The 51,966-nt window shown below is 59.1% G+C and carries 42 protein-coding genes, 5 tRNA genes, 1 pseudogene and 1 riboswitch (1 of these 49 only partly in view); of the genes and pseudogenes, 17 read left to right on the top strand and 31 right to left on the bottom strand.

All coding sequences use genetic code 11. The features are described from left to right. Positions 1–213 (top strand): annotated as a pseudogene (locus DXT77_RS29985) (hypothetical protein); the annotation flags it as partial. A 451-nt stretch (positions 214–664) separates the two neighbouring features. Here the strand turns inward: DXT77_RS29985 and DXT77_RS13560 are convergent. Next, positions 665–741, bottom strand: a tRNA-Arg gene (locus DXT77_RS13560). A gap of 297 nt (positions 742–1,038) precedes the next feature. On the opposite strand from DXT77_RS13560, the gene DXT77_RS13555 reads away from it, so the two are divergent. Both DXT77_RS13555 and DXT77_RS13550 read left to right on the top strand, forming a co-directional pair. After that, positions 1,039–1,266 carry a hypothetical protein gene (locus DXT77_RS13555; RefSeq protein ID WP_119427943.1) on the top strand — a complete coding sequence of 76 codons (228 nt, stop codon included), beginning with the start codon at positions 1,039–1,041 and terminating at the stop codon, positions 1,264–1,266. Positions 1,267–1,286: 20 nt separating this feature from the next. Next, positions 1,287–1,466, top strand: coding sequence for a PA3371 family protein (locus DXT77_RS13550; protein WP_119427942.1), 180 nt, complete (start codon positions 1,287–1,289; stop codon positions 1,464–1,466). Here DXT77_RS13550 and phnN read toward each other — a convergent pair. Beyond that, the gene (gene phnN, locus DXT77_RS13545) at positions 1,441–2,010 is read right to left on the bottom strand and encodes a phosphonate metabolism protein/1,5-bisphosphokinase (PRPP-forming) PhnN (protein WP_119427950.1); all 570 of its coding nucleotides are present in this window, start codon (positions 2,008–2,010) and stop codon (positions 1,441–1,443) included. The genes DXT77_RS13550 and phnN overlap by 26 nt on opposite strands. Positions 2,011–2,399: 389 nt before the next feature. Between phnN and DXT77_RS13540 the strand changes: the two genes are divergently transcribed. After that, a complete protein-coding gene (locus tag DXT77_RS13540) occupies positions 2,400–2,726 on the top strand; it encodes an Arc family DNA-binding protein (protein ID WP_003178899.1) in 327 nt (108 codons plus the stop codon). Between the two features lie 112 nt (positions 2,727–2,838). Here DXT77_RS13540 and mgtE read toward each other — a convergent pair whose 3' ends face one another. Continuing rightward, on the bottom strand, positions 2,839–4,281 hold the full coding sequence (gene mgtE, locus DXT77_RS13535; protein WP_085709728.1) for a magnesium transporter: 1,443 nt from the start codon (positions 4,279–4,281) through the stop codon (positions 2,839–2,841). A gap of 319 nt (positions 4,282–4,600) precedes the next feature. Here mgtE and DXT77_RS13530 point away from each other — a divergent pair, with 319 nt between their 5' ends. Beyond that, positions 4,601–5,119, top strand: a complete 519-nt coding sequence (locus tag DXT77_RS13530; RefSeq protein WP_119427941.1) for a cell envelope protein SmpA — start codon at positions 4,601–4,603, stop codon at positions 5,117–5,119. Between the two features lie 19 nt (positions 5,120–5,138). On the opposite strand, the gene DXT77_RS13525 is transcribed toward DXT77_RS13530, so the two are convergent. The 8 genes from DXT77_RS13525 to ltaE form a co-directional block, all read right to left on the bottom strand. Next, positions 5,139–5,215: transfer RNA gene (locus tag DXT77_RS13525), tRNA-Arg, on the bottom strand. 72 nt (positions 5,216–5,287) lie between these two features. Next, positions 5,288–5,364: transfer RNA gene (locus tag DXT77_RS13520), tRNA-Arg, on the bottom strand. A gap of 72 nt (positions 5,365–5,436) precedes the next feature. Then, positions 5,437–5,513, bottom strand: a tRNA-Arg gene (locus tag DXT77_RS13515). Positions 5,514–5,620: 107 nt separating this feature from the next. Further along, positions 5,621–5,711, bottom strand: a tRNA-Ser gene (locus DXT77_RS13510). 62 nt (positions 5,712–5,773) lie between these two features. Further along, the gene (gene csrA, locus DXT77_RS13505; protein ID WP_002554426.1) at positions 5,774–5,962 is read right to left on the bottom strand and encodes a carbon storage regulator CsrA; all 189 of its coding nucleotides are present in this window, start codon (positions 5,960–5,962) and stop codon (positions 5,774–5,776) included. Between the two features lie 187 nt (positions 5,963–6,149). Then, entirely contained in the window at positions 6,150–7,391 is a 1,242-nt protein-coding gene (locus DXT77_RS13500; RefSeq protein ID WP_007951048.1) for an aspartate kinase, read from the bottom strand. A gap of 90 nt (positions 7,392–7,481) precedes the next feature. After that, entirely contained in the window at positions 7,482–10,106 is a 2,625-nt protein-coding gene (alaS, locus tag DXT77_RS13495) for an alanine--tRNA ligase (RefSeq protein WP_119427940.1), read from the bottom strand. 146 nt (positions 10,107–10,252) lie between these two features. Continuing rightward, entirely contained in the window at positions 10,253–11,257 is a 1,005-nt protein-coding gene (gene ltaE / locus DXT77_RS13490) for a low-specificity L-threonine aldolase (protein ID WP_119427939.1), read from the bottom strand. Between the two features lie 197 nt (positions 11,258–11,454). Next, positions 11,455–11,627, top strand: a riboswitch (FMN riboswitch). A 102-nt stretch (positions 11,628–11,729) separates the two neighbouring features. Here ltaE and DXT77_RS13485 point away from each other — a divergent pair. Then, positions 11,730–12,239: a 6,7-dimethyl-8-ribityllumazine synthase gene (locus tag DXT77_RS13485; RefSeq protein WP_039772077.1), complete on the top strand. Its 510-nt coding sequence runs from the start codon at positions 11,730–11,732 to the stop codon at positions 12,237–12,239. A gap of 45 nt (positions 12,240–12,284) precedes the next feature. On the opposite strand, the gene astE is transcribed toward DXT77_RS13485, so the two are convergent. The 7 genes from astE to DXT77_RS13450 all read right to left on the bottom strand — a co-directional run bounded on the left by astE (position 12,285) and on the right by DXT77_RS13450 (position 20,085). Beyond that, a complete protein-coding gene (astE, locus tag DXT77_RS13480; RefSeq protein ID WP_119427938.1) occupies positions 12,285–13,295 on the bottom strand; it encodes a succinylglutamate desuccinylase in 1,011 nt (336 codons plus the stop codon). A 12-nt stretch (positions 13,296–13,307) separates the two neighbouring features. Then, complete coding sequence (locus DXT77_RS13475; RefSeq protein WP_064598799.1) at positions 13,308–13,598, bottom strand: hypothetical protein; 291 nt, start codon at positions 13,596–13,598, stop codon at positions 13,308–13,310. Between the two features lie 62 nt (positions 13,599–13,660). Continuing rightward, complete coding sequence (gene astB / locus DXT77_RS13470; RefSeq protein ID WP_119427937.1) at positions 13,661–15,007, bottom strand: N-succinylarginine dihydrolase; 1,347 nt, start codon at positions 15,005–15,007, stop codon at positions 13,661–13,663. Positions 15,008–15,170: 163 nt separating this feature from the next. Continuing rightward, positions 15,171–16,640, bottom strand: a complete 1,470-nt coding sequence (gene astD, locus DXT77_RS13465; protein ID WP_178083467.1) for a succinylglutamate-semialdehyde dehydrogenase — start codon at positions 16,638–16,640, stop codon at positions 15,171–15,173. Next, complete coding sequence (gene astA, locus DXT77_RS13460; RefSeq protein WP_027612638.1) at positions 16,637–17,662, bottom strand: arginine N-succinyltransferase; 1,026 nt, start codon at positions 17,660–17,662, stop codon at positions 16,637–16,639. Before astA ends, astD begins: the two co-directional genes overlap by 4 nt. Positions 17,663–17,713: 51 nt before the next feature. Beyond that, positions 17,714–18,733, bottom strand: a complete 1,020-nt coding sequence (aruF, locus tag DXT77_RS13455; RefSeq protein WP_096818103.1) for an arginine/ornithine succinyltransferase subunit alpha — start codon at positions 18,731–18,733, stop codon at positions 17,714–17,716. A gap of 131 nt (positions 18,734–18,864) precedes the next feature. Then, positions 18,865–20,085 (bottom strand): aspartate aminotransferase family protein, encoded by a 1,221-nt coding sequence (locus DXT77_RS13450; RefSeq protein ID WP_119427935.1) that lies wholly within the window; start codon positions 20,083–20,085, stop codon positions 18,865–18,867. Between the two features lie 304 nt (positions 20,086–20,389). Here DXT77_RS13450 and DXT77_RS13445 point away from each other — a divergent pair, with 304 nt between their 5' ends. Beyond that, positions 20,390–28,120, top strand: a complete 7,731-nt coding sequence (locus DXT77_RS13445) for a dermonecrotic toxin domain-containing protein (RefSeq protein ID WP_119427934.1) — start codon at positions 20,390–20,392, stop codon at positions 28,118–28,120. A gap of 50 nt (positions 28,121–28,170) precedes the next feature. On the opposite strand, the gene argR is transcribed toward DXT77_RS13445, so the two are convergent. The 7 genes from argR to acs form a co-directional block, all read right to left on the bottom strand. Then, positions 28,171–29,151 (bottom strand): transcriptional regulator ArgR, encoded by a 981-nt coding sequence (gene argR / locus DXT77_RS13440; RefSeq protein WP_085709719.1) that lies wholly within the window; start codon positions 29,149–29,151, stop codon positions 28,171–28,173. A 111-nt stretch (positions 29,152–29,262) separates the two neighbouring features. Beyond that, entirely contained in the window at positions 29,263–30,027 is a 765-nt protein-coding gene (locus DXT77_RS13435; RefSeq protein ID WP_003227281.1) for an ABC transporter ATP-binding protein, read from the bottom strand. 23 nt (positions 30,028–30,050) lie between these two features. Then, the gene (locus tag DXT77_RS13430) at positions 30,051–31,163 is read right to left on the bottom strand and encodes a succinylglutamate desuccinylase/aspartoacylase family protein (protein ID WP_119427933.1); all 1,113 of its coding nucleotides are present in this window, start codon (positions 31,161–31,163) and stop codon (positions 30,051–30,053) included. Between the two features lies 1 nt (position 31,164). Continuing rightward, positions 31,165–31,863 (bottom strand): ABC transporter permease, encoded by a 699-nt coding sequence (locus DXT77_RS13425; protein ID WP_119427932.1) that lies wholly within the window; start codon positions 31,861–31,863, stop codon positions 31,165–31,167. Then, entirely contained in the window at positions 31,860–32,549 is a 690-nt protein-coding gene (locus DXT77_RS13420; protein WP_065261785.1) for an ABC transporter permease, read from the bottom strand. The genes DXT77_RS13425 and DXT77_RS13420 overlap by 4 nt, the downstream gene beginning before the upstream one ends. 91 nt (positions 32,550–32,640) lie before the next feature. Then, on the bottom strand, positions 32,641–33,414 hold the full coding sequence (locus DXT77_RS13415) for an ABC transporter substrate-binding protein (RefSeq protein ID WP_065261786.1): 774 nt from the start codon (positions 33,412–33,414) through the stop codon (positions 32,641–32,643). Between the two features lie 610 nt (positions 33,415–34,024). Next, positions 34,025–35,980: an acetate--CoA ligase gene (acs, locus tag DXT77_RS13410; RefSeq protein ID WP_119427931.1), complete on the bottom strand. Its 1,956-nt coding sequence runs from the start codon at positions 35,978–35,980 to the stop codon at positions 34,025–34,027. Between the two features lie 394 nt (positions 35,981–36,374). Here acs and DXT77_RS13405 point away from each other — a divergent pair, with 394 nt between their 5' ends. After that, complete coding sequence (locus DXT77_RS13405; RefSeq protein WP_085709715.1) at positions 36,375–36,635, top strand: DUF2790 domain-containing protein; 261 nt, start codon at positions 36,375–36,377, stop codon at positions 36,633–36,635. A gap of 554 nt (positions 36,636–37,189) precedes the next feature. Continuing rightward, positions 37,190–38,437 carry a ribonucleotide-diphosphate reductase subunit beta gene (locus DXT77_RS13400; RefSeq protein WP_119427930.1) on the top strand — a complete coding sequence of 416 codons (1,248 nt, stop codon included), beginning with the start codon at positions 37,190–37,192 and terminating at the stop codon, positions 38,435–38,437. 166 nt (positions 38,438–38,603) lie between these two features. Here the strand turns inward: DXT77_RS13400 and DXT77_RS13395 are convergent, their stop codons facing one another. Beyond that, positions 38,604–39,701, bottom strand: a complete 1,098-nt coding sequence (locus DXT77_RS13395) for an HNH endonuclease signature motif containing protein (protein ID WP_119427929.1) — start codon at positions 39,699–39,701, stop codon at positions 38,604–38,606. Between the two features lie 176 nt (positions 39,702–39,877). On the opposite strand from DXT77_RS13395, the gene DXT77_RS13390 reads away from it, so the two are divergent. After that, positions 39,878–40,864: a hypothetical protein gene (locus DXT77_RS13390; RefSeq protein ID WP_119427928.1), complete on the top strand. Its 987-nt coding sequence runs from the start codon at positions 39,878–39,880 to the stop codon at positions 40,862–40,864. 3 nt (positions 40,865–40,867) lie between these two features. On the opposite strand, the gene DXT77_RS13385 is transcribed toward DXT77_RS13390, so the two are convergent. The 3 genes from DXT77_RS13385 to DXT77_RS13375 all read right to left on the bottom strand — a co-directional run bounded on the left by DXT77_RS13385 (position 40,868) and on the right by DXT77_RS13375 (position 44,244). After that, on the bottom strand, positions 40,868–42,064 hold the full coding sequence (locus DXT77_RS13385) for a hypothetical protein (protein ID WP_119427927.1): 1,197 nt from the start codon (positions 42,062–42,064) through the stop codon (positions 40,868–40,870). Between the two features lie 126 nt (positions 42,065–42,190). Continuing rightward, the gene (locus tag DXT77_RS13380; RefSeq protein WP_256662940.1) at positions 42,191–43,441 is read right to left on the bottom strand and encodes a hypothetical protein; all 1,251 of its coding nucleotides are present in this window, start codon (positions 43,439–43,441) and stop codon (positions 42,191–42,193) included. Next, positions 43,429–44,244, bottom strand: a complete 816-nt coding sequence (locus tag DXT77_RS13375) for a sulfite exporter TauE/SafE family protein (protein WP_119427925.1) — start codon at positions 44,242–44,244, stop codon at positions 43,429–43,431. The genes DXT77_RS13380 and DXT77_RS13375 overlap by 13 nt, the downstream gene beginning before the upstream one ends. Before the next feature lie 112 nt (positions 44,245–44,356). On the opposite strand from DXT77_RS13375, the gene DXT77_RS13370 reads away from it, so the two are divergent. Together DXT77_RS13370 and DXT77_RS13365 are read left to right on the top strand one after the other, a co-directional pair. Beyond that, a complete protein-coding gene (locus tag DXT77_RS13370; protein WP_119427924.1) occupies positions 44,357–45,124 on the top strand; it encodes a helix-turn-helix domain-containing protein in 768 nt (255 codons plus the stop codon). Positions 45,125–45,217: 93 nt separating this feature from the next. Further along, complete coding sequence (locus tag DXT77_RS13365; RefSeq protein WP_119427923.1) at positions 45,218–45,529, top strand: XRE family transcriptional regulator; 312 nt, start codon at positions 45,218–45,220, stop codon at positions 45,527–45,529. Positions 45,530–45,567: 38 nt separating this feature from the next. On the opposite strand, the gene DXT77_RS13360 is transcribed toward DXT77_RS13365, so the two are convergent. Beyond that, positions 45,568–46,620 (bottom strand): MBL fold metallo-hydrolase, encoded by a 1,053-nt coding sequence (locus tag DXT77_RS13360; protein WP_119427922.1) that lies wholly within the window; start codon positions 46,618–46,620, stop codon positions 45,568–45,570. A 215-nt stretch (positions 46,621–46,835) separates the two neighbouring features. Between DXT77_RS13360 and DXT77_RS13355 the strand changes: the two genes are divergently transcribed. From DXT77_RS13355 to DXT77_RS13340, 4 genes are all read left to right on the top strand, one after another. Then, the gene (locus tag DXT77_RS13355) at positions 46,836–47,444 is read left to right on the top strand and encodes a TetR/AcrR family transcriptional regulator (RefSeq protein ID WP_119427921.1); all 609 of its coding nucleotides are present in this window, start codon (positions 46,836–46,838) and stop codon (positions 47,442–47,444) included. A 145-nt stretch (positions 47,445–47,589) separates the two neighbouring features. Next, positions 47,590–48,642, top strand: coding sequence for a diguanylate cyclase (locus DXT77_RS13350; RefSeq protein WP_119427949.1), 1,053 nt, complete (start codon positions 47,590–47,592; stop codon positions 48,640–48,642). Between the two features lie 184 nt (positions 48,643–48,826). Next, entirely contained in the window at positions 48,827–50,146 is a 1,320-nt protein-coding gene (locus DXT77_RS13345; protein ID WP_119427920.1) for a PAS domain-containing methyl-accepting chemotaxis protein, read from the top strand. A 60-nt stretch (positions 50,147–50,206) separates the two neighbouring features. Beyond that, positions 50,207–50,737 (top strand): DUF1003 domain-containing protein, encoded by a 531-nt coding sequence (locus DXT77_RS13340; protein WP_119427919.1) that lies wholly within the window; start codon positions 50,207–50,209, stop codon positions 50,735–50,737. Here DXT77_RS13340 and DXT77_RS13335 read toward each other — a convergent pair whose 3' ends face one another. After that, positions 50,738–51,679, bottom strand: a complete 942-nt coding sequence (locus DXT77_RS13335; RefSeq protein ID WP_119427918.1) for a LysR family transcriptional regulator — start codon at positions 51,677–51,679, stop codon at positions 50,738–50,740. Between the two features lie 15 nt (positions 51,680–51,694). On the opposite strand from DXT77_RS13335, the gene DXT77_RS13330 reads away from it, so the two are divergent. Continuing rightward, positions 51,695–51,966 carry the beginning of a CTP synthase gene (locus DXT77_RS13330; RefSeq protein WP_119427917.1) on the top strand. It continues 436 nt past the right edge of the window, so only the first 272 of its 708 coding nucleotides appear in the window; it begins with the start codon at positions 51,695–51,697; its stop codon lies beyond the right edge, outside the window.

Below are 51,966 nucleotides of genomic sequence, written 5' to 3'. Positions count from 1 at the left end.
CTGTCAAGTGATTATTTTCAGAAGTTTTCGAAGATTTCTTCAACAACTTCAACCACTTGCGCTTCCGATCTCTCGTTAGCGGGAGGCGAATTCTACAGCGTTACACGCTGCTGTCAACACCTCTTTTTCTCCGCTTTCGATCGAGAAGACCGAACCGTTGAAAGCGCCAGGCAAACCGGCATTTCCAACACCTTCCAGGCTTCGATGATCTGAAGCCATCCGCTATCGAAACTTACATAACTCATTGAATATCAAAGAGTTTTCCGTTTCGACTGCGCCGGAAGTGGGGCGAATTATAGAGACTCAGAATCTGCCGTCAACCCTTAATTTGAATTTTCTATCAATCAGAAGCCCGGCACTGTCGAAAGATCCAAATATCAACGCGCATTCAACGCAACGGGCAACCGTGCGAGATTCGCGCCTTCCTCATGCCTCTATATAGAGAGAAGAACATCCGGGCTCCATGAAAACGCAAAGCCAAGCAATACTCGTCGAACAGACTGCATTACAAGACAGGAAGCGGAGAATCGGTCACAAGCGGTGAACCGCCCACGAGACGTAACCAGCCCGCGCCGCTTCAGCAAATCAAAGAAATATGAAAACAACAGAAAGCGATAATCAACCGTGAGGCCGGCGGACATCAACAAAGAAGGTTTTGTATAGATGGTGTCCCAGGGCAGGTTCGAACTGCCAACCTTCCCCTTAGGAGGGGGATGCTCTATCCAATTGAGCTACTGAGACACACGCGTTGTCGCTTGCAGACGCTGCGCGACGGACGGCGAGCATGTTAACGGCCGAACCTTGATTTGTCATGTCGTCCGTAGGGCATTTTAAGTGTAGGCAGACGCCCCGCAATCTCGAAGGGCAATTTACCGTGCAATTTGCATCTTCTCAAAATAACCGTCATTGCACATTGCAATGCGCCATTTTTTAAGACACCTCTTAAATGCTTGTTTTTAAAGGACTTAACAGCGGTTAAACTGTTGGCATGACGACTGCTTCGCCTGTTCTGCAGAAGAACGATCGGAGATCAGCCTCATGAACCGCACCCTCTTGCTTGCAAACGCGATCGCTTTAGCGATTCTGGTGGCTTTTCACTTTGCCCCCGATAGCACTGAACCGGTTGCACAGCGTATGCCGCATTACTTGCAGGTACAAAAGGCGCCACAGTGGGCAGTGCTGAGTGACCAGGGCAGCCGCTCACAGGAAGTCAGCGCGCCCCTCGAGACGTCGCAAGCCAAATCGATCGATCGCCTGGTGTTTTGATTCATCTTCAGGAGTACAGCATGTCCAAGTCAGCGGCAGGTTTTTTGATCCTCGCCTTATTGAGCGGCGCCCTGCATTTTTTGCTATTCGAACAAACCGAAGTCACCCCGCCCCTGATCGGTTGCGCCGTTTTTGCAGTGCTGTTCTTGCTTGCACTGGCAGCCGGCCGCAAGTTCAAATTTGATCCGGTACTACGTTGAGCTTCACCCACTCCACAAAATGATCAGCGGCCACCGCCAGCTCGCCAGAGTTATCAAGCTGAAACACAGGTCTGCCGATTGACCTCCTTTCCAGGAACAAGGTGTTGCGAGCAAGCCTGGCATCGATTTGCTCAAGCGTCTCTCGTCCACGCTTAAGCAGACGCTCCCGCAACACCTCTTCCCTGACTGTCAACAAAACCGGCAACAACGTCGGATAATCCTCCAGCGCTTGACGCAGATTCGCGCGCGATCCGTTTACCAATACGTGGCGCCCGGTTTTCAGCCACTGGTCCATTTCAGCAGGAATACCATATGAGAGTCCGTTCGCCTGCCATGACAATGAAAACTCACCGGCGCGTCGGCGTCGATCAAACTCCTCAGTAGTGACACTGAGCGCATCCTCCCCCACAGATTCCGCCGACCGAGTAATGACGCGACGCATGACCTCACAATCCAGCAGATGCAAACGCTCACGCACAGCCTCGATGAGACTGTCCTTGCCCGAGCCGGATGGCCCCATCAGATAAATAAGCTTGCCATCCATCCTGAAAACGTCCCCCAGCAGGTGCATGCCCCTAGTAAATCGGCCATTTGCCACTATCCTGTACAAGGTAAGGAACAAGGATTCTAGCCGCATAGCATGCACGGTCTGGCGCCTTCGGGCATCAGCTCCTGCACATCAGGACGCGGTCAGCGATACGGGCCGACGCATTCTTTTCAAACCAGTCCGCATTTCTGATAATTGGTGCTGGCATTACGCCTTTACCCGGATCAATATTTGTCACAGAATTGACGCCAATGATCTGGCAATTTTGAGGCATGATGCGAGCCTCTTAACAATTCAGGTTGAACCATTTGGCGCGGATGCTTGTCCTACGACTCATCCTGCGGCCAATCCCGAGAACCGCTCCCCTGAACTAACCGGTTAAATATATGCGCCCATTGAAACAGGCAATTTATTCCAGCCGTACGGCTGACAAGTTCGTCGTACGCCTGCCAGACGGAATGCGTGAACGCATTGCCGAGGTGGCTCGCAATCATCATCGCAGCATGAACTCCGAGATCATTGCGCGCCTTGAGCAGAGTCTTATTCAGGAAGGCGCACTGGGCGAAGAGCTGAGCATGCGCCTCGACAGCCCGGAGCTTTCGCTGCACGAACGCGAGTTACTGCAACGCTTCCGTCAACTCTCCCATCGCCAGCAGAACGCACTGGTTTCTCTGATCGCCCACGACGCCGAAATGGCCGCAGACGCATCCTGAGTCAAATCGAATATCTCAAGCCAGCATGAATGCTGGCTTTTTTTTGCCCGCAATCCGGGATTTCAAGGACGAAAAAAGCCCGCCAATCGGCGGGCTGTTTCGATACAGGAGATCAGAGCAGGAAAATCGTCGCCAACCCCAGGAAGATGAAGAAACCACCACTATCGGTCATGGCGGTAATCATCACGCTGGCCCCCATTGCCGGGTCTCGCCCCATCTTGGCCAGCGTCATGGGGATCAACACCCCCATTAAAGCCGCCAGCAACAGGTTGAGTGTCATCGCTGCCGTCATCACCACACCAAGCGACCAACTGCCGTAGAGCATGTAAGCCACTACACCGATCACTCCACCCCAGACCAGGCCGTTGATCAACGCAACGGCGAGCTCCTTGCGCATCAGACGCGAAGTATTACCCGTGCTGACCTGATCAAGCGCCATGGCGCGAACGATCATGGTGATCGTCTGGTTGCCGGAGTTGCCGCCGATACCCGCCACAATCGGCATCAGGGCCGCCAGCGCCACCAGCTTCTCGATCGACCCTTCGAACAGGCCGATCACCCGCGACGCGACGAACGCCGTGATCAGATTGATCGCCAGCCACGCCCACCGGTTGCGCAGGGATTTCCAGACGGAAGCGAAAATATCTTCCTCTTCCCGCAGACCCGCCATGTTGAGGACTTCGCTTTCGCTCTCCTCACGAATCAGGTCGACCATTTCGTCAATGGTCAGACGGCCGATCAGCTTGCCGTTCTTGTCGACCACCGGTGCCGAGATCAAGTCGTAACGCTCGAACGCCTGAGCGGCGTCGTAGGCGTCTTCGTCCGGGTGGAAACTCACCGGATCACTGGCCATCACTTCGGAAACCTGTTTCTCCGGATCATTGACCAGCAGTCGCTTGATCGGCAGCACACCCTTGAGCACACCGTCGTAATCGACCACGAACAGCTTGTCGGTATGACCCGGCAGCTCTTTGAGACGGCGCAGGTAACGCAGGACCACTTCGAGACTGACATCCTCGCGAATAGTCACCATCTCGAAGTCCATCAGCGCACCAACCTGCTCCTCGTCGTAGGAGAGAGCCGAACGCACGCGCTCGCGTTGCTGCTGATCCAGAGTCTCCATCAGCTCATGGACGACGTCTCGCGGCAGCTCGGAGGCCAGGTCAGCAAGTTCGTCGGCATCCATGTCCTTGGCGGCAGCCAGGAGCTCGTGATCGTCCATGTCGGCGATCAGCGTTTCACGAACGGAGTCGGATACTTCGAGAAGAATGTCGCCGTCGCGATCAGCCTTGACCAACTGCCAGAGCGTCAGACGATCGTCCAGCGGCAGGGCTTCAAGAATGTAGGCAACGTCGGCAGAGTGCAGATCATCGAGCTTGCGTTGCAGCTCGACGAGATTTTGCCGGTGGACCAAGTTCTCGACCCGGTCATGATGTGCGCCTTCCTGGCGGTGAGTCAGGTCTTCGACGACCCGTTGGCGCTGCAGCAGCTCAACGACCTGAGCCAGGCGATCCTGCAGGCTTTCCTGTGTTTTCTTTACTTCGATTTCGGACATAGGCGAACTCCACTCCCAGCAGCGGGGCACGCCGGAAGGATCAATCAGTCAATTCATGATTGGTAAAACGGGGTACTGAGTAACTACTGGGTAAGTCCATGGAGGTTTTCCATAAGCCCCGGCGGGGCTGACGGGCGCAATGATACACCGCCTGACGGTTTTAAACGTTAAAAATCTAGGCTGAAACAAGCGCTTGCGAGACAAAGCTGAGCGCTGTCCTGACTCTTCAGACTCGGACGACTCATCCTGAAAAGAAAACACACCGGCGGTGAAAAAACTGCCGACTACGCTTGAAAGGGATCGTCATGGAGGACGCCGAATGCCATCGAAAACATCCCGATTCATGCTGACCGCCCTGCTCTACCTCCCGTCCATAGGGAACACAACGACACTTCACCGCTGCGAAGCTGCTGACGGCAGCGTCACATTCACGACGCTGAGTTGCGCGAACAATGAGCGCCTTTTACTTCAGGAGGTACGCCCCTACTCGCCCGGCTCGACAGTGGCATTGATACCCGAAGCCCGACACGAAGAAATATCCGGCATGAATATCAGAAAGCGAGAAATGGCCGTCGTAGGCCGGACACAAGACAAATGCGGAGATCTGATCGACACACGACAGAAGCGCGAAGCAATCATCAATCAACGAATCATCGCCGGCATGAGCCAACAGGATGTTGAAAGCGCCCTGGGCAAGCCTGACAAGATCAGCATCCGCAATTTGGCAACGACCTATCGTTACGACCTCAAGCGAGGCCGCAGTGCTCAGGTCGATTTTGATGAGAAAGGATGCGTGACAGGAAAACTCAAATCCCGGACAGCAAAAAGCCCGCGTTAAACGCGGGCTTTCTGGTATATGGTGCACTCGACAGGATTCGAACCTGTGACCGCTCGGTTCGTAGCCGAGTACTCTATCCAGCTGAGCTACGAGTGCAATTTGTGTTTTTAGACCAGACCACAACTGGCTGAAGCCAAGCTATTTACATTGCTGCAACTAACTCTTAAATGGTGCACTCGACAGGATTCGAACCTGTGACCGCTCGGTTCGTAGCCGAGTACTCTATCCAGCTGAGCTACGAGTGCATTTGTGTTTGTTAGACCAGATCACACCTGGTTGAAGCCGAGTCATTTACATTGCTGCAATTGACTCTTAAATGGTGCACTCGACAGGATTCGAACCTGTGACCGCTCGGTTCGTAGCCGAGTACTCTATCCAGCTGAGCTACGAGTGCATTTGTTGCGCCGCATTATAGCCCGTCTAATCTCTATTCCAACCACTTTTTCTATTAATTTCAACAACTTACAGAAAAAGCCAGATTACAACGTACTAAGCAAATAATGGCGGAGAACGGGGGATTCGAACCCCCGACACCCTTGTGAGGTGTACTCCCTTAGCAGGGGAGCGCCTTCGGCCACTCGGCCAGCTCTCCGCAACACGGGGCGTATCTTAACCAACCTTTTCCCCGTTTGCAAACATAAAAATCAATAAAAATTAATGACTTGGTTCTTCGTCCTTCTCTTTCTTTATACGCAGGTAGATTTCCTCACGGTGCACGGCGACCTCTTTCGGGGCGTTGACGCCGATACGCACTTGATTTCCTTTGACGCCGAGCACGGTCACGGTGATTTCGCCATCACCGATAATCAGGCTTTCTGCGCACCGACGAGTCAGAATCAGCATACCTTTCTCCTCACGCGAATCATTTCAGGGACAACAGTCTGCAAAAAAAAGGCACCCGACCTACAACCGGAGCGATCGTAGCCCTACATGCCTGAGTATTGACCAGCGCGAGCAAAAGAACAGTTCAGGGCTCGCGCCATTCAAAAAATAAAGGGCGCGGTCAGACCGCGCCCTTCATTGACCAGGATTACTCGCCCTGACGGGCCGGAGCATCCAGTTCGAAAGCCGTGTGCAGGGCGCGCACGGCCAGCTCCAGGTACTTCTCTTCGATCACTACGGAAACCTTGATTTCCGAAGTCGAGATCATCTGGATGTTGATGCTTTCCTTCGCCAGGGATTCGAACATGCGGCTGGCCACGCCTGCGTGTGAACGCATGCCGACGCCGACGATCGAGACCTTGGCGATCTTGGTGTCGCCGACGACTTCACGGGCACCGATCTCGCGAGCGGTGTTTTCCAGCACGGTCTGCGCGGACTGGTAGTCGTTGCGGTGCACGGTGAAGGTGAAGTCGGTGGTGTTATCGTGCGCGACGTTCTGCACGATCATGTCGACCTCGATGTTCGCGGCACTGATCGGGCCGAGAATCTTGAACGCCACGCCCGGGGTGTCTGGCACGCCACGGATGGTCAGCTTGGCTTCATCGCGGTTGAAAGCGATGCCGGAAATGATCGGCTGTTCCATGGTTTCCTCTTCATCAATAGTAATGAGGGTGCCCGGACCCTCCTTGAAGCTGTGCAGTACGCGCAGCGGAACGTTGTACTTGCCGGCGAACTCCACCGCGCGGATCTGCAGCACCTTGGAACCGAGGCTGGCCATTTCCAGCATCTCTTCGAAGGTGATCTTGTCCAGACGCTGAGCGACCGATACCACACGCGGGTCAGTGGTGTAGACACCGTCGACATCCGTATAAATCTGGCATTCGTCAGCCTTCAACGCAGCGGCCAGCGCCACGCCGGTGGTGTCGGAACCACCACGACCCAGGGTCGTGATGTTGCCGTGCTCGTCGACGCCCTGGAAACCGGCGACCACAACCACACGGCCAGCCTTCAGATCACCGCGAATCTTCTGGTCATCAATCTGCAAGATACGCGCTTTATTGTGCGCACTGTCCGTCAGGATCCGCACCTGGTTGCCGGTGTACGACACCGCCGGCACACCGCGCTTGATCAGCGCCATGGCCAACAGGGCGATCGTCACCTGCTCACCGGTGGAAACGATCACGTCCAGTTCACGGGGAACCGGTTGATCTTCGCCACTGATTTGCTTGGCCAGATCGATCAGACGGTTGGTCTCGCCGCTCATTGCAGACAGCACAACCACCAGGTCATCGCCGGCATCGCGGAATTTCTTAACCTTGTCGGCGACCTGCTCGATTCTCTCGACAGTGCCGACCGAGGTGCCTCCAAATTTCTGTACGATCAAAGCCATTTCAAAGCCGCCTCTGCCCATGAAGGGCGCCCAATAATCACTCGAACAGCCGCCGGACCCGCCACTAGACTGCGGGCCCGACAGACCGTCTTATAAACCCTGCTCGACGAATGGAACAGTCAGCGCCAGTGCGCTATCCAGTGCGCCGGCGTCGACACCGCCGCCCTGCGCCATGTCCGGACGACCACCGCCCTTCCCGCCCACTGCCGCAGCAGCCTGTTTCATCAAATCACCGGCTTTGAGTTGGCCAGTCAGGTCCTTGGTCACGCCTGCAACCAGTACGACCTTTTCCTCATGGACACTGCCGAGCAGGATCACTGCGCGGCCGAGTTTGTTTTTCAGTTGATCGACCAGCGCCAGCAGCGCCTTGCCGTCCTGACCGTCCAGACGCACGGCCAGAACCTTCACGCCTTTGACGTCCACAGCCGAAGCCGACAGATCGTCGCCGGCGGCAGCAGCGGCCTTGGCCTGCAACTGCTCGAGCTGCTTCTCCAGCGCGCGGTTGCGCTCCAGTACGGCCGACAGCTTGTCGATCAGGTTTTCGCGGCTGCCCTTGACCAGGCTGGCCGCTTCCTTGAGTTGTTCTTCAGCAGCGTTCAAGTAAGCCAGCGCCGCAGCGCCGGTGACCGCTTCGATACGACGCACACCCGATGCCACACCGCCTTCGCTGATGATTTTCAGCAGGCCGATGTCGCCGGTACGGTTGGCGTGGATACCGCCACACAGCTCGACGGAGAAATCGCCGCCCATGCTCAGCACGCGCACGTTGTCGCCGTACTTCTCGCCGAACAGCGCCATGGCGCCTTTCTGCTTGGCGGTTTCGATGTCGGTTTCTTCGGTTTCAACGGCGGAGTTCTTGCGGATCTCGGCGTTGACGATGTCTTCCAGGGCTTTCAGTTGCTCCGGCTTGATCGCTTCAAAGTGGCTGAAGTCGAAACGCAGGCGCTGACTGTCGACCAGCGAGCCTTTCTGTTGAACGTGATCGCCCAGCACCTTGCGCAACGCAGCGTGCAGCAAGTGCGTGGCCGAGTGATTCAGCGAAGTGGCGTGACGCACGTCGGCTTCGACGTGGGTTTCCACCGGTGCGCCAACAATCAGGCTGCCCGACGCCAGTACACCGTGGTGCAGGAATGCGCCGCCGGTCTTGGTGGTGTCGCGCACGTCGAAACGGCTGTTGCCGGCCTGCAGATAACCGCAATCGCCAACCTGGCCGCCGGATTCTGCGTAGAACGGCGTCTTGTTCAAAACAACAACGCCTTCCTGCCCTTCACTCAAGACGTCCACGGACTGGCCATCTTTATAAAGAGCAACGACTTTCGCCGAGCCGCTGGTGGCGTGGTAGCCGGTGAATTCGGTATCGACGTCAACCTTGACCAGGCTGTTGTAGTCCAGACCGAATGAACTGGCGGAACGTGCACGGACGCGCTGGGCTTCCATCTCACGCTCGAAACCGGCTTCGTCGATGGTCAGGCTGCGCTCGCGGGCGATGTCCGCGGTCAGGTCCATCGGGAAACCGTAGGTATCGTAGAGCTTGAACACTACGTCGCCCGGAACCACGTCGCCCTTGAGCTCGGCCAGATCCTGCTCGAGGATTTTCAGGCCCTGCTCCAGGGTCTTGGCGAATTGCTCTTCTTCGGCTTTCAGTACGCGTTCGATGTGCGCCTGCTGGGATTTCAGCTCAGGGAAGGCTTCGCCCATCTCGGCCACGAGAGCGGCAACGATTTGATAGAAGAAGCTGCCCTTCGCACCCAACTTGTTGCCGTGACGGCAGGCGCGACGAATGATCCGGCGCAGCACGTAGCCACGGCCCTCGTTGGACGGCAGCACGCCGTCGGCAATCAGGAAGCCGCAGGAGCGGATGTGGTCAGCCACGACTTTCAGGGACGCCTGATTGTCGTTGCTGCAACCGATGGCCTTGGCCGAAGCGGCCAGCAGGCTCTGGAACAGGTCGATTTCATAGTTCGAGTGAACGTGCTGCAGCACGGCACTGATCCGCTCCAGGCCCATGCCGGTGTCCACCGACGGCGCTGGCAACGGGTGCAACACGCCATCGGCGGTGCGGTTGAACTGCATGAACACGTTGTTCCAGATTTCGATGTAACGGTCACCGTCTTCTTCCGGCGAGCCCGGCGGGCCACCCCAGATGTCGGCGCCGTGATCGTAGAAAATCTCGGTGCAAGGACCGCACGGGCCGGTATCGCCCATGGTCCAGAAGTTGTCGGAGGCGTATGGCGCGCCCTTGTTGTCGCCGATACGCACCATACGCTCGGCCGGCACACCGACTTCTTTGGTCCAGATGTCGTAAGCCTCGTCATCGCTGGCGTAGACGGTGACCCACAACTTTTCCTTCGGCAGGTTCAGCCACTTCTCGGAGGTCAGGAAGTTCCAGGCGTAGGTGATGGCGTCACGCTTGAAGTAATCGCCGAAGCTGAAGTTACCCAGCATTTCGAAGAAGGTGTGGTGACGGGCGGTGTAACCGACGTTTTCCAGGTCGTTGTGCTTGCCGCCGGCGCGCACGCATTTCTGGCTGGAGACGGCGCGGGTGTACGCGCGCTTTTCCTGGCCCAGGAAGCAGTCCTTGAACTGGTTCATCCCCGCGTTGGTGAACAGCAGGGTTGGGTCGTTGCCCGGAATCAAAGAGCTGGAGGCTACACGGGTGTGGCCTTGCTCTTCGAAGAAGCGAAGGAAGGCTTCACGGATTTCTGCGCTTTTCATTAGGTTCTTCCACGGAGGCTGCGGCCAAAGGCCTGTACGAAACGTCAACAGACGAAACGACGGCAAAGGGCCGCATTATATCGGCCCTGCGCGCGGGGTACAGCGTGTTTATACGATAGAAACGGTCAATTGAGGGGCTAACGCTGTCACTTGCGCGAAAACTCGACGAATGTCGCGATCACTTGCTCGATTTGCGAGCGATTGACGTCCATGTGCGTGACCATCCGCAGACGGGCGGCAGCGCTCAGTTTGATCCCGCGCTCGGCGGCAAACGCCTTGATCGCCTCGGCACGGTCACCCATCTGCACGTAAACCATGTTGGTCTGCACCGGTTCGACGGTGAAACCGGCCTCGCGCAGGCCTTCGGCCAGAAATTGCGCGTTGGCGTGGTCATCCGCCAGGCGCTCGACGTTGTGGTCCAGCACATACAGCCCCGCTGCCGCCAGCAACCCGGCCTGACGCATGCCGCCGCCGACCATTTTGCGCAGACGCCGCGCCTTGGCGATCAACCCGGCCGAACCGCAGAGCACCGAGCCGACCGGCGCACCGAGACCTTTGGACAGGCACACCGAGACCGAATCGAAATGTTGCGTGATTTCTCGGGCATCAACGCCGAGCTTGACTGCCGCGTTGTATAGCCGCGCACCGTCCAGATGCAGCTGGAGGCCATTGTCCAGAGTAAATTTGCGCGCTCGGGCCAGATACTCCATCGGCAACACCTTGCCCTGCATGGTGTTTTCCAGCGCCAGCAGGCGGGTGCGGGCGAAGTGGAAATCATCGGGCTTGATCGCCGCCGCCACCTGATCCAGGTCCAGCGAGCCATCGGCCTGCACTTCCAGCGGCTGTGGCTGAATCGAACCGAGCACCGCTGCGCCACCGCCCTCGTACTTATAGGTGTGCGCCTGTTGGCCGACGATATACTCGTCACCGCGCTCGCAATGGGCCATCAAGCCCAGCAGGTTGCTCATGGTGCCGGTCGGGACGAACAGCGCCGCAGCAAAACCCAGCCGTTTTGCCAGTTCGGTTTCCAGACGATTGACCGTCGGATCTTCGCCATACACATCATCACCGGTGGCCGCCGCGGTCATCGCGTCGAGCATGGCGGGAGTCGGTTGGGTGACGGTGTCGCTGCGAAGATCGATAACGCTCATGAACCTGGCCTCTGGTCAGCAGGGGAAATCCCTTTTCGTAGAGGGATTACTGCGGGCATGGCGCGGATTAATCAACCCTCGCGCAAGGAAAAGTCGTTTCCACGCTTCGAAAAATCCGATGGCAATCATCACAAAGGCGCAATGCACGGCCCGCCGATCTGTGTTAAAAACGCTGCGCCGCCCGATAAAGGGCGGCGAAACGTTCTCAGGGCGGGGTGCAATTCCCCACCGGCGGTAATTGCGCGCAATGCGCATAGCCCGCGAGCGCTTGGTGACGGACACGGCAGAAAACCGTGAACGGCGGCAAAGTCAGCAGACCCGGTGTGATTCCGGGGCCGACGGTCACAGTCCGGATGAAGAGAGAACGGGATTGACGCCAAAGGGCCGTCCGCCGTGTTCGCACGAGCGTGCGTACCCTTGAATCCCTTTCGATTCATAACGCCCTGTTTTTCACACAAACAGGAGTCAGAACATGCAACCCACCGCTATCGACAGCAAAAGCAAACACCCTCACGGCGAGCGCGTCGCGTTCATCCAGGCCTGCTGGCACAAGGAAATCGTCGATCAGAGCCGTAAAGGTTTCCTCGCCGAAATGATCGCCCAGGGTTATCAGGAATCGGACATCGATTTCTTCGAAGTCGGCGGCGCCTTTGAAATGCCCCTGCACGCCAAGCTGCTGGCCAAGACCGGTCGCTATGCCGGTATCGTTGCCGCCGCCCTGGTGGTGGACGGCGGGATCTACCGTCACGAATTCGTCGCCCAGTCGGTCGTCAGCGGCCTGATGCAGGTTCAGCTGGAAACCGAAGTGCCGGTGTTCTCGGTATCGCTGACCCCGCACCACTTCCATGCCGGCGAAGAACACCAGAAGTTCTTCTTCGAGCATTTCGTGCACAAGGGTCAGGAAGCGGCAAAGACTTGCGCGGATACGCTGCAGAAAGTGCGTGCGTTGCGCCGCACCGAGCCGCGTGCTGTAGCGGTCTGATGCAATAACGATCTCCCCCGCGCGCTGCGTGGGGGAGATTCAGTTTCAGGCGAGATTTTCGTCAGTGGTCGGCACGATCAGAATGCCCGCCCGCAGGCCGTTCTTGACCTTGGGATTAGGGAAGATAATCCGCGCGCCCTGCTCTTCGATGATCCAGCGGGTATTGGCCAGGTCTTCGGCCAACACATAACCCACATCCAGCTCCGAAAAGTTTTCGATGTCCGCCGGCAGGTTCAGGCGGAACGAGTCGCTGTGCTTGATGATTTCCCGAGCCACGCTGAACAGTTGCAGACCGTCCAGGCCCTGCCCGGCCATTTCTGGCTCGGTACCTTCGATGATCTGCTTCAGACGGGTTTCCAGCAGCGACACATTGACCCCGGCGTTCTGCCCGAACGGCCGTGCCTTGCCCAGCTCCAGCGTGAAGGACTCGGCACCGAGCTTGTCGTAGGTGTAGGAACTGAAGACGATCGAGGGTTTGTTCTGCAACAGCACCGCCTCCATGCCGGCAGCGCGCAGGCGAGCCAGTTCAAGGCGGGAATGCTGACGACCTTCCTTCCACGGATACAACGCGAACTGCTCGATCTTCGAACCGCGAATCGCCGTGTGCAGGTCGTAGTGCAGGCGCTGACGATCCGGCACGCTGAAGAAACTCGCGGCCAGGCGTTCCAGCTCACAGGCGCGCAGGGCTTCGGAACCGCTGCTTTGTTCGTGACGGCCGTTGAACAGCCGATTGACGTCCTGTTCGATGAAACGCTCGCCCTTGCGAATCGCTTCCGGGTTGCCGAACAGGAACAGAATGCGTGCGCGCGGCTTCAAGTCGCCGCGGGCGATGTCATGCAGCAACCGGTCGAGCAATTCGATCGGTGCCGTTTCGTTGCCATGGATGCCTGCCGACAGCAGCAGGTCCAGGCCATTGTCGCGCGCTTCGGGTGGCCGGACTTCCAGCGCACCCTCGCTCAGCCAGCGCATGCGCACGCCTTCGACAGTCAGTTGAGTCTTCTCCGCCGGTTCACGGCCGGCGAGGGTCAGTTCAAGCAGTTTGCCGAGGGCGAGCATAGAGCGGTTTCCTTAGTGGTCGTGGTTGCAATCCGGGCCGTGCACGTGACCGTCATCGTCGCCGAGGTCAGCCGGTTCCATCTCCAGTTGCAGACTTACCAGATTAGTCGCCAACGGGCGCAGCAGCAGGTTGGCGTACTCTTCATCGCCTTCTTCGACATCCACGCCGATCAGCAACTGGCCGCGGCCGTCCTGCTGGATCCACAGCTCTTTGCCTTGCCACATGACCGCGACGCGGGTGCAGGAAGTTTCCAGTTGCTTGCCGTCGGTGTCTTCAAGGATCAGCCGCAGGGAATCGCTCATGTCTTTTTTACGCTCTGTTGGGGAGACAAGCCGCGCGCCGCGTTCAGGCGGCGCGCCAGCCATCAATTGATCTGGAATGGATAAACCGCGCCCAGTTTAAGGATTTGCGTCAGTTCATCCAGTGCCGTCCGGCATTCAAGCAGCAATTGCGGGTCCGCCAGATCGCTTTCGGTCAGGCGGTCGCGATAGTGCTTTTCAACCCATGCGGTCAACGAACCGTACAACGGGGCGGTCATGATAACCCCTGGGTTGACGGCCGCCAGCTCGGTTTCGTTGAGCGCGACACGCAGTCGCAAGCACGCCGGGCCACCGCCGTTCTGCATGCTTTGCTTGAGGTCGAAGACCTTCACTTCGCGGATCAGCCCGCCGGAGCTGGTCAGGCCTTGCAGGTAATTCCACACGCGCTCGTTGCCACGGCACTCTTCCGGCACGATCAGCAGCATGGAACCGTCAGGACGCGACAGCAACTGACTGTTGAACAGATAGGAACGCACCGCATCGTCCACGGTGACCGCCGAACGCGGTACACAGACCGACTGGAACTTGCCGCCGACCTTGGCCAGTTTGGCTTGCAGTTCGGCCAGCATGTTCTCGGTGTCGAGGAACGCGTCCTCGTGATAGAACAGCACCTCGCCGTTGCCCACCGCGATCACGTCGTTATGGAACACGCCCTGATCGATCACCGCCGGGTTCTGCTGCGCGTAGACCACGCCGTCGTCACGCAGGCCGTGCAGACGGGCGACCGCTTGCGACGCTTCAAGGGTCTGACGCGCCGGGTATTTCTGCGGCGCCGGGTAACGGGTGTCGAACGCACTGCGACCGAACACGAAAAACTCGACGCCAGCCTCGCCGTACTCACGGCAGAAACGCGTGTGGTTCGCTGCGCCTTCGTCGCCGAACTGCGCTACCGCCGGCAATGCGGCGTGGTGAGCGAAGTGCTGCTGGTCGGCGAACATCGCACCCAGTACGCGACTGGTGGTCGGGTGCTCGATGCTGCGGTGGTATTTGCAGTTCAGGTTGGCGGCGGTGAAGTGCACGCGACCGTCAGCGGTGTCGGCACTTGGGCTGACCGTGGCGGCGTTGGCCACCCACATGCTCGACGCCGAGCAACTGGCGACCAGCAGCGGCATCGCGTCTTTTGCGGCGCGCTCGATTACCTGAGCGTCGGTCCCGCTGAAACCCAGACGGCGCAAGGCAGCCACGTCCGGACGCTCCTGGGGCGCGAGAACGCCCTGCTGAAAGCCCATTTCCATCAGCGCCTTCATTTTGGCCAGGCCTTGCAGCGCCGCTTCCTTCGGGTTCGAGGACTGCTGGCTGTTGCTCTGGGACGCAACGTTGCCGTAGGACAGACCACCGTAGTTATGGGTCGGCCCCACTAGACCGTCAAAATTGACTTCAAAGGATTTCATCAGCGAGGCTCCACGAGAATCTGTTGTTATAGGCTTCAGTAACTATTCAGTACGACCGCGGCGCGGCCATCGCCAGCAGGCTGGCTCCCACAGTGGATTGTGTCGTTCACAAAATTCGTGTCCGCAACCCATCCTGTGGGAGCCAGCCTGCTGGCGATTAGCATCACGCCATCTTCACGCCAGGCGTCAGGGCCGCCGGCAACACCAGGCTTGGAGTTTCCAGCGAAGCCACCGGGTACGCGCAGTAATCCGCCGCGTAGTAGGCGCTGGCGCGATGGTTACCCGAAGCGCCGACACCGCCGAACGGCGCGCTGCTCGCAGCACCCGTCAGTTGCTTGTTCCAGTTGACGATACCGGCGCGGCTTTCCAGCCAGAACTGCTGGTAGCGTTCTTCGGAATCCGACAGCAGGCCGGCGGCCAGACCAAACGCGGTGTCGTTGGCTTCGGCAATCGCCGCCGCGAAATCGGCGTAGCGAATCACTTGCAGCAACGGGCCGAACAGTTCTTCGTCGGAGCGATCGGCAACCGTCGTCACATCAACGATGCCCGGTGTCAGCAACGCCGACTGGGCCTGTGGCTGAGTCATTGCCAGCAGCGACACTGCACCATTGGCCAACAGATGCGCCTGGGCATCCATCAACGCTTTTGCCGCGCCGAGGGAAACCACCGAGCCCATGAACGGCGCCGGCTGCTGATCGAACGCGCCGACCTCGATGGTCGAGCTGACTTCCACCAGACGCTTGAGCAGGCTGTCGCCCCACGCGCCTTGCGGCACCAGCAGACGACGGGCGCAGGTGCAGCGCTGACCGGCGGAAATGAATGCCGACTGAATGATCGCGTACACCGCAGCGTCGAGGTCCGCGACCTGATCGACCACCAGCGGGTTGTTGCCGCCCATTTCCAGCGCAAGGATCTTGTCCGGACGACCAGCGAACTGCTGATGCAGGTGATTGCCGGTACGGCTGGAACCGGTGAAGAACAGACCGTCGATGCCCGGATTCGCTGCCAGCGCAATCCCGGTTTCGCGGGCGCCTTGCAGCAGGTTCAGCACGCCGGCCGGCAGACCGGCTTCGATCCAGCATTTGACCGTCAGCTCGGCGACTTTCGGGGTCAGCTCGCTCGGTTTGAACAACACGCTGTTACCGGCCAGCAGCGCCGGCACGATGTGGCCGTTCGGCAAATGGCCAGGGAAGTTGTAAGGGCCGAACACCGCGACCACGCCGTGGGGCTTGTGGCGCAACACGGCGGTGGCGTCGCCCAGCGGGCCGCTCTTCTCGCCGGTACGTTCACGATAGCTCTGCACCGAGATCGCGATCTTGTTGACCATGCTGGTGACTTCGGTCGCGGCTTCCCACAGCGGTTTGCCGGTTTCCTCACCGATGGTGCGTGCCAGTTCGTCGGCGTGGTTTTTCAGCGCGGCGGCGAACGCTTCGAGCACGCTGATGCGCTCTTCGAGCGTGCGACGGGCCCAGCCCGGGAACGCCTGACGCGCGGCCTGCACGGCCGACTCGACCTGAGCGGCGGTGGCGCCCTCCCCTGACCACAGCACTTGCTGGGTCACCGGGTTCAGCGATTGAAAGGCCTCGCCCTGACCGGCCAGCCACTCACCTGCGATGTATAGCGAATTCATTATTTCGACTCCCGGGCAGCGGACAACGCCACGGCGCGAACCTGATCGCCAGCGTTGAGTTGAAGACGTTTGGCGGTCAGCGGATCGACCACCAGCGTACCGGCGGCCAGACGGGCCGGCGCAGCCGTGATGCGGCAGTCTTCGCGTTTGCGGTTATGGATGATGAACGGCGTCGCGTCGTCGCCCGGCGTGCCGATGGCCAGCACCAGCGCCTCGCTGTCACGCACCGCGCGGATCTTGCTGGTCTCGCACTCGATGGCCGGACCGGCGTCGAAGATGTCGACGTAACCCTGGTAGCTGAAACCTTCGCTCTTGAGCATCGCCAGCGCCGGCTCGGTGTCCGGGTGCACCTGGCCAATGACGTTACGCGCGTCCGGCGACAGGAAGCAGGTATACAGCGGGAATTTCGGCATCAGTTCGGCGATGAACGCCTTGTTGCCGACGCCGGTCAGGTAATCGGCCTGGCTGAATTCCATCTTGAAGAAATGACGACCCAGGCTTTCCCAGAACGGCGAACGGCCGGCTTCATCGGATACGCCGCGCATCTCGGCGATGATCTTGTTGCCGAACAGTTCAGGGAATTCGGCGATGAACAGCATTCGCGCCTTGGACAGCATGCGACCGTTGAGGCCGGTGCGGTAATCGGCGTGCAGGAACAGCGAGCACAGCTCGGAGTTGCCGGTCAGGTCGTTGGCCAGGAACAGCGTCGGGATCTCGCGATAGATGTTCAGTTCCTGCGAGGCGCTGACAGTCAGGCCGACGCGGAAGTTGTACCAAGGCTCGCGCAGACCGACGGCGCCGGCGATGGCGGAAATCCCCACCACGCGACCGTTGTCGTCTTCGAGCACGAACAGGTAGTCCGCGTCGCCACGGCCGGCTTCACCGCGAAAGGTCTTCTCGGCCCAGCCGACCCGGTGGGTCAGGCGCTCTTCGTTGGCCGGCAAGGTGGTCAGGCCGGTGCCGGTGCTGCGGGCCAGGTCGATCAGAGCGGACAAATCGCTGCTGCGTACGGGACGAACAATCATGCTATCTCCTCAAACGGGCCGCCGTGGCCACCCGTGAAACTCGCTAAGGCGTTAAACCGCCACCAGGCGCACGCTGGCACCTTCACCGACGCCCAGGGCTTCGGCCGCTTCCAGATCCAGGGTCACCGGTTTGCCCGGTGCGTAATCCAGTTCCAGCAATACCGCGCGGTAATCCTGCAACTGGGCATTGGCCACCAGATACTGGCGACCGGCACCTTTGACCGGCTCGCCGATCTTCACCGGCACCACACGGCTCTGGGCGATCGAACGGATCCCCGAGACACGCGCATGCAGGGTCGGGCCGCCGTCAAAAATGTCGATGTAGTGATCGGTCTCGAAGCCTTCGCGCATCAGGATGTCGAAGGTGATCTGCGCACGCGGGTGCACCTGGCCCATCGCTTCCTGAGCGGAGTCCGGCAGCAGCGGCACGTAGATCGGGTAATGCGGCATCAGTTCGGCGAGGAACGTGCGGCTTTTCAGGCCACACAGACGCTCGGCCTCGGCGTAGTTCAGGTCGAAGAAGTTGCGACCGATGGCGTCCCAGAATGGCGAGTCACCGTTCTCGTCGCTGTAACCGACGATCTCGGTCACCACCGAATCGGCGAAACGCTCCGGATGGCTGGCCACGAACAGCAGACGGCCACGGGAGTTGAGCTCCGAGAACGGCGAACCCACCAGCTCGCGCTGCACGTAGAAACTGGTCAGCAAGCTGTTGCCGGTCAGGTCGTGGCATTGCGAGAGCACGTGGATCTTGTTGTGAATCTTCAGCTCGCGGGAAGCGTGCACGAAGGTCTCGTTGCGAAAGCTGTAGAACGGCTCGGAATAACCGGCCGACGCGACGATCGCCGAGCAGCCCACCAGTTTGCCGGTGGCGGTGTCTTCAAGAACGAAGAAGTAACTTTCTTCACCGTTGAAGCTCACTTCGGCGGCAAACGAGGCTTCGCTCGCGGCGATCTTGTCGCTCAGGCGTTCAACGTCATCCGGCAAGGAAGTGACACCAATCGGGCTGTCCGCAGCCAGACGCTGTACCTCGCCCAGATCAGCCATTTGCGCGGGGCGCATCACCAGCATGGTGTCACTCCTTTCTCTACTTCAGGTCGGCGAAAGCGCCGACTCGGGAAAAAAATGCCGGGCAGGCCCGGCACAGGAAAATGGTCCCAGCACCTGTCGATGACGACAGACGCCGGGCGGTCTTGCATGAATCAGGCTTGGGTCAGTTTCGCCGCAGCACGTTCGAAGCGATCCAGACCGGCGTCGATGTCGGCATCTTCAACCACCAGGCTCGGGGCGAAACGGATCACGTCCGGGCCGGCCTGCAGAATCATCAGGCCTTCTTTTTCAGCGGCGTTGAAGATGTCCTTGGCCTTGCCTTTCCAGGCATCGCTCAGCACGCAACCGATCAGCAGACCGAGACCGCGCACCTGGGTGAACAGGCCGTACTTCTCGCCGATCTGTTGCAGGCGGGTCTTGAACTTGTCGTGCTTGGCGTTGACGCCGTTCAGTACCTCAGGGGTGTTGATCACGTCGATCACCGCTTCGGCCACGGCGCACGCCAGCGGGTTGCCGCCGTAAGTGGTGCCGTGCGTGCCGACGACCAGGTGCTTGGCCAGCGCTTCGGTGGTCAACATTGCGGCGATCGGGAAACCACCGCCCAGGCTCTTGGCGCTGGTCAGGATGTCCGGGACCACACCGAAATGCTGGTAGGCGAACAGGTTGCCGGTACGGCCCATGCCGGTCTGCACTTCGTCGAACACCAGCAGCGCGTTGTTCGCGTCGCACAGTTCACGGGCGCCTTGCAGGTAAGCCTGCTCGGCCGGCAGTACGCCGCCCTCGCCCTGGATCGGTTCCAGAACGACTGCGCAGGTCTTGTCCGAAACAGCGGCTTTCAGTGCCGCCAGATCGTTGTACGGCACGTGGGTGATGCCGGTGATTTTCGGGCCGAAACCGTCGGAGTACTTCGACTGGCCACCGACGTTCACGGTGAACAGCGTACGGCCGTGGAAGCTGTTGAGCGCGGCGATGATTTCGTACTTCTCGGTGCCGAAACGGTCGAACGCGACACGACGGGCCAGCTTGAAGGCGGCCTCGTTGGCTTCGGCGCCGGAGTTGCAGAAAAACACGCGCTCGGCAAAGGTGGCGTCGATCAGCTTGTGCGCCAGGCGCAGCGCCGGTTCGTTGGTGAACACGTTGGACACGTGCCACAGCTTGTTCGCCTGCTCGGTCAAGGCACCGACCAGCGCCGGATGCGCGTGGCCCAATACATTGACGGCGATGCCGCCGGCAAAGTCGATCAGCTCGCGGCCGGCCTGGTCCCAGACGCGGGAACCGGCGCCACGCACCGGAATGAAAGCGGCAGGCGCGTAGTTGGGAACCATAACCTGGTCGAAATCGGCGCGTTCTACCGCAGCGTGCTCAACGGACATCGGAGTCTCCTGATGAGGGCCACCCGCCTGAAACTGGCGAGCGATGGGGGGATTGTAAGGACAGTTTTGTGCCCGGCCTTGTCGCCAAGCGACAACTTCTTATAGCGCAAACCCCGGATTTTCCCGGGTTTACGGCAATGCGACATATAGCGTCGCAAAGGCGCAGTTTAAACCGTCGCCGTCAATTGCAGCAGGCCTGTGAGCATATCAATTGGCATGTGCCGGTCTGTCATACATATGTACTGCATCCACTGCCGAGATCTCTGGTTTGCTGACGGTTTCCCGACGTACATGGACAGACTCGATGCAGGCATCCACCGGACAGGTTGCAGCCCACACAGCGCTCAATCCCCCCGAGCACTACGAACCTCTCAGAAACGCTTTCCCGGAATGGCTCGGCAAAACCTCGGCCGTACGCCGCCAGGCCCTGAAGCACAATCGCCGCACGCTCACCGACACACTCAAAAAAGCGCCGAAGGCGCAACATGATGAACTGAGAGCGCTCATCGCCCAGCGCATGAGCGTGCAAAACACCATCGACCGGACACTTGAGCATCTGCAGGACGCCTGCGCCTACGCCGAGCCGATCCTGACCCAGGCGCTGACGAGCAGATTCAGTCTGGACGTGGATGTCAGGAACACGTTCCTGCGCCTCTACATCCCGGTGAAAACACCCGGGCTCCCGATCACCACCGGCAGCCGGAGCTGGACGGTGTCACTGCTCGATGCAGCGCTGCACAACTTCGAAGAAGACGAAACCGAAGCTGACGCTTACTCCAGCGAATCGACCTTCACTACCAGGCCATCACCGTCAGGTCAGTTCGAAACCCTGCCGCAGATAAAGGCACGCCTGAGCATCGCGGCATTCACCCGACTGTGCCGGGAACTGGACATCGGCGCCCGCTACAAGTCGTATCTTGAAGAAAACCTGGCTATCAACGACCCCGTCGCCGGCGCGGCACTGCGTCAGCGCATCAACGTCAGCGAAAAGGCCGCCCTCCAGGCCGCCCTGCACATGGCAAAAATGAATGGCGATGTCAGCGAGTTGTACGTGCGCCTGATCGGCGGTTTGCTCGACGATTTGCAAGGCATGCGAGTCAATGGACAGGCACTGCTTTGCCATGACCTGAGCATGATGTCGTCGAAGCTGACCGGCATCGTTCTCTTCGCGCCGGATCTGCAGCAGGCACGCACCCTGGTCAGAGTGGTGGCCTATGTGCCGGACGACCCCGAACATCCGGTCAAGGAATACGCCTCGACCGCAGACATGATGCGCGAGCTGACACGTCAACTTCGTAGCCCGGACTATCAGAAGTTCTTCAGCCGCTTCGTTGCCCACGACCAGCGCGGGTATTTTTTCGCCGACCTCGGACAGCGCCTGAGCCGGGTGAAATGGCACCCCTCGGAACCCGGTAGCTCATTGCCCGCCTGGCGGGATACGCCCGTCGACAAGCCCGATCTGCAATTTGCCGTCACGCCTATCGAGGGCCGACTGCTGGATCAGCTTTATCAACGAAAGCTGAACAAGATCCTCAATGACGCTACGACGATCGCTGTCCCGACTGCCACAGTCGACCGCAACGCGCGCTGGGCGACATGGGACGCCTTCAGCCGGATTGCCTCTTCGATTCTTGAAATCGCTTCGTTCGTGCTGATGCCCTTCGTACCCTTTCTGGGCGAAATGATGATGGCGTACATGGCCTATCAGTTTCTCGACGAAGTATTCGAAGGCGTCGTCGACTGGGCCGAAGGGCTCAGCACAGAAGTCGCCGAACACATGTTCGGCGCGCTGGATTCGCTGATCCAGCTCGGCGCCTTCGGCATCGGCGGCTTCATCGCCGTCCAGGAGCTGCCAAAGGTATTGCCGGCCGAGCTCATTGCACTGATCGACCGTTTCCAACCCGTGAAACTACGCAACGGCAAGACGCTGTACTGGAAACCGGATCTGCAGCCGTACGCGCGCCAGATCCAGCCACCCAAAGGGTCCGGGCCCGATCCACAGGGGCTGCACTGGCACCAAGGGAAAAGGCTGCTCCCCGCCGATCAGACCCATTACGAAGTCAGCGATCACGAGCATCCCGGCAAACTGTACATTGAGCATCCGACCCGCGCGGACGCCTACCGCCCCATCGTGCGCCATAACGGCGAGGGCGCCTTTCACACCGAGCTTGAACGACCGCTCGAGTGGGACAGCGCGACCGCATTGCAACGCATCGGTCATAGCGTCGAAACCTTATCCCCCGCCCGACGCGAGCGCATCCTCAAGGTCAGCGGCTACTCGGAAGATGCGCTGCGCAAAATGCACGTCGACCAGGAGCGTGTGCCACCACTGCTGGCTGACAGCATCCAGCGCTTCAGGATCGATCAGGACCTGCAAGTCTTCATTGACCGAATCGCCAGCGACAACCCCGAGGAGTATCTGAATGCCGATCCGCTGATCCAGCTCCAGCTACTCAAGCAACAGAGTCTGTGGCCAGACAGCAAAAGGCTGTGTTTTATCGACGAGCAGGGTGAAATCGCATGGCAATCCACGACCAATGACCAGCTTCCACTGACAGAGTTACGACAGGACAGACTTGAAGGGGGTGACTTGCTCAAGACTCTGCTTCAAACCCTCAGCGAGCCGGAAATCAACACGCTGCTGGAAGAGGCGTTCGGCGAGATGCTCGCCCTCGAGGCACGCAGCCGCAAGCTGAGAGCCAGACTCGCACAGATCGCCCGACAGCACCGCACTTCACTTTTCGAGGCACGTTATCAGGCACTCCAGCATCGCGACGCCCCCCTCGTCAGGCATGTGGCCCGGCACGAACCACAGTTGCCCGCCAGAATCACCGAAGAATTGCTGAACACGGCTACGGGTGCGGAGCTGGTGGAAATCAGCCGAGGACACTGGCCTGAACGGCAACAGGTTTTGGCAGAACACGCCAGGCAGGAACTGCGCATCACCCGCGCCTATGAAGGACTGGAACTGGACTCGGTGCACAATCCCGACACCGACACCCTGGCCTTGCACAGCCTTCAACAGTTGCCGGGCTGGTCCGGGGAGGTTCGCTTTGAGGTTCGCGCCCAGTCCCGGAACGGACGGTTACTCGACAGCACCGGGCCGGCCGAGGCTGTGATTCAAAAAGTACTGATCCGCACCTCCGATGACTTCTGGCAACCACAGGACGAACAGGGGCTGGATCTTTTCGGTCCGACCGATTTCTACACTGCCGTCCTGCAAGCCTTGCCGGACGCACAGCGACAGGCATTGAACCTGCAGATCGGCGAGGGAGAAAAGCTCAGGCAAGCCATCCGTGAAAACCCGTTGCCCCGCACCGAACTCAGGCTGGCAATGTTGCCTGACCCTGTGCCGCCTCCCGTCATGGATACCTTGCGCTTGCTGGGCACCGATGGTTACTCACGCAATCCGCCACAGTCCCGGCAAACACCCCATACGCTGGAGAACCGGATCAGGCAGATCTACCCGAGAATATCCGAAGCAGAACAGATCGCCATGGCCCGGCGACTTGAACGCCACCCGATCGGTGCGATCGCCGAGCTGTCGCGTCTTCAGCTTGAATACGCTCAACTCGATAGCGACCTCAATCAGTGGATGTTCGATCTCCCGGAAACCAGCCCGACAGACAACACCCGGCTGTCAGACGAACAACGAATGGCCGCCCTCCGAGATCGCCAGACGCTCGCCCACACCCTGCGCAGTTGCTGGCGCAGGGAAACCCAGGGACCTCACGGTTACCAGTTGCGTTTTTCGCAGCCAGTGGTGGGCGACCTGCCCGCTCTGACGGCTGACTTCAGCCACGTCAGCGATCTGGAATTGATCGGCAGTAGCCACCCCGGTGCCGTGAACGCCTTTCTCGAAAGCTTTCCGGGCCTGGTCCGCATGGATCTGCGTGATTTCGACCTGCACAGGCTTCCGTCGCGCCTGATGACCCTCCCCGAGCTGAAACAACTGACGTTGCAAAGTTGCAGCATCGTCCTTACCCCGGAAAACCAGTCACTGCTGTCCTCCCTCAACGGGTTGACCGCGCTGGATCTGGAAGGCAATCCGCTGGGAGCAACGTTCGATGTCAACTTCATGCCTGATCTGTCGCATCTGAATCTGTCCAGCACAGGGATCTCCGATATTCCGCCCGGTCTGCTGGGTCATCCCCGACTTATCAGTGCCTGGCTCACCGACAACCGGATCACCGCATTGCCTGATTCATTGTTCGAACGAGGCGCGTCCGCCACCGCCGGGTACGACTTTTTCGGCAACCCGTTGTCCGTTGCGACTCGCGAAAAGGTGAAGATCTATTTCAACCGGACCGGCAGCGATCTGGGCGTGCGCCCCGATCAGGCGGATATAAACCGGATCAAGGCACTGTTCACCGACCTGAACGATCGTCAATCCAGCGAACTGATCTACGAGTTGCCCGGCTCCCTGGCACAGGGCCGCCTTCAGCTGGATCGCTGGGAAAACGAACTGACCCGCATGACCACCGACCTGGCTGCCTGGGCGCGAGATACGCCGAACCGCAATCCGTCCACGGGCGAGCTACTGACGCCCAACGAACACTTCAACCAGTTTTACGAGCGAGAAATATTTGCCGGAAGGATTGAGCGACTCTGGCGCCATCGTTCGACCGCACATCCCCTGACGAGGGCAGACGTGTTTTCGGCGCAAGCCTCGTTCATGGGTGACATGCCCGCTCTGACGGCCGATTTCAGCCACATCACGGCACTGTCACTGAATGGCAACAAGCAAATACAGGCCACCGCACCGTTCCTCAAAAGCTTTCCCCGGCTGAAGCGCCTGATCCTCCACGACTTTGCACTGGATCAGTTGCCGGAAACACTTGCCGGCCTGCCTGCTCTGGAAACTTTGCTGCTCAATAACTGCGGCGTTGAACTCACCGGAGAACTACAGGCCGCACTGGCGGCAATGCGTGAACTCGAATCCCTCGAGCTGCCCAACAACCCGCTGGGCCGAGCACCCGACGCCGGCAGCCTGCCCGAACTTCTTTACCTGGATCTTTCCCATACCGGGATCAGCGATGTACCCACAGGGCTGCACGGACATCCGACGTTGCGAACAGCCATTGTCAGCGACAATCAAATCAGCGAACTGCCAGATGCCTTGTTTGAAATGCCCGCCTCAGCCAGCGAAGGATTCGACTTTTCCGGTAATCCACTCAGCCTCGACACGCTGGAAAGGATCAAACGCTACAGCCGTGAAACCGGTGTGGATTTCGGAATACTTGCCGAACAATCCGACATCGAAGCCACCCAGGCGCTGTTTCCCGCCCTGGATAATGAGGAGGCCAGTGACGTCTTCTATGGCTTGCCGGAAGACCTGGAGCATGGCCGTGGCCAGCTCAGGCACTGGAAAGCGGAGATCGAACAACTCACAACGGATCTGACGCAATGGAAAACGGCCGTTCCCCGGGCCCACCCTTTCAGCGCTCAGCTACTGGCCCCACGACAATTGTTCTCGGAACATTCGGCCAGGACAGCTTTTTCCGATCTGTTGCAGGAACTGTGGCGAGCACGACTGCCAGAAAGCCCCAGGCAACGCGGTGACTCGTTGATTGCCAGCCTGACATTCATCGGGGAGTTACCGACTCTGGCCGCAGACTTCAGCCACATCCGCGAGGTATCACTGACAGGCAATGCAGCACTGGGCGACATCAATGCGTTCCTGCAACCCTTCTCAGCCTTGCGCCACCTGGAACTGCACGATTTCGATCTTGGACAGAACCCGCTGACCTCACTGCGTATGCCCACGCTGGAACGACTGGTGCTGGAAAACTGCCGATTGACACTGACACCACAGAGCCGGACCACCCTGTCTTCCCTGAGCAACCTTCAATACCTGAACCTGAGCAGAAACCCGTTGGGGACATCGCCCGATCTCGAAACGCTGCCCGCCCTGACGCAACTGCGCATGATCAACAGCGGGATTTCGAACTTGCCCGACGGTCTGTTCGATCATCCCCGCCTCGTTGTCGCCAATTTCGAGCGTAACCAGTTCCGCGAATTGCCCGAAATCCTCTTCGATATCCCTGCCCGTACGCCGAGGCAGTTCAGCTTTGCCGACAATCCACTGTCAGTCGCCACACGCGAACGCATCAAGTTGTGTTACCGGCAGTTCAGGCAGAACTTTGGCGTATCAATGCCACCGGAAGACGTCGATCGTATCCGTGAGCTGTTCCCGTCCCTGGACAATGATGACGCCAATCGAGTGCTGTATCTGCTCCCGGGAACCCTTGAGGACGGTCGACTACAGATCCAGCGCTGGGAAACCGAGCTGCGACAACTTGAAAGTGACCTTGAACAATGGGTGACCGATATCCCCGAACGCTACCCGGTCAGTGACATTCTTCTGACCGAGAGTGACCGCTCCGCCGAGCGTGCCAATCGCATCATGTTCCGACTGGAGATCGAATCGTTCTGGCGCGAAAGGTCTCTGGAAACCCCTGAATCGAGAACCCCCGCCCTCAATCTAAACCCGGCGTTCATCGGTGACCTCCCGGCCTTGCATGCAGACTTTGCACATGTCACGACGCTATCGATCACCGGCAACCCCCAGCTAAGAGCCGGCTCCGGTTTTCTGCGCAGATTTACCGGGCTCGACTCCCTTGAATTACGAGACCTGGCGTTGGCAGAAATTCCGCAAGCACTGACCGGGATGACGGATCTCCAGCAACTGGTTCTGAGCAACTGCGGAGTCGTGCTGGATGACGACGGGGTTGCAACGCTATCGTCATTGACTCATTTGGTGAGGCTCGATCTTTACAACAACCCGTTGGGCCGGTTATTCGATCTGCGCACGTTGCCGAATCTGGAGTTTCTCGACCTTGCGAACACCGGGATATCCGCATTGCCCCCGGGCTTGCTGGATCCGCCCTGGCTGGAAACAGCCATTCTCAGCGGCAATCGCCTGACCGAATTGCCCACGGAAATCTTCGATCTGCCCGCCGCTGCCAGCAAAGGCTTTGACTTCGGCAACAATCCATTGGGTGTCGCCACGCGTGAGCAGATAAAGGCCTACTACCGCAGAACCGGAGAAGACCTTGGCGTATTGGCCGAGCCTGCCGACATCGCACGCGTCCGGACACTTTATCCTGCGCTGAACGATGAACAGGCAAGCGTCTTCATCTATCGGCTCGAAGGCACGCTGACCGATGGCCGGATCGAACTCGCCCGCCGGGAAGCCGAATTCGTCGGACTGCTGGGAGAGCTGGCGGCCTGGGAGACCGCCATACCCGACGACCACCTGACCGGCCTCCCCCTCTCACCTGAGGATCGTCTGCTGGAGGAGCAACACAGGTCGGCGTTCAGAGAGGCCTTGTTGACTTGCTGGCGCAAAACACCGGTGGAAGGTGCGGACGCCCGTGAATTCCACTTCGTTTTCAGGCTACCGATCCATGGTGAATTGCCGACGATGAGCGCCGACTTCGGCCACGTTTCGGATCTGCATCTGGTCAGTACCAGTGATTACTCGCCTCGTATCGGCCGATTCCTCGAGGGGTTTCGCAACCTTGAAAGCGTCGACATTCAAGGCTATGAACTGACCCATATCCCTGAGGCCATCTTCCAGATGAGACGGCTCAACACGCTGAGCCTGCCGGCGTGCGATCTCACGCTGTCGCCGCGCGATGTGGCAGGACTGGCCACACTGGACAACCTTGATCTGCTGCATCTGCATGACAACCCGCTCGGGCTGACACCCGACCTCAGCAATTTGCAGGGACTTACAGATCTGGACCTGAGCACCACCGGCATCCGTGAAATACCGAAGGGTGTGCTCGATAACTTCAACTGGATGGAGCTGGATCTGTCGGGCAATGAAATCAGCGAAATGCCGGACGAACTGATGGAGGTGCCGGCGTATGTCGGTGACCGCTACGACTTGCGCGGCAACCCCTTCTCCGCTCAGGCCATGCAGCGAATCCGGGCTTATTACCAGGAAACGGGCATGACGCTGAACGTTGACGGCGTGCTAGAGCATCCGCCGGTGCGCAGTCGTCCCAGTGTCGAGATGGAGGATTGAAAAGTGTCTGAAACAACAGCGCCATGACGTATGGCGCTGTGCTTGAAGGATCAACCGCGCTCGGGCGGCACCGACGACAGTTCGAACGGGCTGCTGCTGCGCCGCTGGTTGCGGTCTTCCCGTGGCGTGGCGCCGAAGAAGTTGCGATAGGCGCTGGAGAAATGCGGCCCCGAGGAGAACCCGCAGGACAGGCCGATCTGGATAATCGACTTGCTGGTCTGCATCAACATCTGCCGGGCCTTGTTCAGGCGCAGTTCCAGGTAGTACTGGCTCGGCACGCGGTTGAGGTATTGCTTGAAGATCCGCTCCAGTTGGCGACGGGACACGCACACGTGCTGGGCGATTTCGTCAGTGGTGAGCGGCTCTTCGATGTTGGCTTCCATCAGCAGCACGGCTTGCGTGAGTTTTGGATGGCTGGAGCCGAGGCGGTTCTGCAATGGAATGCGCTGACGCTCGCCGCCTTCGCGGATGCGCTCGACCACCAGTTCTTCGGAAACCGCACCGGCCAGTTCCGCACCGTGATCACGGGCCAGCACCGCCAGCAACAGATCGAGTACCGACATGCCGCCGCAGGCCGTCAGGCGATCGCGATCCCAATCGAACAGATGACTGGTGGCGATGACTTTCGGGAAGCGCTCGGCGAAATCGTCCTGCCAGCGCCAGTGCACCGCCGCGCGGTAACCGTCGAGCAGACCGAGTTGCGCCAATGGGTACACACCGGCCGACAGACCGCCGATCACACAACCGGCACGCACCAATTGTTTCAGCGCGCTGCTGAGTGCCGGCGCCAGAGTGGTCGGTGGCTCATCGGCGAGCAGGAACAGTTTCTGGAAGTTTTCGAGCTTGCCGGCCCAGGGCTCGCCGGGCAGTTGCCATTCACCTTCGGTCGGTGCTTCGGCCTGCAGGAACGACAACTCGTAAACCACGTCCGGATGCACACGCTGGGCAACACGCAAGGCCTCCTCTGCCAGCGCCAAAGTCAGAGCTTTAGTGCTGGGCCAAATCAGGAAACCAATTCGATGGGCAGTCATGGCGGGCGATCCGAAACGTAAACAGAGGGAAAAACCGAAATCGGCTGCAACCAAATTAGACCATCTGGCGCGCTGCGCAGCATGACCTAATTTGGTGCATAACGGGAGCGATTACTTGAGGCTGCCCGAGAGGAATTGTTGCAAACGTTCCGACTGCGGATTGACCAGCACTTCACGCGGGTTGCCGCTTTCTTCGACGACGCCTTTGTGCAGGAACACCAGCTGGTTCGACACTTCACGGGCGAAGCCCATTTCGTGAGTCACCACCACCATGGTCCGGCCTTCCTGAGCGAGGGCCTGCATGACTTTCAGCACGTCGCCGACCAGTTCCGGGTCGAGGGCCGAAGTCGGTTCGTCGAACAGCATCACTTCCGGTTCCATCGCCAGCGCACGGGCGATCGCCACACGCTGCTGCTCGCCACCGGACATGTGCCCAGGGAACGCGTCCTTGCGATGGGCCACGCCGACCTTGTTCAGGTAGTGCTCGGCTTTCTCGCGGGCTTCGGCCTTGGACACGCCCAGCACGTGAACCGGCGCTTCCATGATGTTTTCCAGCGCGGTCATGTGCGACCACAGGTTGAAGTGCTGGAACACCATCGACAGGCGCGAACGCATGCGTTGCAGCTGTTTCGGATCAGCGGCTTTCAGCGCGCCGTCCTTGTTGGCAACCAGTTTCAGCTCTTCGTTGTTGAGCAGGATCTTGCCCGCGTGCGGCTGCTCGAGCAGGTTGATGCAACGCAGAAAAGTACTTTTGCCGGAGCCACTGGAGCCGATGATGCTGATCACATCGCCGGCGGCCGCTTTCAGGGAAACGCCCTTGAGCACTTCGTGACTGCCATAGCGTTTATGCAGGTCTTGGACTTCAAGTTTGTACATGCGGTCGGTTCTCACAAAAACAGTCAGTCGTTGAGCAAAGGGCCGTCGCGCAGCGCATCGCGCCCCGCCACTTTGGCCAGCCAGAAACCGGGTTGGGCGTAACGCAGCCGCTCAATGGCAAACAGCACCCCGGACGTACCAGCACACACCGTGCTGACCCGATCCGACAGCGGATCGATCACTTCAAAAATCTTGTCACCGGCTTCAACCCACTCGCCGGGCTTGCGCAGGAAACTCACCACGCCGGGATGCGGTGGCAGGAGCAATTCAGTGCCTTCGAACGGCATGCCTTCGCACGGTTCGCGTACGGCGCTTGGCCACTCGCCACGGATCAGGCCTTGCTCGGCGAGGAACGCCAGAATCCCTTCGGCCCAGGCTTCGGCCTGTGCAGGTGTGGTGTCAGCCTGACCGCCCAGTTCAACGGTAGTTGCCAGGCACGCCAGTGGAATCTGCGCGTCCGGGAACAGCCGTGACAGACGCAGCCACGGCAACGAACAGGCTTCGTCGAACGAGCTGCCACCGGAGTCTTCCGCCAGCAGGCCGACCTTCACATCCAGGTGCGCGGCGAGTGAACGCCACTGCGGCCAGTGCTGCGGCAACGCATACATGTGCAGCGCGGCTTCGCAGTCGCAGTGCAGATCCAGCACCACGTCAGCGGTGGCGGCATGTTGCAGCAGGATGCGCTGCATGCCTTGCAACTGGCTGCCGGCCTCGGGCAATGCGGCCAGATGATCGGCCATTGCCTGACGGATCAGACGGATGTTGGCGTGCGGATCATCACCGAGTTGTCCTTCCAGCCTGGCAGCCACGGGAGCGCTGAGCTCGACGAAATCACGGTTGAAATTCTTGCCGCTGCCGGCCTCGAAACGCCCCTGATGATTGCCTTGCAGCAACTGGCCAAGACCCAGCGGGTTGGCCACGGGCACCAGCTCGATGACACCGTTGAGCAGGCCTTTGGCTTCGAGTTCGCCGAGGCGTTTTTTCAGTTCCCAGGCGGTGCGCATGCCGGGCAGTTCGTCGGCGTGGAGGCTGGCCTGGATGTAGGCCTTGCGCTCGCCGCTACCGAAGCGAAACACCGAAATCCGGCGTTCGCTGCCCAGGTGGCTCCACGGCAGAACGTGGTCGATGCGTTCCATATCAGTGCTTCCTCGGGGCCAGGTAGCTCAGCCAGCGACGTTCGGCCAGCTTGAACAGGCGCACCAGAATGAAGGTCAGGCACAGGTAGAACACGCCGGCGGTAATGTACGCCTCGAACGGCAGGTAGAACTGCGCGTTGACGGTACGGGCCGCGCCGGTGATATCGATCAGGGTCACGATGGACGCCAGACTGGTGGTCTGCAGCATCATGATCACTTCGTTGCTGTACTGCGGCAGTGCACGACGCAGGGCCGATGGCAGCAGGATGCGCTTGTACATCTTGACCCGCGACATGCCCATGGCCTTGGCCGCTTCGATCTCACCGTTCGGCGTGGCCTTCAGGCTGCCGGCGATGATTTCGGCGGTGTAGGCGCTGGTGTTGATCGCGAACGCCAGGCACGCACAGAACGTTGCGCTGGACAGCCACGGCCAGAGGAAGCTTTCACGCACCGCTTCGAACTGGGCCAGACCGTAGTAGATCAGGAACAGCTGAACCAGCATCGGCGTGCCGCGAATCACGTAGGTGTAGAGCCACGCCGTACCGTTGACCACGGCGTTCTTGGAGACGCGCATCAGGCCCAGCGGCAACGCCGCCAGCAGACCGAAAAACAGCGACAGCGCGAGCAACTTGAGGGTGGTCACCAGGCCGCCGAGGTACAGCGGCAGCGACTCCCAAATGACGTTGTAGTCGAAGATCATAGATCAGCCGCCCTTACGCCTACCGAGTAGCGCTTCTCAAGGTGACGCAGCGCCAGCAACGAGACACTGGTGATCACCAGGTACATCGCCGCCACTGCGAGGAAGAAGGTGAAAGGCTCGCGGGTGGCGTCGGCCGCCTGCTTGGCCTTGAACATCATGTCTTGCAGACCGACCACGGAAATCAACGCGGTGGCCTTGGTCAACACCAGCCAGTTGTTGGTGAAGCCCGGAATCGCCAGACGGATCATCTGCGGCACCAGCACCCGGAAGAACACCTGAAAGCTGCTCATGCCGTACGCCATGCCGGCTTCCGCCTGACCTTTGGGGATCGCCATGAACGCGCCACGGAAGGTTTCCGACAGGTATGCACCGAAGATGAAACCGAGGGTGCCGATACCGGCGGCCAGCGGGTTCAGGTCGATGTACTCGTCATAGCCGAGCATCGGGGCGACGCGGTTGAGCAGATCCTGACCGCCGTAGAAGATCAGCAGGATCAGCACCAGGTCGGGAATCCCGCGGATCACCGTGGAATACAGATCGCCCAGCCAGGCCAGCCAGCGCACTGGCGACAGGCGCAATGCGACACCGATCAGCCCGAGAACGATGGCCAGGGCCATGGACGACAAGGCGAGCTGAAGCGTCAGCCAAGCGCCATCGAGGATGACAGCCCCGTAGCCTTTCAACATGATTCAGGTCCTCGAAAGTTGGGATGAAAAAATGGCGCAAACCGCAGAGATCCTGTTGCTTGCGCCATTTCGGACGGGTCGAGCGACGTCTTTACTTGCCGTAAATGTCGAAGTCGAAGTACTTGTCCTGGATTTGCTTGTACTTGCCGTTTTCGCGGATGGCCGCGATGGCAGTATTGATCTTGTCTTTCAGGGCGTCGCCCTTGCGTACCGCGATGCCTACGCCGTCGCCGAAGTATTTTTCATCGGTGAACTGCGGGCCGACGAACGCAAAGCCTTTGCCGGCGTCGGTTTTCAGGAAGCCGTCGTTCAGCAGGGTGGCGTCAGCCACGGTGCCGTCGAGGCGACCGGCGGCCACGTCGAGGTAGATTTCGTTCTGCGAGCCGTATGGCTTGATCTCGGCACCCAGCGGAGCCAGGACTTCACGGGCGAAGCGCTCGTGGATCGAACCACGCTGCACGCCAATGTTCTTGCCCTTGAGCTCGGTCAGCTTGTCGCTGACCACGGTGCCTTCCTTCATGACCAGGCGGGCCGGGGTGTTGTAGTACTTGTTGGTGAAGTCCACGGACTTCTTGCGGTCTTCAGTGATCGACATGGACGAGAGGATCGCGTCGATCTTGCGCACTTTCAGTGCCGGGATCAGACCGTCGAATTCTTGCTCGACCCACTGGCACTTGACCTTCATTTCTTCGCACAGTGCGTTGCCGATGTCGTAGTCGAAACCGACGATGCTGCCGTCCGGGGCTTTGGATGCGAATGGAGGGTAAGCCGCTTCGATACCGATCTTCAGAGGCTTTTCATCGGCGAATGTCGGCAAGGACAGCACGGACAGTGCCAGGGCGCCAAGCAGCACAAGTTTCTTCATCTTGGGACTCCATCGGTAAAGGGCAAAAACGGCAGAGTGAGCGACAGCCCAATATGCGAATGGGTGGAACGAAAGCGGTTGCTGCGTGCGTGGGATATTTCCGAACAAAACCCTGAAGGCTTCAACGCGAGCCACGACGAGCGAGTGATCGGCATTCTAACGACAGGCCCGAAGCCGATATTTCTTCAATGCGACAACTAATTACAGAAGCACCGAGAAACCCGCTTAAGCACATTGACAGCTCCGCAATTTCATGCAAGAGCGAAAGACAGTGAACCGATCTATGCTGCAAATTGCGGGCCTATTATTCGCAAACCCTTCTAATCCGGCAAGCGCGGGGTGATGTCTTATTTTTCACCGGTCGTTCTGAGGCTCTAAAACGGGGCGATGCGTTTCTCATTGCCCCGTTGCGGGGCGGGCGGTTACACATTCGGTTACTTGAAGGCTGACGGGTAACAATGGGAATGGGCTGACGGAGCAATTCGATAATTATTGGCCGAAGATTCCCCCGTCACTGATCGTTCCCACGCTCCGCGTGGGAACGATCGAAAACAAAAAGCCCCGCCCGGCGCAATGCCGGACGGGGCTTTTCAGCCTTCAGACCCGCCGCTTACGCGACGTTCATGGTCTTGTGGGTGTCGATCAGATGCTGCACCACGCCTGGATCGGCCAGGGTGGAGATGTCGCCCAGGCCTTCGTACTCGGCGGTGGCGATCTTGCGCAGGATGCGGCGCATGATCTTGCCCGAACGGGTCTTCGGCAGCCCCGGCGCCCACTGGATCACGTCCGGTGAAGCAATCGGCCCGATCTCCTTGCGCACCCAGTTCTTCAGTTCCAGGCGCAGTTGCTCGCTCGGCTCTTCGCCATTCTTCAAGGTGACGTAGACATAGATGCCCTGCCCCTTGATGTCGTGCGGCACACCGACCACCGCCGCTTCGGCGACTTTCGGGTGAGCGACCATCGCACTTTCGATCTCGGCCGTACCCATGCGGTGGCCGGAGACGTTGAGCACGTCATCCACGCGACCGGTGATCCAGTAGTAACCATCGGCATCGCGACGGGCGCCGTCACCGGTGAAGTACATGCCACGGAAGGTCTTGAAGTAGGTGTCGACGAAACGGTCGTGGTCGCCGTACAGGGTGCGCGCCTGACCCGGCCACGAATCGAGAATCACCAGATTGCCTTCGGCCTCGCCCTCGATGATGTTGCCGAGGTTGTCCACCAGCGCCGGCACTACACCGAAGAACGGACGTGCGGCCGAACCCGGCTTCAGGGTATGAGCACCCGGCAGCGGGCTCATCATGTTGCCGCCGGTTTCGGTCTGCCACCAGGTGTCGACAATCGGGCAACGGGACTTGCCGACGTTCTTGTAATACCAGTCCCAGGCTTCCGGGTTGATCGGCTCGCCCACCGAACCCAGCAGACGCAAACTGCTACCGTCCGCACCTTCGACTGCGGCGGTGCCGGAGGCCATCATCGCGCGGATCGCGGTCGGCGCGGTGTAGAGGATGTTGACCTTGTGCTTGTCGACGATCTTCGCCACCCGGGTGATGTCCGGGTAGTTCGGCACGCCTTCGAACAGCAGCGTGGTCGCGCCGTTGGCCAGCGGGCCGTAAACGATGTAGGAGTGACCGGTAACCCAGCCGACGTCGGCGGTGCACCAGTAGATTTCGCCCGGACGGTAGTCGAACACGCGCTCATGGGTCATCGCTGCGTACAGCAAGTAACCGCCGGTGGTGTGCTGCACGCCCTTCGGCTTGCCGGTGGAGCCGGAGGTATAAAGGATGAACAGTGCTTCTTCGGCGCCCATCTCTTTCGGCGCGCAGACAGTGCCCGCCACTTTCATCAGGTCTTCGTACCAGATGTCGCGATGCTGGTTCCACTTGATGTCGCCACCGGTGCGCTTGCACACGATGACTTTCTGGATGCTGTTGGTTTCCGGGTTGGTCAGGGCGTCGTCGACGTTGGCCTTGAGGGAAATCTTCTTGCCGGCACGAATGCCTTCGTCAGCGGTGATCACCACTTTCGAGCGGCAGTCGATGATGCGACCGGCCAGGGCTTCCGGCGAAAAACCGCCGAACACCACCGAGTGAATCGCGCCGATCCGGGTGCAGGCCAGCATGGCGACCACGGCTTCGGGGATCATCGGCATATAAATGGTCACCACGTCGCCGCGGTGCACGTCCTGGCCACGCAGGGCGTTGGCGAACTTGCAGACTTGTTCGTGCAGTTCGCGGTAGGTGATGTTGCGGCTTTCGGAAGGATCGTCGCCTTCCCAGATGATGGCGACCTGATCGCCGCGCTCGGCCAGATGGCGGTCGAGGCAGTTATAGGAAACGTTCAGGGTGCCGTCGGCGAACCACTTGATGTCGACATGGTGGTCGTCGAACGAAGTCTGCTTCACCGTGGTGAAAGGCTTGATCCAGTCGAGGCGCTTGGCTTGTTCGCGCCAGAAGCCGTCAGGGTTGACGACCGACTGCTGGTACATGGCTTTGTAGGTCGCCTCGTCGGTCAGCGTATTGGCCAGAACCTCGGGACGAACGGGATACAGAGAAGCCGCACTCATCTTTCCTACCTCGGTGTAATAGTTGTTTTTGTATGACCCTGTTGTAGCCGGGGCGACCGTATAGAACCATTCGACGATGGTAGTAACAAGCCCCTACAGGTCGTGGCGATAATCCCGATGCTTGCCCCCGATCGTCTCGCAGGCCTTGAATCTACTGGCCCGGCAGCGATTGTTACCAAATCTGCCAAAGGTGTTTATCAAAACCCCATCTGTTTACACCCACCCCGCCTCCCTAAAATCTGCCTCGCCGACAAGGCAAAGTGATTAACAACGTTACAGCCCCCACGAAGGCCGTTAATCCAGCTCTGAAGTAACAAACCAAAACGATGAAGTTCCACACGCAACCCCAAAAAGGTTGCGTGACCCCACTCGACCTCAAGAAGGTAAATTTCAAATGAAAGCTTTATTGGTTCTGGCCCTCAGCAGTCTGTGCGCAACCGCCATGGCAGACGAGGTCCCGACTGATGTCGCACAGCAACAACCGGCCATCGAGGAATACACTTACTCCACTCACCTGGACATCGCCAAAGTTGTATCGATGAGCGAAGTTCCGAATGTCTGCGAAGTGGTCCCGATGAAAATGGAGTACGACGACTCCACTGGCCAGCGTCACATCCTGCGTTACAGCGTGATGGGTAACGGCTGCACCAATTGATGGTTTGAGACTGCACCGAATCGGATCGCTCAGCGCAACATCGAGGGTCGATTCCAGCCCGGCTTCGGTCGGGCTCAGTTGTGTTTGAAGGGACGTAAAAGGGTTGCAAAACACAAGATATAGTGAAAAACGCGGTTTTTTGCTCGTTTTTTGAGCAACCAATCACACGCAGAAAAATTAATGAAAAAAATTTCTCCGGGGCCAATCCCGGCGAAAGCCCTGTAAACCCTCGCTCCAAACGAAATCACCCTCCCGCTCGACCGCCCTGCGCTGTTTCGCCCTCCCCCACGCCGGTGTTTTTTTCCCTATAATGCCGCCCAATCGGGTCAGCAATATTCCCTTACAGGGATCAAAGCCATTCTGAAGCCCCGCAGCAGCGTCCACGCTGACTCGCGCCCGTCAGAGGCTCTCGGAAACCCGTAAAAATTTTCTGTTTATTGCCTGCGTTGCACCGCTGCAAAAAACGACATCCAACGCGGCCTGTACGGCCGTGTGAAAAACCAACCAATCAGTTTTCACACGGGCACAGGCCCTCACGCAGGAGACGACACGTCATGCTGAGCTGGGACGAATTCGACAAAGAAGACAGTGAAGTAGCGGTAAAAGGCGCCAACGCCGGCCACGCTACCGAAGCCAACATGGACCGCCTCGACAGCGCCGGCGGTGCCGCCGCCCTCGAAGCCCGCGCCGTGACCGCCGAAGACTCGGCCGCCGTGGCCCGCGCCAAGGCTGCACTGGATTCCCTCGACGTCGCCGAAGGCCTCGCCGAACTCGAAGGCTCCGCCGCCCGTGTCGCCGTTGACGAAAAGCGCATGATCAACTGCCGCGCCGACCTCAACCAGCTCGTGCCATTCAAGTACGACTGGGCCTGGCAGAAATACCTGGACGGCTGCGCAAACCACTGGATGCCGCAAGAAGTCAACATGACCGCCGACATCGCCCTCTGGAAAAACCCGGAAGGCCTGACCGACGACGAGCGCCGCATCGTGATGCGCAACCTCGGCTTCTTCTCCACCGCCGACTCCCTGGTTGCCAACAACCTGGCCCTGGCCGTGTACCGCCTGATCACCAACCCGGAATGCCGCCAGTACATCCTGCGCCAGGCGTTCGAAGAGGCGATCCACACCCACGCCTACCAGTACTGCATCGAATCTCTGGGCATGGATGAAGGCGAGATCTTCAACATGTACCACGAGATCCCGTCGGTCGCGAAAAAAGCCGCCTGGGGCCTGAAATACACCCGCGCCATCTCCAACCCGGAATTCAACACCGGCACCGTCGAGACCGACAAAGAACTGCTGCGCAACCTGATCGCCTACTACTGCGTTCTGGAAGGCATCTTCTTCTACTGCGGCTTCACCCAGATCCTCTCCATGGGCCGCCGCAACAAAATGACCGGCGTCGCCGAGCAGTTCCAGTACATCCTGCGCGACGAATCCATGCACCTGAACTTCGGCATCGACGTGATCAACCAGATCAAAATCGAAAACCCACACCTGTGGGACGCCGAAATGAAGGAAGAAGCCTCGCAAATGATCCTGCAGGGCACTCAGCTGGAAATCGAATACGCCCGCGACACCATGCCTCGCGGTGTGCTGGGTATGAATGCTGCGATGATGGAGGACTACCTGAAGTTCATCGCTAACCGTCGTCTGTCGCAGATCGGTTTGAAGGAAGAGTACCCAGGGACCACTAACCCGTTCCCTTGGATGAGCGAGATCATGGACTTGAAGAAGGAGAAGAATTTCTTTGAGACTCGGGTTATTGAGTATCAGACTGGTGGGGCGTTGAGCTGGGACTAATGGTCTCGCTCGCCACGGTTTGACGACTGCTGCTTGAGTCGTCGAGTCGAGAAAGCAAGAAGCCCCGATTTGATCGGGGCTTTTTATTGGCAGCGAATTCTCTTCCCAATGGGTTAGCTAATGCTTGTCGTCGGCAACGGCGCTACTGTCTTGGCTCCCATCTAAATCAACCTTCAATTACTTCTAATCGCTGCTTCAGTCTTTCATTCACCGCCACTCCGTGCACCCCAGAATGAATCTCCCGGTGACAACTTGGACACACGGCCGCCACATACCGTGGGTGGTCTAACCCGCCATCGGAGACTCGGTTTACGTGATGCGGCTCCAAGTAAGGTGTGCCGTCCTTTTTCGTGAAAGGAGCCGGCCGCTCACAGCTCTCGCATGCGCCTTTGGCACGCATCAGCACATAGTGCGCAACCTTACGGCTGCGCTGATAGATCTTACGGGGACCGGATTGTTTTAAATCATCACTCCCTGGCTTGCATGCCGCCAACGCAACCAAACGCGCAGCGGCCAAAGAGTCCGGGAAGTCAGCCTCTTCCTCATTCTCCACTTCAGACTCAATCATTTCACTCGGAAAACCAACAGGGACTAGCCGAAAAACAATCGCCGTCCGAGTCTCGCCTTTCACATCCAATTGGTTACGTTTAAACATGTCGGCGCAAGAAAACTCCCCCTCGTAAACGTAGCCTTTTCCTTTGCCGAGGGACCTAAACATGTGCAGAGCTCGACCATCCTCGGCATGCCGAGCAATGGCTCGGTTTCCGCGAGTCAATGTCATTGGACCTTGCTGTCCTTCTCCGGTGTATAGATAAGCGCCGTCTTCCCATCCGTCGCTGTAGCCGTATTGCTCTCCGCTATCGCCCGTGAACAAAAAAATCACGGGGTAGGTGGAAGACGCTGCAATTCCGCTTTGTCGACTTCCACCGAACGGTCCGTTGATCTCAGTTCTTCGGTCGTAAACCGCATTATGTGTGAACTGCAATAGAGGTTGAGCTTCCCCACGCGGTAACTCCACAACTGTGAAGCCTCGCTTTTCTAGGTAGCTGTTGGTCGGATGCCCCCCGGAAAAATCTCCGACAGCAAGACCGGTCGCTAATGAGACGATTTTCTTCGCAGGATAGAGCTCACCGCCTGCGTTAATGGCATAACGGTGGGCTTGGTTACTTTCCCAACTTTGCCATTCACGCCTGCCCCGAAATTTATGATCAAATTCCAGCATCGCGTTGCTTATTCGTTCCTTCGATACTGCTTTGATCACCACGGAAGCTGCCCTTTATCGACTTTAGCTGTAGGAAAATTCCTATACTCACCAAAGTGCGAAAGGGTTTCAATGCGTAACAGAGCAAAAAGCCACTATTTATAGACGCTCAACCGTGCGCCATAACTGACCTCCCGCTATTAATACCCCTCCCCCCACTCAAGGACCCGAGCCCCACCATGAAATTCGACCTCGCCTACTGCCTCAGCCTCGACGACAAACTGTCGATCTATGACGTTCGCGATCTCAATTTCGATGAGACGGTGGCGTTCGATTCTGCGAAGGAGCATTTCCAGTGCCCCAACGACGCCTGTCGTTTGGCGTTCGATGCTTCCAACGAGTTGGGTACGTTCAACGCCAAGAACGTGAATTACGTGCGCACGCCGCACTTCAAGAATCTGCCCGGTACGCAGCATGTGGCGGGTTGTCCGTATGTGAGTTTGAAGACGTCGGCGTCGGGGGTTGAGGCGGCGGATGGGGAATCGGATGACGGTCGGGAGGAGTATTTCCCGTCGGAGTTGTTGCTGACGCGTCGTGAGTATGTGCGCAAGCCTGCTGCGCCTGCGGGGGCGGCGGATGTGTTGCGGGATGATCCGGTGCGGGGGGCGGCTACCCCCTCGAAAGAGTCGCCCAGTCGTGAGACGGCGCCGGACAAGACCAGCGTCTTCGCTCACCCCGTGGAGTGTTTTGTGTCGAACTTCGCGGACAAGGATTTGCTCAAGCGCATGCCATTGAAGATTGGCGAGCATACGGCGCCGTACAGTTCGTTCTTCAAGAAGATCGAGTACTTGATGGACAACAAGGGGCTGATTTACTGGGGCCGGATCAAGAAGATCGAGGACTTTCACAGCGCCAGTTTCCGGATCGATTTCGAGGACAAGGTCTGGTTCAAGAAGCCGGATGACAGCAAGAAGAAGCCATATCCGGTGAGTGTCTATCTCAACAAGAAGCTGATCGACAACTACCGCAAGCGCAAGGCGTTTCTGGAGGAGATCAAGCACGCGATCGACAGCGACAAGGAGTTGTTCTGCTTCTTTTATGGTGTGACGCCGGAGTTGAAGCAGGTGCCGGGCAAGAAGAACCCCGAAAAGCCTTTCGAGGTCTTCAATGCCAATATCGAGAACCTGGATCACTTCATCATTCGTGAAGCGCCGGGTCTGGCGTGAGGGTTAGCCTTGGGGCAGTTGCAGTTTGACGGCGCCGGGGTGTTGCTTGATCAGGGAGTACGGCAGGATCGACCAGTCAGGCGAATCGCAGGCTCGCTCTACGCGGGCGAAATATGCGCCCAGGTACAAACCTTTTTCGGTGAAGTGCCAGTTGGAATAGCCCCAGTTGTCTTCGTTGGTGAAGTCGCAACTGTCTTCATCTCCCTCCGCAGGTTTCTTCATTTCATCCGGGTACAGCGCGGTGAGTTGTTTGATCAGCCACGGCATAAATACTTCGCTTTGATACTTGGAGCGCGCGGCATCTTCGGCCTCGGTCAACGGCTGGTCACCGCCTCGGTAACGGTCAGCGTGAAGGATTGGTTGGCCCTCGCCCACCCAGAGCACGTCTTCGAGCGACAACGGGTGGCCGGTTTTTACATCGATGTTGAGTGGCGAATCGCCGAAGTCCGGGTGCGCGCCGCCGCAGTCGTAGCTGGTTGAAATGTTCAGGCTGATCACACTGGGCGAGATAAACGTCGGAGTAACATTCTGGAGGAATTCAGCATAACCGCGACCGCGCAGCTGGCAACCGTAGTAACTGATGGCCTCGTCCCACAAGCGCCCGAGCAATTGCTGGTTAACCCGCTGCAGATCTTCTTTTGGCATCCCGGATTCGATGCTGAACATGGTCATCTTGGTATCAGGCTCTTCCCACCATTGCAGGGTGTAGCCCATGAAGTCCTGCTTTTTACCGGGTTTGAGTTTCAGACCCTGAAGCCGTAGGTATTCGTAAGGCTCGGTCTTGGGCAACTTGGCGATGTAGGGCAATGCATTCGCTGGCACTTCCGGAAGCGGCGTATCGGTGACCAGTACAGGCAACTTTTTGCCTTTTGGGTTTTGCCATTCGCCCTTCCAGCCGCCATCAATCTGTTGCAGTTTCAGTGTCGGTAACGGCTTGCCCGGAGCCATACGATCACTACCCTCTGTGAGCAGCAAGACGTCATTTTTATAGGTGCCGTTAAGCTCTAGATCGCGGTGAAATTTCTCATAGAAGTAGCGGCCGGTGACTTGCTCCGGGTCGCTGGTATCGACTTCGAACACGATCGGCATTTTGCCCAACGTGCCGGTGAATACCAGCCGGTTATCTTCGGCATGCGCGGTGGACAGCATTGAGAACAGCACAGCAGCGCATGGCGCCAGGCGCATCAGTCCCTTGAACATTGATTGATCCCTGAATAATTCGGAGGTTGCGACGGCGTTTGGCTGCCGGCGCTGGGAAATTCGCGGCAGATTATGGCGGGGTTGGGCCCGCTAATCGAGGATCTGCCTTTGAAAGTTAAAGTCGTCTCACGGCAGTTGCAGTGCAGCACCACCCGGATGTTGTTTGACGATGTTGTACGGTAGAACGCTCCAGTCTACGAATCCGCAGACCGCTGCGACGTGCGGAAATGATGGCTCGATGTTGATGCCCTGTTCCGTGAAGTGCCAACCCGGATAATGCCAGGGATAATCCTCGTTGTAGCCGCAATCGTTTTCACCCTCGGCGGTGATGGTCATTTCGTTGGGGTAGAGTTTCAGAAACTGTGCGACCAACCAGGGTGCCAGTTCATTGGCGCGGTAGTTCGACCACGCTGTAGAGGAGCCGGGGGAGTCTGCGGCGAAATCTTCATATTCCTCGTAGTGCAATGGCTTGCCATGCCCCACCCACATAACATCATCCAGGGTCAGAAGCTTGCCTGTCTTGGTATCGATGTTGAGCGCGTCGTGGCTTTGATCCGGATAGGCGCCACCGCAGTAATAGTCCGATGAAATCCGCACACTCATCACGGTGGACGACATCCACAGTGGCTGGCTCCACTGTGCGTAACTGCCGGAACAACCATAAGAAGACAACACTTCGCCCCACAAACGCGCCATCAATTTTTGGTTGATACGTCGACGCTCTTCGAGGGAGTAACCGGACACCACTTCAAACAGGGAAGTGTCAGTCTTCGGCTCGGTCCACCACTGCAGCGTGTAGCCCATGAAGGTGTCGGTCTTGCCTTTTTTGAGTGTGACGCCTTGCAGCCGCAGATATTCGTAAGGGTACTTATCGTGAAGTGTGGTGAAAAAGGGCAAGGCATCGGCGGGCACTTCGGGGATGACGGCTGGCTCTAACTCAATCTTCAGAGTCTTACCGGCAGTACTTGTCCACTCGCCACTCCAACCATTAGCTGTCGGCTGCAGACGAAGGGTCGGGCGCGAGTCTTCCATTCGCGAACCTTCTTCCAGCACCAGTGTTTCCCCGTCCAGGACACCGTCGAGTGACAGATCCTTGCGGTACTTCTTATAGAAGTAACGACCTTCTCCAGTGCGAGGATTTATTTCGAGGACGATAGCCGCTTTGCCCAAGGTGCCGGTGTACACCTGCGCGCCGTTATCGGCCCGAGTTGCCGTCGAGACAAACAATCCCGTCAGTAAAAGAGCAGCGAAAAGGCGTATCAGTCCTCGGAACATCACTTCATCCTTGAATAAACGAGCAACTGCCCGCGAAAAATAGCCGTGGATTATGTCGAGCTTGTGCGGGGGAATCGAGGTCTTCGTTATCAGCTCAAGCACATGCTGATCATCACCATCATGAGCAGACCGATATACACCCAAGCATGCACCCGATCCGCTATCCGCCCGATCCACGGCGTCGCCAGTCGAATCCCCAGCATCGAGCCCAGCGTCAGCACCGCAAACGCCAGCAGATCCACATACCCGATAAACCATGGTCCAAGGTCTGTCTCGCTGAACCCCGCCATCAACATGTAAGTCAGCGTCCCCGCCAGCGCCACCGGCACGCTCAATGGATTGGCCATGGAAGTGGCCTGCGACATGCTCAACCCGCAACGCCGCAATAACGGCACGGTCATGACGCTTCCTCCTACGCCGAGAAAGGTTGCGATGGCGCCAATGCCTACACCGCCGCCAGACGTTTCCACTGTTCTCAATCGACGTGGGATGGCGCCTTCGGACTGTATGAGAAACCCTCGTCGCAGCAGGCAATCAATAATCGTCACGCCGAGGTAAGCGATGAAGGCATACCGAATGACTTCGCCGCTGACCCACACCGCTGCGATTGCGCCGACGACCGCGCCCAATCCGATGAAACCGCCCAGGGGCCACAGGTAGTCACGGATGAGGTTGCCGGCGCGGCGGTGTTTTTCGGTGGCGACCAGGGCGTTGACGATCATCACGCAGGTCGAGGTGGCGACGGCGATGTGCATGGCGGATTGGCTGACCGGGTCGTCGGCGCCGTGGCTGGCGGTGAGCATGCGGTACAGCAGGGGCACGACGACGAAGCCGCCGCCGAATCCGAAGAGCACGGCAGTAACGCCGGTCAGGCAGCCGAAGAGTGTCAGCAGGAGGTAGAACATGGCGCGTCGTCCGTTGTTTGGGAGCGGTCGACGATAGAGCGGCGGCGCTTGGCCTGCTTCAGCAAGTCAGCCAATAATGTTTGCGTTTACGCCAATTGCCGGGTGCCGCTCGATGCGCAATGTTTCGATCAATCTGCTGGATGACACGCCGCGCACGGTGGTGGCGATCGGTACGGATTATTCCCACGGCTATCTGTTGCCACGTCATACGCATCGGCGGGCGCAATTGTTGTACGGCGCGACCGGGGTGATGCAGGTCAGCACGCATGACGGCAACTGGGTAGTGCCGCCGCAGCGGGCGGTGTGGATTCCGCCGGGGGTGGCGCATGAGGTGTTGATGCTGGGGGTCAGCACTCGCAGTTTGTATATCGAGCCGGGGGCAGCGGATCTGGGTGAGCGTTGTCAGGTGATCAGTGTGTCGTCGTTGATGCGGCAATTGCTGATGGAAGCCGTGGAGCTGCCGCTGACCTATGACCTGACCGGGCGTGACGGCGTGCTGATCGACTTGTTGCTGCATGAATTGCAGCGGAGTGCGCCACTTCCCTTGCATATCCCGCTGCCGTCTGACGGAAGACTGCTCGAACTGTGTCAGACCTTTCTGCAACAGCCGAATGCCCACCAATCCCCCCAGCAATGGGCCGATAAGTTGCACATAAGCTTGCGTACCTTCAACAGACTGTTTCGTCAGCAAACTGGCCTGAGTTTCAGTCAATGGCGCCAGCGCGCCTGCGTGGTACTGGCGCTGGCACGACTGGCGGCGGGTGAAGCGGTGACGCGGATTGCCCTGGATTTCGGCTATGACAGCCCGGCGGCGTTCTCGACGATGTTCCGTCGGATCCTCGGTCAGGCACCGTCCGTCTGGTTGGAGGCGGCGAACTAGGGCAAATCAAAAAATGCGTTTGATCCCGGCCGAAAACAACTGTACAAAAACACAGTATATTTTCCATCAGCACTCTCGAGCCCGGAGCACACCATGGCCTCTTCAGCGATGAACCTCATCCTCGAACGTATCGCCCTTTTCCAGTTCACCCCGACCCACTGCGTCCAGGCCCGAGGGATGTTGGGCTGGAGCGTGGAACAACTGTCGTGGGAGACAGGGGTTTCGGTAGACGACATCCAGCGGTTCGAGGCGCAGCAGGACGTGGCAGATGCGGCGCGGCTGGCGTTGACCTATCGGTTTGAGGCGCAGGGGTTGGTGTTTTTTCCGGGGTTTGCGCCGGGGCGTTCGACAAGCAATGGTTCGACTGCCGAATCGGTGCGTGGGGATTATGCGATGGCGGAGTGATCCGGTTCGCCTCATGGAGGCGAACCTTCATCAGTGAGTCAGGCCCCCTGCACCACCGCCTCACTCTCCCCTTCAACCGCCAGCCACCACGCATTCCCGCGTTGCGGCTGTGCCAGGTTGAACGCCTCGCCCATTTGCGGGGTGGTGATGGAAACACTGCGCTCCCAGGCCAGTGCAAGAATGCGATCGAACGGTTCATGCCAGGCATGCATCGCCAGATCGAACGTGCCGTTGTGGATCGGAAACAGCCAGCGCCCCTTGAGGTCGATGTGAGCTTGCAGGGTTTCTTCCGGTTGCATGTGCACGTGGGGCCATTCGACGTTGTAGGCGCCGGTTTCCATCAGGGTCAGGTCGAACGGGCCGAACTGTTCGCCGATGCGTTTGAAGCCATCGAAGTAGCCGCTGTCGCCGCTGAAGAAAATCCGCGTGTCGCCGTCGATGATCACCCACGAAGCCCACAGGGTCTGGTTGCCATCGAACAGGCCACGGCCAGAGAAGTGCTGCGACGGGGTGGCGATGAAACGGATGCCGGCGACCTCGGTGCCCTGCCACCAGTCGAACTGGCGGATCTTGCTGGCATCGATACCCCATTTGACCAACGTGTCGCCGACGCCCAGCGGGGTCAGGAACACGTTGACCTTGTCTGCCAGTTGCAACACCGCTTCGTAGTCGAGGTGGTCGTAGTGGTTGTGCGACAGGATCACGGCTTCGATCGGTGGCAACTCGTCGATGCTGATCGGCGGCTGGTGGAAGCGTTTCGGGCCGGCCCATTGCACGGGCGAGGCGCGCTCGGCGAATACCGGGTCGGTGATCCAGAACTTGTCTTGCAGTTTCAGCAGCAGGGTCGAGTGACCGAGGCGATAGACACTGTGATTCGGCGCGGCAAGCAGGTCGGCGCGGGTCAAGGGCTGCACGGGAATGGCCGACGCAGGTCGGGTGTTGCGCGGTTTGTGGAAGATCATGTTCCACATGATGCGCAGCATCTTGCGCACACCTTCGCGCTGCACCGGCGCGTGGTTGCGGAATGTCCCTTCGGCCTGGCGCGAAGCTTCAGGTACAGGACTGACCGCGGAAGAAATTGATTTGGCCATGACTGAATGACTCCAGAAAAACCGCGCAATTCACGGTTTTCCACGGTGGGACGATAAATGGCCAAGGCATGCACGCATCAGCCGGACATCTGGTTTTAGGTTGCACCGATTAACGCAACATTACACTGATCGGTATACTTTCTAGGTTGCATCAAACCGGATGACAAGTAAACTGCCGAGTGTAATTTCCTCTTTTTTCCTGCCGAATCGAATTTATGACAGCTCCAACGCGCCTTACCGACCGCAAACGCGAAGCCATCATCCTGGCGGCCATTTCCGAATTCCGTGCCAACGGTTTCGAGGTCACCAGCATGGACAAGATCGCGGCCACCGCCGGGGTGTCGAAGCGCACGGTGTACAACCACTTTCCCAGCAAGGAAGAGCTGTTCGCCGAAATTCTCAACCAGTTGTGGGCACGGGTCAGCACCGAGCAAGCCGTGTCGTACCAGCCCGACCAACCCTTGCGCGATCAACTGCGAACGATGCTGCTGGCCAAACTGCAGATGATGGCGGACGACAATTTCATGGATTTGGCCCGGGTCGCCATCGCCGCCGCGATCCACTCGCCAGAACGTGCGCAGAACATGGTGGCGCGCATGGGCGAACGTGAGGAAAGCGTGACCGTGTGGATTCGCGCCGCCCAGGCAGATGGCCGGTTGAAAGCGGTCGATCCGGAGTTCGCCGCGCATCAGCTACAGGGGCTGCTCAAATCCTTCGCCTTCTGGCCACAGATTTCCATGGGCCAGCCCTCGCTCGACAGCGCCACGCAAAATGCCGTGGTCGATTCGGCACTGGACATGTTCCTGGCCTGCTACCAGCTCTAGATCACGTCTGCGCCGCGTAAATGGCTCACAAGGACACTGAATTTTCCCGCTGGAATAAATGACAATGTCTGTCATTGACCGATGAACGGTCGCTCTGAAGAATTACACTGCAAAGTGTTTCAGAATGAATCTGGCGAAGAACATCATGGAAAACCAACGCGGCAAAGGCTTGTCATTCGCCAGACGTATCTATTTGCCTCGTGCCATTGGATTGGGGATCGGTTTCTTCAGCGTCGGCGCCGCGCTGTATCCATTGAATGTGCCGGCGTGGCTCTGGGCGCTGCTGCTGTTCAACGGATTTTTCTGGCCCCACGTCGCCTACCAATGGTCGACCCGCTCGGCTTTCCCCTACCGCGCCGAGCGCCGCAATTTGCTCTATGACTCGGTGTTCGGCGGCTTCTGGACCGCGTGCTTCCAGTTCAACCCGCTGGTCACCGTGACCATTCTGTCGATGATGACCATGAACAATGTCGCCGCTGGCGGCAGGCGTCTGTTTCTGCTCGGCGCCCTCGCCCAGGTGATCGGCGTTTTGCTGGGCTGGTCGCTGTTCGGGGTCAAATTCACCCTGACAGCAACGCAAACCCAGGTCTGGGCGTGCCTGCCGATGCTCACTCTTTATCCGCTGGCGCTGGGCATGGTCTGCTATCGGCTGGCGATCAAGCTCGCCGAACACAAGCGCACCTTGAGTGCCCTGAGCCGCACCGACAGCCTGACCGGTCTGCTTAACCACGGTGCCTGGAAAGACCTGCTGCACCTCAAGTTCCAGCAGTGCCGCGAACACAACAGCCAGGCCACCCTCGCGCTGATCGACGTCGATCACTTCAAGGTGATCAACGACAGCTACGGGCACATCGTCGGCGATGCGGTGCTCCAGCAACTCAGCCGCGAACTCAAATCCTTGCTGACTGAAAGCGGGCTGGCCGGCCGTTACGGCGGCGACGAATTCTGCGTGATCCTGCCCAACCTGCCACTGAGCAGAGCCGAAGCGCTGATGGAGCAACTACGCCAGTCCCTGCAGCAATACCGTCATCCCGATGTGCCGGAGTTGCGGGTCAGCCTGAGTATCGGACTGGCACGTTTCCACCCGACCTACCCGGATGCGCTGCACTGGCTGGATGATGCCGACAAGGCGCTGTACACCGCCAAACATACGGGCCGCAACACGATCAGCGTCGCGCTGAGCCGCTCCAATGCCTGACAGGATTTGTACGACAAAGTGACACCGCACTTTCTTGTACAAGTTTAATAAGTTTGTATAAGATCGAGTCGCCAGCCTGGATACTGGCACTTTAGTGGTCATTGCCCAATGTCGTCAGCTCGTTCGGCCGGCCAGCGCAGGAACAGGGACAACACTTCAGCCCTATTTCCGGAGCGCACCCCGCATGTTTTTCAATCGCCATCAGTCCGTCATCAGTGAGCTGCAACACACCATCACCGAGCAATACGGTTTGCTCGAAGCCATCGACCGCTCAATGGCGGTGATCGAGTTCGATCTCGACGCCGTGGTCCTGCGCGCCAACGACAACTTCCTGAAGACCACGGGCTACAAGGCCGAACAGGTGATCGGTCAGTCTCACCGCCAGTTCTGTCCACCCGAATTTGCCCGCAGCAGCCAGTACACCGAGCTTTGGTCGAAGTTGAAAAACGGTCAGTTCCAGTCCGGCACCTTCGAACGCGTTGACAGCCAGGGCCGGCCGATCTGGCTTGAAGCCAGTTACAACCCGATCAAGGATGCGTCGGGCCGCGTGGTGAAAGTGGTCAAGTACGCCATGGACGTCACCGCCAAGGTGCAGCAGGAAAGCGAAGCCAACGCCAAATTGCAGGCCATCGACCGGGCCATGGCGGTGATCGAGTTCGATCTCGACGGCAACATTCTTACGGCCAATCAGAATTTTCTGACGCGCATGGGCTACACCCAGGCCGAACTCAAGGGCAAACATCACCGTTTGTTCTGCCCCGCGCACCTGGTCAACAGCAGCGCTTACCAGGACTTCTGGCGCCGGCTCAATCAGGGCGAGTTTTTCCACGGGCAGTTCGAGCGCATCGATAAACACGGTCGAACCGTCTGGCTGGAAGCCAATTACAACCCGGTGTACGACGCCGCCGGGCGCCTGTGCAAAGTGGTGAAATTCGCCTCGGACGTCACCGCCCGGGTCGAGCAGCACGAGCAGGATGCCCGCAGCGCCAGCGCCGCCTATCACATCTCGGTCGCCACCCGAAAAGTCGCCGAGCAAGGCACGCAAGTCATCCAGCAAGCGGCCAGCGAGATGCGCGAAATCGCCGATGACATTGCCGAGTCGTCGACCCTGATCGCCCAGCTCGGCGAGCGCTCCGAGCAGATCACCGCCATCGTCAACACCATCCGCGCGATTGCCGACCAGACCAACCTGCTGGCGCTCAACGCGGCAATCGAGGCGGCGCGGGCCGGCGAGCAAGGTCGCGGTTTTGCGGTGGTGGCCGATGAAGTGCGACAACTGGCGGCCCGCACCAGCGGTTCGACGGCAGAGATTTCCAACATGATCGGCCTGATCCAGAGCGAAACCCGTCAGGCGATCAAGAGCATGGACGGCACCCGTGGCCGTGCGGCGCAAGGCGTCGAGCTGGCGGATCAGGCGGGGACGGTGATTCTGCAGATTCGCGATGGCGCCAGCGAAGCGGTGGACGCCGTGAGCATGTTTGCCAACGAGCGAGCGCCGGGCTAGGCCGACACGGGCGACGCAGGGCTATAGTGATTCAACGTCCCAAGCCCTGCCGAGTCCGTCATGACCACCGAAAAAAACGATTCCCCCGCCGCGCCTGTCGATCACCTGCGCTTCCACCGCCCTCACGCCCACCTCAACACAACCTTCGGCAACGACAAGTTCGCCTTGCGCGCCGAGGCGTTTGCGCGGTTCTTCGGCACGCCGACCTTTCTCGGCGCGCAAACCCTGATCGTGGTGTTGTGGGTGTGCCTAAACATGTTTGGCGTCACGACCTTCGACGTCTATCCGTTCATCCTGTTGAACCTGGCGTTCAGCCTGCAATCGGCCTATGCCGCACCGCTGATTTTGCTGGCCCAGACCCGTCAGGCCGCACGGGACAAAGCGCAATCGGACGCCGACGCGCAGCACCGGGAAGCCCTGGCCATCGCCAATTCCGAACGTCAGGTCCAGGCCGCGAAGAACACCGCGCAATTGCTGGAGCTGCTGGAGCAGAACACCCGGCTTACCGAAATGACCAAGAACCTCACCGAACGCATCGAAGGCCTGACCCGCGAGTTGCACGATCACATGCGCCAGAACCCGCAGGCCTGATCACGGCAAACGCAGTGCCCGCCCCAGTTCATCGAACAGCGTGACCACCGAGCGCAACGCGCGGCAGTCCGGGCGGGTCAGCAGCCACAGCGCGGTGTCGTAGCCGTGCAGCGGTTCGCTCAAGGCTTGCAGACCTTCGGTGATCAGAAAGTCCGGCAACGCCGCGACGCCGAGCCCGGCACGCACCAGTTCCGTCACCGACAACATGCTGTTGCAGCGATAGCCCGGTGTCACGCCGGGCAAGTGCTGGCGGCGCCAGACCACGGTCGGATGATCGGGCAGAAAGTCGTCCGGAGCGATCCAGGTCATGGCGGCCAGATCGGATGCATCGATGTTTTGCAGATAACGCGCGCTGGCACAGACCCGGTAGGAAATCTTCGTCAGTTCCCGTCCGACCAGATGCTCCGGCGGCGTACGCGTCAGGCGCAGAGCGATGTCGGCATCGCGGCGGCTGAGGTTGGCGAAATCATTGGACGTGCTCAATTCGATGGTCAGCGCCGGGTAGTTCGGCATGAACTGCGCCAGTGCCGGCAGCAGCAGACCTTGCAGCACCGAATCGGTACAGGTCAGGCGCACCGTGCCGCTGACCACTGCGCCGCCCTGCTCCACGCCGATGCGCGCCGCTTCCAGTGCCTGCTCGGCGCGTTCGGCCTGCTCCGCCAGGGTCTGCGCAAGGCTGGTGGGCAGGTAACCGGCGCGGCTTTTTTCGAACAGTTGCTGACCGAGTGCGGCTTCCAGCCGGCGCACGGCGCGAAACACCGTCGACACATCGACCTTCAGCAGCTGCGAGGCCCGAGCCAGCGAGCCGCCGCGCACCAGTGCGAGGATCAGCGCCAGATCCGGGAAGTCGAGTCGATAGTGCGTCACTGCATTAATCACTTGGGGAAACGCCCATATTGAGTGCGTGAACGCCAATCTATAGTGAGCGTCATCCCTCAACAAGCACAGCGAGCACTCATGGAATCCAGAGCCCTGCGCATCGCCCTGATCGGTGACTACGATCCGCAAGTCACCGCCCATCAAGCCATCCCCGTCGCCCTCGGCCTGGCGGCAGAACACATTCGCCGACCCGTCGATTTCGAATGGCTGGCCACCGACCGGATTCATCTCGACACACCGCTCGAAGGTTTCGACGGTTTCTGGTGCGTCCCGGCCAGCCCTTACAAAAGTGAAGCAGGCGCGCTACGGGCCATCCGTTTTGCCCGCGAACAGCAGCGACCGTTCCTCGG

It is taken from the genome of Pseudomonas sp. 91RF, assembly GCF_003576265.1.
Taxonomy (GTDB): Bacteria; Pseudomonadota; Gammaproteobacteria; order Pseudomonadales; family Pseudomonadaceae; genus Aquipseudomonas; species Aquipseudomonas kribbensis.
Note: the sequence above shows the minus strand (reverse complement) of the source record. Positions and strands in the feature narration are given on the sequence as shown.

What these genes read in the sequence shown, in the direction of transcription:
- DXT77_RS13555 (WP_119427943.1), top strand. Translation starts at nt 1,039, where the DNA reads ATGAACCGCACCCTCTTGCTTGCAAACGCGATCGCTTTAGCGATTCTG.
- DXT77_RS13550 (WP_119427942.1), top strand. Translation starts at nt 1,287, where the DNA reads ATGTCCAAGTCAGCGGCAGGTTTTTTGATCCTCGCCTTATTGAGCGGC.
- phnN (WP_119427950.1), bottom strand. Translation starts at nt 2,010, where the DNA reads ATGGATGGCAAGCTTATTTATCTGATGGGGCCATCCGGCTCGGGCAAG.
- DXT77_RS13540 (WP_003178899.1), top strand. Translation starts at nt 2,400, where the DNA reads ATGCGCCCATTGAAACAGGCAATTTATTCCAGCCGTACGGCTGACAAG.
- mgtE (WP_085709728.1), bottom strand. Translation starts at nt 4,281, where the DNA reads ATGTCCGAAATCGAAGTAAAGAAAACACAGGAAAGCCTGCAGGATCGC.
- DXT77_RS13530 (WP_119427941.1), top strand. Translation starts at nt 4,601, where the DNA reads ATGCCATCGAAAACATCCCGATTCATGCTGACCGCCCTGCTCTACCTC.
- csrA (WP_002554426.1), bottom strand. Translation starts at nt 5,962, where the DNA reads ATGCTGATTCTGACTCGTCGGTGCGCAGAAAGCCTGATTATCGGTGAT.
- DXT77_RS13500 (WP_007951048.1), bottom strand. Translation starts at nt 7,391, where the DNA reads ATGGCTTTGATCGTACAGAAATTTGGAGGCACCTCGGTCGGCACTGTC.
- alaS (WP_119427940.1), bottom strand. Translation starts at nt 10,106, where the DNA reads ATGAAAAGCGCAGAAATCCGTGAAGCCTTCCTTCGCTTCTTCGAAGAG.
- ltaE (WP_119427939.1), bottom strand. Translation starts at nt 11,257, where the DNA reads ATGAGCGTTATCGATCTTCGCAGCGACACCGTCACCCAACCGACTCCC.
- DXT77_RS13485 (WP_039772077.1), top strand. Translation starts at nt 11,730, where the DNA reads ATGCAACCCACCGCTATCGACAGCAAAAGCAAACACCCTCACGGCGAG.
- astE (WP_119427938.1), bottom strand. Translation starts at nt 13,295, where the DNA reads ATGCTCGCCCTCGGCAAACTGCTTGAACTGACCCTCGCCGGCCGTGAA.
- DXT77_RS13475 (WP_064598799.1), bottom strand. Translation starts at nt 13,598, where the DNA reads ATGAGCGATTCCCTGCGGCTGATCCTTGAAGACACCGACGGCAAGCAA.
- astB (WP_119427937.1), bottom strand. Translation starts at nt 15,007, where the DNA reads ATGAAATCCTTTGAAGTCAATTTTGACGGTCTAGTGGGGCCGACCCAT.
- astA (WP_027612638.1), bottom strand. Translation starts at nt 17,662, where the DNA reads ATGATTGTTCGTCCCGTACGCAGCAGCGATTTGTCCGCTCTGATCGAC.
- aruF (WP_096818103.1), bottom strand. Translation starts at nt 18,733, where the DNA reads ATGCTGGTGATGCGCCCCGCGCAAATGGCTGATCTGGGCGAGGTACAG.
- DXT77_RS13450 (WP_119427935.1), bottom strand. Translation starts at nt 20,085, where the DNA reads ATGTCCGTTGAGCACGCTGCGGTAGAACGCGCCGATTTCGACCAGGTT.
- DXT77_RS13445 (WP_119427934.1), top strand. Translation starts at nt 20,390, where the DNA reads ATGCAGGCATCCACCGGACAGGTTGCAGCCCACACAGCGCTCAATCCC.
- argR (WP_085709719.1), bottom strand. Translation starts at nt 29,151, where the DNA reads ATGACTGCCCATCGAATTGGTTTCCTGATTTGGCCCAGCACTAAAGCT.
- DXT77_RS13435 (WP_003227281.1), bottom strand. Translation starts at nt 30,027, where the DNA reads ATGTACAAACTTGAAGTCCAAGACCTGCATAAACGCTATGGCAGTCAC.
- DXT77_RS13430 (WP_119427933.1), bottom strand. Translation starts at nt 31,163, where the DNA reads ATGGAACGCATCGACCACGTTCTGCCGTGGAGCCACCTGGGCAGCGAA.
- DXT77_RS13425 (WP_119427932.1), bottom strand. Translation starts at nt 31,863, where the DNA reads ATGATCTTCGACTACAACGTCATTTGGGAGTCGCTGCCGCTGTACCTC.
- DXT77_RS13420 (WP_065261785.1), bottom strand. Translation starts at nt 32,549, where the DNA reads ATGTTGAAAGGCTACGGGGCTGTCATCCTCGATGGCGCTTGGCTGACG.
- DXT77_RS13415 (WP_065261786.1), bottom strand. Translation starts at nt 33,414, where the DNA reads ATGAAGAAACTTGTGCTGCTTGGCGCCCTGGCACTGTCCGTGCTGTCC.
- acs (WP_119427931.1), bottom strand. Translation starts at nt 35,980, where the DNA reads ATGAGTGCGGCTTCTCTGTATCCCGTTCGTCCCGAGGTTCTGGCCAAT.
- DXT77_RS13405 (WP_085709715.1), top strand. Translation starts at nt 36,375, where the DNA reads ATGAAAGCTTTATTGGTTCTGGCCCTCAGCAGTCTGTGCGCAACCGCC.
- DXT77_RS13400 (WP_119427930.1), top strand. Translation starts at nt 37,190, where the DNA reads ATGCTGAGCTGGGACGAATTCGACAAAGAAGACAGTGAAGTAGCGGTA.
- DXT77_RS13390 (WP_119427928.1), top strand. Translation starts at nt 39,878, where the DNA reads ATGAAATTCGACCTCGCCTACTGCCTCAGCCTCGACGACAAACTGTCG.
- DXT77_RS13385 (WP_119427927.1), bottom strand. Translation starts at nt 42,064, where the DNA reads ATGTTCAAGGGACTGATGCGCCTGGCGCCATGCGCTGCTGTGCTGTTC.
- DXT77_RS13375 (WP_119427925.1), bottom strand. Translation starts at nt 44,244, where the DNA reads ATGTTCTACCTCCTGCTGACACTCTTCGGCTGCCTGACCGGCGTTACT.
- DXT77_RS13370 (WP_119427924.1), top strand. Translation starts at nt 44,357, where the DNA reads ATGCGCAATGTTTCGATCAATCTGCTGGATGACACGCCGCGCACGGTG.
- DXT77_RS13365 (WP_119427923.1), top strand. Translation starts at nt 45,218, where the DNA reads ATGGCCTCTTCAGCGATGAACCTCATCCTCGAACGTATCGCCCTTTTC.
- DXT77_RS13360 (WP_119427922.1), bottom strand. Translation starts at nt 46,620, where the DNA reads ATGGCCAAATCAATTTCTTCCGCGGTCAGTCCTGTACCTGAAGCTTCG.
- DXT77_RS13355 (WP_119427921.1), top strand. Translation starts at nt 46,836, where the DNA reads ATGACAGCTCCAACGCGCCTTACCGACCGCAAACGCGAAGCCATCATC.
- DXT77_RS13350 (WP_119427949.1), top strand. Translation starts at nt 47,590, where the DNA reads ATGGAAAACCAACGCGGCAAAGGCTTGTCATTCGCCAGACGTATCTAT.
- DXT77_RS13345 (WP_119427920.1), top strand. Translation starts at nt 48,827, where the DNA reads ATGTTTTTCAATCGCCATCAGTCCGTCATCAGTGAGCTGCAACACACC.
- DXT77_RS13340 (WP_119427919.1), top strand. Translation starts at nt 50,207, where the DNA reads ATGACCACCGAAAAAAACGATTCCCCCGCCGCGCCTGTCGATCACCTG.